Here is a 56,455-nt window from a genome sequence, read left to right on the forward strand (position 1 = left end):
GCCGCGGTATCAACAGTGGTGGTGGGCGTGCAGCCGAACGGGCCGCAGCTCTCGGAAACCACCAGAACCTGCTCGTGCTCGACAAACAGCGACTGGAGGAAAACCGAGACGATGGGCAGCGCGATGAAGAGGATCATCGCGGAAAGAGTCGGCAGGATGAACCAGAAAAATGTGCGGTGCTTCATGGTGTGGGTCTCGGTGTTCAGTCCGGGAAAAGAGAGGGGGCCGGAAGCCCCCTCCAGTCGGGGAGGTTTACTTGAGGAAGCCGGCTTCCTTGGCCGAGGTCCGGTAGGCAGTCTCGACATCCGACAGCGCCTGCTCGGCACTTTCACCACCCTTCAGGAAGTCGGTGAGCTCGGAGCCGAGTGCTGCGTGCAGCAGGCCGATCTGCGGGATCATCGGATAGGGCCGGGCCCCGCCCTGCACGGTTCCGGCCACGCCCGCTGCTGCCGGTCCGGGTTCAAAACCCGGCAGCAGCCAGACCGCGTCGTCGTTGTTCTCCGCAACCATTTCGGGGTTCAGGCCGCTGATCAGCGCGGCGAAGGTTGCCTCAGCTTCTTCATCAGAGACATTGGAGGCAATGGAGATGCCATCCCACCACAGGGTGGCCGCCGGGATCGAGCCGCCGCCGACGGTGGGGGCCGCGGACAGGACGGTGTTAGAGGTCACTTCCTCGGTGGAGCCTTCGTCATCCAGGATCGGCGCACCGCGCGAGCCCCACATGACGGCCAGCGCCGCCTGGCCGGATTCCCACAGGCCCTGGGTCTCGTTGGAGGCATGGGTCAGGTGGTCCGGGTGGGCGTATTCGGCCAGCGCCTTCATGGTTTCCAGCGTGGCGATGCCCTGCTCATTGTTGATCGAGGGTTCGGCAGAGCCGGGTGCGAAGAACTCGCCGCCGTGGCCGAGATAGATCATGTTGAAGACTTCGCCTACGTTCCAGCCGGTCTGCAGGTTCATCGCGATGGGATGTTCCATGATGCCTGCGGCGCGGATCTTCTCTGCGGCCTCCAGCACTTCCTCATAGGATGCGGGGATGCTGTCTACACCCGCTTGCTCCAGGATATCCTTGCGCGAGAACAGGTGCTGCGAGTTGGCCATGAAGGCAACCGCCATCACGTTGCCGTCGATGGTGATCAGCACATTCGGCGGGATGCTGTCCTTGTATTTTTCCACCAGGTCGTTCAGCGGCCGGACCAGCCCATCGTTCATCAGCTGGGTCAGCGTGGCGTTGGCGAGGATCACCGAGGTGTATTCCGCCGGGTTCGGCGTCAGCGCCGCGTTCATGATCTGGCGCGCTTCGGTGGTGTGGTTGGCGGAAAACTCCTCCGCCGAGCCTGCGCAATTGGCTTCAGCTGCACCGACCACGGCGTGGATTGCCGGGAAGTCGCTGGCCAGGATGCGGATCGACTGGCCCTCGGGGCCGCAGTTGGCCGCGAAAGCTGCCGAGCCCATCAGCCCGGTAAACAGCGATGCTGCGGCAAGTCGTTTCAGTAACATATTATTCTCCCTGTTTTATCTGGAATGGATGCAGGCGGCTTGACCCGTTCGATGGACCGCAGCGGCGGAAGCGCCGGCAGGCGGGGGCACTCAGCCCCCGAGCCGCGCGCCGGTTTGACCGTCAAACAGGTGGCAGATGCCCTGCGGCACGGAGATCGACACCGTCTGGCCGATTTCAGCCCGGAAATTCTTGTCCGCCTTTACCGAAACCAGAGCCCCGCCCACGCGCACCGAGATCATCGTTGCGTCGCCCAGCAGTTCCATCGTGTAGATCGGCGCGTTGATCTGGCCTTCGCCGGGTGCCGCGATGCTGGCGTCCTCGGCCCGGAAACCCAGTGTGAGCGGTCCGTTCGGGGCGTTCAGCCCGGGGATTTCCACGTTCTTTGCGCGGAAGGTGCCGCCCTGGACCTCGCCCTCCATCAGGTTCATCGCCGGGTTGCCGATGAAGCTGGCGACAAAGGTATTGGCGGGCCGGTCGTAGATTTCGGTCGGTGAGCCCACCTGCTGAACCACGCCCTTTTTCATCACCACGACGCGGTCGGCCAGGGTCATCGCCTCGATCTGGTCGTGAGTCACGTAGATCGTTGTCACAGCCAGCTCGTGGCTGAGGTTCTTGATCTGGGCGCGGGTGGAGACGCGGAGCTTGGCATCGAGGTTTGACAGCGGCTCATCCATCAGGAAGACATTGGGTTCGCGCACGATGGCGCGGGCCAAAGCAACGCGCTGGCGCTGGCCGCCGGAGAGTTCGGCCGGCTTGCGGTGCAAAAAGTCGTCCAGTTCCACCATCGCCGAGGCGCGGCGGACCTTCTCATCATGAGTCTTGGGGTCGATGCCGCGGACCTTCAGCGGAAAACGGATGTTCTCGTAGACGTTCATATTGGGGTAGAGCGCGTAGGACTGGAATACCATCGCCACGTCGCGGTCCTTGGGTTCCATGTCGTTGACGCGCTGACCGTCGATCAGAATGTCGCCCTCAGAGGCTTCCTCCAGCCCTGCGATCATCCGCATAGTGGTGGTCTTGCCGCAGCCCGAAGGCCCCAGCAGCACCAGGAACTCCTTGTCGGCAATGGTCAGGTCGAAGTTGTCGACGCCGACGAACGACCCCCAGCGTTTGCCAACATTCTGCAATTGTATCTCGGCCATGGCTTCCCCTCTGCCGGCTGTGACCGGCCGTTTTGCATACGAATGCAAAGAGGGTAGACTTATAGATGACTTTTTGGCAAGACTTTTTTGCACACGTATGCAAGGGGCAACCTCTCATGACTGATTTTTCAGTGGAAAAGCAAGTGATCCGAAACCTTTACACCGATTTGGACAGGTCGAAGGCAGGGCAAGCAGGCGAGGTGCTTGCGCGGTACTACGCCTCGAATCATATCTGGCGCGGCTACCATCCGTTCCATGAGCAGCAGGGCGCCGAAGCGGTCGCTGATGTGTTCTGGACCCCCTTGCGCGGGTCACTGAAGAATATGCAGAGGCGTGAGGACATCTTCATGGCGGGTGCCAACGCGATGGACGGGTTCGCTTCGGTCTGGGTGGTCTCGATGGGGCATCTGATGGGGCTGTTCGATGCGCCCTGGCTGGGGATCGCCCCGACCGGCAAGATGGCGTTCCTGCGCTATTGCGAGTTCAACAAGGTCGAAGATGGCAAGGTCACCGAAACGGCGATGTACTTCGATATACCGCATCTGATGATGCAGGCGGGCTTGCAGCCGTTCCCGCCGCAGACCGCCGCGCATCTGGTGCAGCCCGGACCGATGACCCATGACGGGCTGATGTTCGACCCACAGCCGCCGGAGGAGGGCGAAAAGACCCTGGCAACAATTAACGCAATGATCTCCGACCTCGGGCAGTGGAAAAGCGGGTTGAGCCTGGAGGATGAGCTGCGCCGGACCTGGGCCGAGGACATGATCTGGTGGGGCCCTGCGGGGATCGGCGCCACCTATACGATCGAACGCTATGCCAAGCAGCACTCGGGGCCGTTCCGTGCGGGTTTCACAGACCGCTCCAAGACCAATCACATCTGCCGTCTGGCCGAGGGCAGTTTTGGCGGCTTCTTCGGCTGGCCGAATTTCACCGCCCGCCCCACCGGGGGCTTCATGGGCATGCCTGCCACCGGTAAGGCCGGGGAGTTCCGGGTGATCGACATCTACCGCCGCGAGGGGGATAAACTCGCCGAGAACTGGATATTCATCGACCTGCTGCATTTCTGGAACCAGCAGGGCGTTGATATCCTCGCCCGGATGGCAGAGGTGCCGCGCACATGACCGGGTGGATCGACGCGCATCACCACCTGTGGGATCTCGGGGCGGTTCACTATCCTTGGCTGATGGCCAAGGGAGTGACACGGTTCTTTGGCAATCCCGCGCCGATCCAGCGGGATTACCTGCTGGGGGGATTCCGCACCGAGGCCGCGGCCGAAGGCGTCATTGCATCGGTGCATATCCAAGTGGGCGCCGAGGACGGTCTGGCAGAGGCGCGCTGGGTGCAGTCGGTGGCAGACGCGAATCCGGACTGGCCGATGGCACAAGTGGTGTTCTGCGACCTGACCGCGCCGGACCTGTCAGAACAGCTCGACCGGTTCCAGAGCCTGCCAACCGTGCGCGGTGTGCGCCAGATCGTCGGCCGCGCGCCGGGAGAAGACGCGCAAACCGGCACTAATGCGCTGCTGGATGACCCGCGGTTTCTGTCAGGATTGCAGGAGGCGGGACAGCGGGGGCTCAGCTTTGATCTGCAGCTGATCCCGGAACTGATGGAGAAAACCGCAAGGGTTCTGGCGCAGGCCCCGGATACCCCGGTGGCGCTGTGTCATGCAGGCTCGCCCCATGACCGCTCCGCCGAGGGGTTGACGGCTTGGGGGAAGGAACTGAAGCACCTCTCGCGTCTGCTCCATGTCACTTGCAAACTATCAGGCCTGGGCATGTTCGAACACAATTGGACAGTGGCCAGCGTCCGCCCGATTGTCGAGACCTGCCTGGCGCAGTTCGGCGCTGATCGGGTGATGTTCGGGTCGAACTTCCCGGTCGACAAGCTGTATTCTGATTACCGCACTCTGGCGCAGGCTTATCGCGGGCTGGTCCCGGCAGAGATGCACAGCGCTGTGTTTCGCGGCACCGCGGACCGGTTCTACAACCTGGAGGCACCACAGTGACGATCTTTGCCTTTGAGACCAAGGTTATGCCCGAATGGATCGACTATAACGGTCATATGCGGGACAGCTACTATGGGCTGGTGTTCAGCCTGGCCGTTGATGCGATGCAGGATGAGGTCGGGTTCGACGCCGCCTATCGCGAACGGACCGGCTGCACGATCTATCTGCTTGAGGATCACAAGTATTTCCTGCGCGAAGTGAAGGAAGGGGACCGTGTCCGTGTCGAAACGCGGCTGCTGGACTGCGACGGCAAGCGTTTCCACCTGCACATGCAAATGCTAGCCGGCGACAAAATTGCAGCCGCAGGTGAGTTTATGGAGCTTCACGTTCAGCAGAATCCGGAACCGCACGCGACGGCGATCCCGTCTGATATCCTGCGCCGCCTGCAAGCTGCAAAGATACCAGCGTCGGAGCGCCATAAATTGAAACACCGCTCGCGCTCGATTGGGCTGCAAGGCGGGCGGCAGGCGGGATGAGGGCACCATAAAGTTGCTTCACCAGCCTGGGATACAGCCGACAAGGTCGCTTGAATGACGCTCGCCTCTGTTGCCGTCACCGATTTTAGCCCGACGCAATAGACATGCCGTCAGGCGGTGGTCAGCCGGTCACAAGCTGCGCGCGCAGGAAGGCGACGTTGAACGCAAGACCAGGCAGAAGCCATTGGAACAACCGCACGACGGCGAGAACTTCATTCGGGTCCGCATCCTGTGCCGCAGCGGCTTCCAGAGCATCCGGCGTGAGACCGGTGGCGTTTGGCAGGCCAAGTGCCAGTTCCACCGCCCGTTCGTGAATGTCCTGGACCGCGGGTTCGTATCCGCCGGACCGGATCACGGGCTTGAGATCTTCCCAAGCCGCCGCAATATAACTCGGCCAGCGGGCAAAGGCGCGGTAATCGGTATTTACAAACGGCAACCCAAGCGTCTCGCGCAAGTCGGCGTAAAGCGCCGCGGTGTCCGGGCTGGCATGATGGGCCTCCATCAGGACCGGGTGTTCGCCTGCTGCCGCCAGCGCGGACCGGGGTGCGGCCTCGCCTTGCGCGGTCCAAGCCTGGCCTTCCAGCAGCGTCCGGGCCAGCGACGCCATCAGCAGATAGGGCATGTTGCCGGCAGAGAAGACCTCGTTGCAGGCGATGATCTGCTCCAGTTCCGCCGCGTCATAGCCCGCGTCCTCGAGCCGTGCCTTGATGGGCGGCGGGGAGAACGAGCCTGCCCGCATTTCCGCGAAGTTGCGCAGGTCCTGACAGGCCGCGACGAAGGCCTCTGTCGCGGTCACCGGCTCCAGCGCTTGCCAGAGCGTTTTGTAGAAGCTTGGATAACGGGCAAAGGCCATCGCCACGACCCCCATCCAAGGCACGCCCAGCCCGCGTTTGGTGCGCTCGTAGATTTCCGCCAGTTCGCCGGTTGCGGCGCGTTCGGGCACGGGGCGGATGGGTGGCAGCGGGGACGGTTTTAGCCGCTTCAGCACGTCAGGCCTCTGCCGTTATATGCTGCGGCAGTCCTTCACTCCATTTGCGCAACTCGTCCAGGAACCCCAATGCGGTGCGGCCAAGATCCGTGATCGCGTATTGCACCGACACCGGTGCGGTATCCAGAACCTGGCGGGTCACAAGACCCTGTCCTTCGAGCTGGCGCAGGCGTTCGGTGATCATCTTCTTGCTGGCACCGCCGACCATGCGGGCGAGATCGTTGAACCGGACGGGTTCGTCTTTCAGGTGCCACAGGATGGAGCCGGTCCACTTGCCGCCGATGATCCGCATGCCGCGCTCGATTGCGCAGGGTTCAAAACAGGCGTCGTAGGCGTTGCGGCGGCCTTGGTCGTCTTCTTCCACGCGTGCTCGCATCATTGCCTCCATGGGTTTCCGGAGAGGATTCGGGAGGGCAGGAAAAGTGATCAGGTCTCTTTTCGTTGCTTGAGAAACAAATTTCACAAATGTCCAAATTTGTCAACGTGGGCAGGGCGTGGAAGTTTTCCGGTCTTATTTCATGACTTTAGTCAGGTCATTTGCGAAACCGCCCCATCCTTCCAGGCTGAATTTGGTGAAGGTTACCAAAAGTATACTAGTTGCGAAATGTTTCGTCGTGTCCAGATTGCGGGCTGTGCGGCGGCTGATCCCGCCATGCCGCAGTCAATCGCAAGGAAGACACCATGAGCAATATTCTGATCCTCAACGGCCACCAGCCCTATCCCTTTGCCAAGGGTGAACTGAACGCAGCGCTGATTGACCGTGCCACCGCGTACCTGAAAGAAGCCGGACATGACGTGCGTGTGACCAAGGTCGCCGAGGGCTATGATGTCGAGCAGGAAATCGCCAGCCACCAATGGGCCGACACCGTCATCATGCAGTTCCCGGTAAACTGGATGGGTGTACCGTGGTCGTTCAAGAAATACATGGATGAGGTCTATACCGCAGGTATGGATGGCCGCCTGACCAATGGTGATGGCCGCGTCGCCGAAGCCCCGAAAGAAAACTACGGCATGGGCGGCTCGCTGACCGGCACCACCTACATGCTGTCCGTTACGCTGAACGCTCCGGCTGAGGCATTCGACAACCCGGCTGAGCCGTTCTTCGAAGGCGCGTCGCTCGACGATCTGCTGCGCCCGATGCACCTGAACGCCAAGTTCTTCGGCATGTCGCCGCTGCCCACCTTTGGCGCCTTTGACGTGATGAAGAACGCCGATGTGGACACGGATTTCGCCCGTTTTGACGCGCATCTGGCCCGTGTCTTCGGTGCCAATTCCGTATCGGAAGTGGCCTGATCCACGTTTGTGGAACTCATTCCAAAAAGGAGGCTTATGAGGTGAGCAACTCTCCCCTGATCACCGAAGGCCAGCGCGCGCCGCTGGCCGACGAAGCGTCGCCCGACATGTATGAAGAGCTGGTGAACACCGGAATTACGCGTCTGGTCCGCATGAAGATGCCGCCGGGTGCGACGGATGAGCCGCACCGCCACCCTGAGGAGATCGTCTACTTCATCAAGGGCGGCCTGCTGTCGATCAAGCTGGAAGATGGTGGAACCATCGTGAAAGAGGTCGCCGATGGCGATTTCATGCACAACGGACCTTGGACGCATCAGGTCAGCAATGTCGGCACCACCACGGTTGAGGCCGTGCTGTTTGAGCGTCTGGACAACGACGTGGAACCGCAGAACTGAGACGAGGAACGACAGATGACCAAGACTATTCTGATCACTGGTACCGGCTCCGGGCTTGGCAAGGGCGCGGCCTTCGAACTGGCGAAACAGGGTCATCGCGTGATTGCGACGACCCACGGCGCAAAAGGTGCCGAAACGCTCAAGGCAGAAGCGGCCGCGCTGGGTCTGACGCTGGAAACAGCCAAGCTGGACATCACCAGCGCCGAGGATCGTCAGGCCGCCTTTGACCGCTTTGGCGCCGATGTGGATGTCGTGGTGGCAAATGCCGCCATCGGCGATACCGGCCCGATTGCCGAGGTTGACGTGGACCGCATCCGGAATGTGTTCGAAACCAACGTGTTCTCGACCGTCGAGTTCGTGCAGCCCTATGCGCAGGCTTTTGCCCGCCGTGGGCGCGGCAAGGTGGTGTTCGTCTCGTCGATCGCCGGGTTCCTGACCTTCCCGTATCTGGCCCCCTATACCGCGTCCAAACACGCGCTGGAGGCGATCGCAGAACTGATGCGGGAAGAGCTTGAACCGATGGGGGTACAGGTCGCGACCATCAATCCGGGCGCGTACCGGACCGGGTTTAATGACCGGATGTATGACAAGATGGACGAGTGGTACGATCCTTCGAGTAGCATTACGCCGCCGGAAGCGATCCGCAAGGTCCGCGACCTGTTTGCAGGCGACGGCTTGCAGATGGATCCGCAGCCAATGATCGACAAGATGGCCGAGGTCATCGCGGCGGATCACCACAAATTCCGCACTGTTTTCCCGGAAGAGGCGATCAAGGACGTGCTGGATTACCAGCAGAAACACTGGACGCTGGAAATCTGAACCCTTCGGGCCTGCGCGGCAACGAGCGGGCCCGGACACTTGCCCTCAGGAGACAATCATGACCCAACCGGACATTCACCTTTACACCGCTGCCACTATGAACGGCTACAAGCCGGTTATTTTTCTGGAAGAAGCTGGTGTCCCCTATGACCTGACTTTCATCGATTTCTCCAAGCAGGAGCAGAAAACCCCCGATTTTCTCAAGCTGAACCCGAACGGAAAGATCCCCACGATCTATGACCGGGCCGAAGATCGGGCCATTTTTGAGTCCGGCGCCATTCTTTGGCATCTGGCCAACAAATACGGCAAGTTCCTGTCAAACGATCCGGTTACCCGGTCGGAAACGCTGCAGTGGCTGTTCTTTCAGGTCGGTCACGTCGGCCCGATGATGGGGCAAGCGATGTATTTTCAGCGCATTGCTGCCCCGAACGGGCATGAGGAGCCGTTCTCGATCAAGCGTTACGTGGATGAATCCCGCCGCTTGATGGAAGTACTGAACACACAGCTGCAAGGCCGCGATTTCATTGCCGGGGAATACTCCATCGCCGACATGATGATCTACCCGTGGGCGCGGGCTTACCCGTGGGCGCGGGTCGAAGTTGACGACTTGCCGCACCTGAAGGCCTGGTTCGACCGCATCGACGCGCGCCCGGCGGTGCAGAAGGCGCTGATCATCCCCAAGGCGCAGCCCCAGTTCTGGGACGAAAACGCGGATGCCGATGCCTTCCTGAAGGAAAACGCGGCGCGGTTTGCCGGCGATGTGAAAAACGCCTGATCCAGCCGCAGCCTAGCTGGCGGCCGGTCTCCGGGCCGCCGAGGGCCGGAGGCAAATCAGATGAGAAAGACGCAATGAAATGAGCATTACACTTGTTGGCTACCCGGTCTCGCCCTTTGTGCGCAAAGTGCGGGTGGTGCTGGAGCAGAAGGGGATCGGTTATACTCTGGACCCCGCCGTTCCCTATACCGAGCGGCAGAAGGTGCTGGCGGTCAACCCGGCCGGCACCGTGCCAGTGTTGCTGCCAGGTGATGGCCTGGCGCCAGTCACCGAAAGCGCTGATATCGCCGCCTGGGCGGAACAAACGGTGCCGCTGCCGGTGCTGATCCCGCCGCAGCCGGAGCTGCGCCAGCGGGCGTTGCGGATACAGCAGTTTGCTGACAGCCAGATGGCGCAGGTCTTTGGCGGCATGATGTTCGGCCAGCGCATCGTTGTGCCCTATTACTTCGGAAAGGCCGGCGGCAAGGAAGACATGGTCGAACATGCGATGACCGTGCTGGCGCCGCAATTGCTGGATTCGCTGGCGGAGCTCTTGGCCGATGCGGACTATGCCGCGGGCACCTTCAGCGTGGCGGATATCGCTTTGTCGAGCTGGTTGCGGGGAGCGGAGCTGGCGGGGTTCGCACTGGACGATGCGCGCTGGCCGTCTATCCGGAGCTGGCTGGATCGCTGCTATGCGCAGCCCGGATACGCCCGCGTGATCGCGGATGAGGAGCAGCTGGAGGTCGTCCGCTGGGCACGCAGCCGTTATGAGGGGGCAGCATGAGGACTCTGGTTTACCTGGCGCATCCCCGGCCTGACCGTTCGGAGATAAACGCGCCGATGTTCGAGGCCGCGCGCGGGATCGAGGGCATAACTTGCGTCGACCTGTACGGCGAATACCCGTCATTTGAGATCGGCGTCGACCGTGAACAGCAGCGGATCACAGAACATGACGCGATTGTTTTTCTGCATCCTCTGTACTGGTATTCGGCGCCAGCATTGCTGAAGGAATGGCAGGACCTGGTGCTGGAGCATGGGTTTGCCTATGGCCATGCGGGCCACGCCCTGGACGGCAAGGTGACCTTCAACGCGGTCACTTGCGGTGCTGCGGCCGAAGCCTACACACCCGAGGGCGCAAACGGTGCGCATCTGCGCAACTTGCTGATGCCGTTTGAGAAAACTGCTGACCTATGCCGGATGCGCTACCTGGCGCCCTTCGCGCTGTTCGGCGCGGGGCGCGCGGTGGAAGAGGGGCGGGACAAGTCTCACCTCGCCGAGTGGCGGTCACTGCTGAAGGCGCTGCGTGACGACACGCTGGATATTGCGGCTGCCCGCGCGGCGCTGTCGCTGAATGGATTCACGGCGGCAGGGGCCGCCAAGCTGGAGGCCGTGTGATGGATCTTCTTGCTGCTGGTTTTGTCTACCTGGTTGCCGCGGTGATTGCGGTGCCGTTGGCCAAGCGTCTGGGGCTCGGTTCAGTGCTGGGGTACCTGATCGCGGGGGTGGTGATCGGCCCGGTGCTGGGCGTTGTCGGCGGCGAGACCGTCGACATCCAGCATTTTGCCGAATTCGGCGTGGTGATGATGCTGTTCCTGGTCGGTCTGGAACTGCAGCCCGCGATGCTATGGCGGATGCGGGCGCAGCTGTTGGGGCTGGGCGGGATGCAGGTGCTGGGCACCGCCGTGCTGATTGCCGCGGCGGCGCTGGTCTTTGGTGTTGCCTGGCAGGCATCACTGGCGCTGGGGATGATCCTGGCGCTGTCCTCGACAGCGATCGTGCTGCAGACGCTGGGGGAAAAGGGGCTGATGCCGACAGCGGGCGGCAAAGGCTCTTTCTCGGTGCTGCTGACTCAGGATATTGCGGTGATTCCGATGCTGGCGCTGATGCCGCTGCTGGCGGTGAATGCCGTTGCTGGCGGCCATGACGTTCACGGCGATTCCGGCCTTGGTGCGCCTGCGGCTGACGCGCACGGGCATGGTCATGGCGCGCCGACGCTGTTCGACACGCTGCCCGACTGGGCGCAGGCGGTGGCGGTCCTGCTTATTATCGGGGGCATCATCGTGGCGGGGCGGACGGTGATCCGGCCGGTCTTCCGCTTTATCGCCGAGGCGCGGCTGCGCGAGATTTTCACCGCCGCGGCGCTGATGCTGGTGATCGGCATTGCGCTTTTGATGAACAATGTGGGCCTGTCGCCTGCGCTTGGCACTTTTCTGGCCGGCGTGGTGTTGTCGGACAGCGAATACCGGCATGAGCTGGAAAGCGATATTGAGCCCTTCAAGGGGCTGCTCTTGGGGCTGTTCTTCATCACGGTCGGCGCGGGCATCGATTTCCAGCTGCTGCTGTCCAACCCCGTTGGGCTGGTTGGCCTGGCGCTGGGGCTGATGGCGCTGAAAGCGGGGGTGCTGTACGTGCTGGGCACTGGTTTCGGCCTGCGCGGCGCCGACCGCTGGCTGTTCTCGCTGGGTCTGGCGCAGGCAGGGGAGTTCGCCTTTGTTCTGTTCGGCTTTGCCGCCGGGGCCGACATCCTGGGTGCCGAGGTGATCAAGCCGATGACGCTGGTGGTGGCGCTGACCATGCTGCTGACGCCGCTGCTGTTCATCCTTTATGAAAAGGTGCTGGCACCGCGTGCGGTCCGGACAGAGGACCGCGCGGCGGATGAGATCGACGAGGCGGGCAGCATCGTGGTAGCGGGCATTGGCCGGGTCGGCCAGATCATCACCCGGATGCTGGTCACTAACGGCCACAAGGTCACGGTGCTGGACCACGATCCTGAAACCATCGAGAACCTGTCGCGGATCGGCTTCCGCGCCTACTACGGCGATGCCACCCGCCCGGACCTGCTGCACAGCGCCGGACTGGAAGGTGCCAGGCTGTTCGTCGCCGCGCTGGATGACCGGGAAAAGCAGACCGAACTGGTGCATCATGTCGCCAAGACCTATCCGCAGGTCACCATCCACGCCCGCGCCCATGACCGGCATCATGTCTACGAGCTGGAGCGGGCGGGCGCCCATCTGGCCCAGCGGGAGACCTTTGAGGGCGCGCTGGCGATGGGCCGCGATGCGATGACCGCCATCGGCTACCACCCGTTCCGGGCAGAGGCCGCCAGCCGCACCTTCCGCAGCCATGACCGCGAGGCGCTGGACGGGCTGCGGGAGAGCTGGAATGAAAGCGGGGTGTCGAAAAGCTATATCGATGCCATGCGGGCGCATTCGCAGACTCTCTTCGAGCTGATGAAGGCGGACCGCCATGACACTCACGACCGTTCGGAACGCGGCTGGACCCCGCCGCCCAAGGGAGATGCGAGCCTGTGAGACCGAGGTTATGAACGAGGGTAAACCGGATATCCTTCTGTACACGACGCCGACGATGAACGGCTGGAAGCCACTGATCTTCCTGCATGAGGCGGATGTGCCTTATGAGCTGTCGGCGGTGGATTTTTCCAAGAAGGAGCAGAAGGCGCCGGAGTATCTGAAGCTCAACCCAAATGGCCGCATCCCCACCATCGTAGACCGCGGCAACGATGGTTTCGCGGTCTTCGAAAGCGGCGCGATCCTGTGGTATCTGGCCGAGAAGTACGGGCGGTTCCTGAGCGATGATCCCAAGGAACGCTCACAGACGCACCAGTGGCTGATGTTTCAGATGGGCGGCATTGGGCCGATGATGGGGCAGGCGATGTACTTCCAGCGCATTGCCCGGCCCAACGGCCACGACGACCCCTATGCAATCAAACGCTATGTGGACGAGTCCCGCCGCCTGCTGGAGGTGCTGGACAGCCGCCTGCAGGGGCGCGCCTGGCTGGTGGGGGAGGAGATGTCGATTGCCGATATCGCCACCTACCCCTGGGCGCGGTCCTATTTCTGGGCCGGAGTTGATGTCTCCGGCCTGGACCATCTGAACGCCTGGCTCGCTCGCATTGACGTGCGGCCTGCCACCCAGGCGGCGTTGCAGCTGCCGAAACCGCGACCTGCCGTCTTTGGCCAAGGCGACACCGAAGCTGCGGCGGCTGCCAATGCCGCCAATTACAAGGAGTGATCCCATGACCGCAGAATCCCAGCCGATCCGCGTCGACATCGTCTCGGACGTTGTATGCCCCTGGTGCGCCATCGGCTATTACCAGCTGGCCGAGGCTGTGCGCGAGACCGGCATCGGGGTGGATATCCGCTGGCATCCGTTCGAGCTGAACCCGCAGATGGCGCCGGAGGGTGAGAACCTGCGCGAGCATCTGGCCGCGAAATACGGCACCACGCCGGAGGGTTCGCGCCAGGCGCGGGCGCGACTGACAGAGATGGGCGCGGCGCTGGGGTTCACCTTCAACTACGCCGACGACATGCGGATGTATAACACCTTCCACGCCCATCAGCTGATCGGCTGGGCGGAGGAGCAGGGCAAGGCGCATGACGTAAAGCTGGCGCTGTTTGCGGCCTTCTTTACCCGGCGCGAGGATGTTTCCAGCATTGATGTTCTGGCCTCGGTTGCCGCTGGCGCGGGGCTGGATGGCGATGCGGCCCGCGCCATGCTGGAAAGCGGCGGTCGCGCCGAACAGGTGCGCGCCAAGGAGCAATTCTGGACCAGCCGCGGCGTCCAGGGCGTGCCCGCGATGATCTTTGAGCGCCAACATCTGGTGAGCGGTGCGCAGGGCGAAGAGAACTATGCCAGTATCCTGCAGCAGTTGAAGGCCGCGCAGGCGGCCTGAACAGCAGTTAAGGGTAGCCGGCGCGTGCTAGCCCGACCTGGTGCGGAATTTCTGATGAGGGAGAAACCACATGAGACTTCAAGACATCAAGGCGCTGACATTTGATACCGGCGGCACCGTGCTGGACTGGCACAGCGGGTTCCGCGATGCATTCGCCGCGGCGGGACAGCGCCACGGAATCAGCCGTGACTGGGCGGCGCTGGCCAATGACCTGCGGCGGCGGTCGATGCAGGCGATGCTGAATCTCGGTGAGGATGGCCCGCCGACATACAACTTCGACGAAGCGCACCGGTTCTGTCTGGAGGCGCTGCTGAACGATGAAAGGCTGGAGACCTTTGACGCGCAAGATCGGCAAGCGATTGCTTGGGATGCACCACATGGGTTCGATGCCTGGCCCGACGTGCAGGAAGGGCTGGCGGCGCTTCGCATGAACCGCATCGTGGCGTCATTCTCGCTGCTGTCCTACCGGTTGATCATCGACAGCTCGCGCCGGAACGGGCTGGTCTGGGATGCGGTGCTGTCATGCGAGGGGCTGGGCCTCTACAAGCTGCTGCCAGAAGCCTACCGGCGGGCGGCAAGGCGGCTACAGCTGGCGCCTGAGGAATGCCTGATGGTGGCTTGCCACCCCTATGACCTGGACGCTGCGCGGCAGGTGGGGTTCCGCACCGCGCTGGTGCGGCGGCCTCGGGAATGGGGAGACCGGATGCCGGAGACGCCTGCACGGGGCGAAACCGGTGCTTATGATCTAGAAGTGGACAGTTTCAACGAACTGGCGGCGGCGTTGCAGGGCTAGGCGCGTTCCAATGCGTGCGCCGGAAGCGGCCGGGGGTCATTCCGGCCTGACGTGAGAAAACCCGGTGAAAGGCTGGCAGGTCGGAATAGCCCACCTCTGCCGCGATCTCTGCCACGCTGCGTCCAGTTGTGGTCAGCAGGTCGCGGGCGCGTTCGATACGCAAGTTCTGCTGGTAGGCAGTAAGGCTGTGACCGGTGGTGCGGGTGAACCGCCGCTGCAGACTGCGCAGCGACAGGCCAACTGCGGCAGCAAGATCGGCGGCACTCAGCGGCTCAGCCAACTGAGCCTCGATCCGTTGCTGCGCGGCTAGAACAGGCCGGTCTCCGTGGTCCATCGGCGGCAGGAAGCGGCGGTAGCGGCGCTGGTCGCGGCGGCCGGGGTCGATGATGAAATGCCGGGCGGTGTCCAGCATTGCGGCGCGGCCCGCTAGCCGCTCAATCACCACCAGCGCCAGGTCGATCCAGGCCATAAGCCCACCAGCGGTCACCAAATCCGTGTGCTCGATCACCAGCCGGGCTGTATCGAGCTGAAGCGCGGGGTATTCCAGCCGTATGCGCGTCTCTAGCCCCCAATGGGTGGTTACTGGACGGCCCCGATCGATCCCTGCGGCGGCAATCCAGTGCAGCCCGGTGCAGGCAGAGCAGATGAGCGCACCCTGGGCGGATTGCTCCGCTAGCCAGCCGGTGACCCAGGGCGCATCCGAGGGATGCACCTCACACGCGGAAGGCGGCAGGATCACGGCGCGGGTATGGGCGGGTGCCAGGTCCGGCTGTGCGACCGTTAGCGGGGCCAGTCCGGCGTGGCTCAGAATGTCATTCAGCCCCAGCACAGCAGAGGGCATGGAACCGGGATAGTTCAGGATCACTGTGGGCTGTTGAAGTGGCATGATTGGCGTAACTGGCAAATAGTTTGTCACGGGCGACAATACCCGCCACCTCAGCTTTGCGCCATATCCGGATCATCACACGCGAAAAGGAGAGCGCCCATGCCCAATGCCCCTCATACACTGTCCGTCGGCCAGATCAGCCTTACGGTGTTTGACGACGGTCATTTTGATCTGCCGCTGGAGTATTTTTCCGGCCTGTCCGGCGATCTGACCCAACGACTGAGCGCACCGCTGACCATCGGTGCCAACCTGTGGCTGATTGATACGGGCAGCCGACGGGTCCTGGTAGATACCGGGTCCGGCCAGGCGCTCGAGCAGAGGTTTCCCGCGACAGGCCAAGCTCTGGAGGCTGTCTCGGACGCGGAGGTCTCCGACATCGTGCTGACCCATATGCACGCTGACCACCTTGGCGGGTTGCTGGGCGGCGAATTTTCTGGGGTCCGGGTGCATGTGTCGAAGCCGGAATGGGAGTTCTGGACGCAGGCCGGGCTGGCCGATGCAGTGCCGGAGGAACAGCGCCCGATGATCGAAATGGTGCAGGCAGTGGCCGCATCTTTCGCGGACCGTGTGGTGACCCATGAGGGGGCCGCCGACCTTGGCGAGGGGCTGACGCTGGTGCCGCTGCCGGGCCACACCCCAGGCCACACAGGGCTGCGCCTTAGGTCCGGCGGCGAGGAACTGCTGATTGTCGGTGACGCGGTGATCTCGGGACAGGTTCATTTTGCCGAGCCTGACGTAGGCTATGCGCTGGACAGCGACGCTGATGCCGCCGCCGCCACCCGCCGCGCGCTGCTGGCCGATGCGGCGCAGTCGGGCACACCGATCGCCGCCACCCACCTGCCGTTCCCGGGTCTGGGCCGGGTCGAGGCGGAGGGCGATGCCTGGCGGTTCGTGCCACTCTGAGCGGGCCCTTCCGGGTTTGACAATGGTCTGAACCGAAAATCCGGCGGCTCCGAGGGGCCGCCGGTCTGTTTCTTCGCGCAAGCCGTTGACTCAACCGGGGCAGGCGGCACCGGTTTCGATCCAGTTCTCCGCCAGTTCGGCAAAGGCCTCCCAGGTGCCGGGCGCCGGGGTGCGGCCTTCGCCCGGGGTCCAGGCCCAGCCGACCAGGGAGTCATGGCCCATGTGGTGCGCCACCTCGGTCATGGTGCGGCCTCCATTGCGCTCTGGATCCTTCAACTGGGCGCAGATCTCCGGCACGGTCAAGCCGACCCAGCCCATGCTGGCGGGTGCCAGCTGCCAGTGCCCATTGCCGGGCACCGAGCCGCTTTCCCCCAGAAACGGGCGGTTTTCTTCGCCGTGGCAGGTGGTGCAGCGCATCGCGACAACGCCGAAGTTGTCCTCGGTACGCGGCACGGGCGGCGAGTGCGGTTTGCGCTCGTCGCCCTGCAGCGGTCCGCTGTTGACCGGGTGGCAGTTCATGCAGCGCGGGTGAGTGATGACCTTGGCCATTTCGCCGAAGATCGCGGCAGAGCGCGCCTCTTCGGGGGCAATGCCTTCGAAAGCCTCGGCAGTTTTCAGGCCATTCACCTCCTGGGCGGCGGCTGTGCCGTCGGCGGTGAATTGCGCGAGCAGGGCCGCAACGGTCAGGGCCGCAGCGCGTTTGAAGAAGTTCATTGTCCGGTCTCCTTTTACGCGCGCACCAGCGGCAGGCGGCGCACTGGCTGGCCTTTTAGGACACGCCAGGCGTTGCTGACGGCCGGCGCAATCGGCGGGGTGCCCGCTTCTCCGATGCCGCCGGGTTTTTCATTGCTGACGGCAAGATCGATCTCGACCTCGGGCATCTCGTGGATCCGCAGCAGGCGGTAACTGTCGAAGTTCTCCTGCGCGACCTGGCCGTCTTCGGCAAAGGTGATCTCGTTGAACAGCGCGGCGCTGAGCCCATAGCCGAGCCCGCCTTCGATCTGCGCCTTAACCACATCGGGGTTGATGGCGATGCCGACGTCTGCGGCCACCCAGACCTTGCTCACGCGGGGTTCACCGGCCACCTCCGAGACCTCGGCGATATAGGCGAAATGGGCGTCATAGCTGGGATGCAGCGCCACACCGTAGGCCTTGCCGTCAGAACCGTTCACGCCCTGCCAGTTGGCCATTTCCGCCACGCGCTCCAGCACCTTGCGGTCGCGCGGGGACTTGTCGCCCAGCAGCTCCAGACGGCCCGCGACCGGGTCTTTGCCCTTGGCCTGCAGCACCTCGTCCAGGAACACCTCGTTGGCGAATGCGGTGTGCGAGTGGCCGACTGAGCGCCACCACAGGTGCGGCACCTTGCTGTCGGTGCGCACCCAGCGGGCCTCAAAAGCGCCAAAGTCGTAGGGTTTGTGGATTGAGCCCTCAACCGAGAAGGGGTCGACGCCGTTCTGGATCACCACTTCGAAGGCGGAGCCGCCCATGATGCTTTCGGTGGCAAAGGTGTTCTGCCAGCCGATGATGCGGCCGCTCTCATCCAGCGCAGCGCGCTGGCGGTGGACGGCCTGCGGGCGGTAATAGGCGCCCTGGATGTCGTCCTTGCGGCTCCAGACCAGCTTGAAGGTGCCCTGGCCGCCGGCCTTGGCCACTTGGGCCAGCTCCTGGGCGAACTGCGAGTCATACTGGGCGCGGCGGCCAAAGCTGCCGCCGGCCATCAGGGTGTTGATCGCCACCTGCTCGGGCGCGATGCCGAGGATATTGGCGGTCACCTGCTGGTCGACGGTCTGCATCTGGCTGCCCATCCAGATCTCAGCGGCGTCGCCGCGATTCTCGATCACCCCGTCCATCACCTCCAGCGGGGCATGGGCCAGGTAGGGCAGGCGGTATTCGGCCTCGATCACCTCAGCGGCACCGGCAAAGGCCGCGTCCAGATCGCCATAGGTTTCGGCAACCACGCCTTCACCCGTCGCAGCGGCGGCGGCGACCTCTTCCATCTGTTCCTCGGCAGAGCGGGTTTCCGCTTCGCTCAGTTCCCAGTCGATTTCCAGCGCATCGCGGCCCTTGAAAGCGCTGTACGTGTTCTTGGCATAGACTGCGACGCCGGTGGGGATCGTCTCGACCTTCTCGACGCCATCGATGGCCAGCGCGGCGGCGGAATTGACCGATTTTACCTTGCCGCCAATCCAGGGAGAGTGGGCGACGGCAACGGTCAGCATCCCCTCCCGGTAGACGTCGAGCGTGAACTGTGCTGCGCCGGTGGTCTTGTCCGCAGAATCGAGGCGCGGGACGTCCTTGCCGATCAGCACGAAATCTGCCGGGTCCTTGAGCTTGGGCTCTTCGGGCGGGGTGCTGTCATGAGCGGCGGCAACGAGCTCGCCGAATTGCGCCGAATTGCCACTGGCCGCGTGGCTGACGACGCCCTTGGCGACGGTGATCTCATCCTCGGGCAAACCCCATTCGCGGGCGGCGGCCTGCACCAGCATGGAGCGGGCCGCTGCGCCGGCCTGGCGCATCTGGGTAAAGGCATTGCGCACCGCGGTGGAGGCGCCGGTGCCCTGGATGCCAAAGGCGAAGTTCTGATAGGTGGCGGTGTCCGCAGGCGCGTGTTCGGCGCGCATCTGCGACCAGTCGGCGTCCAGCTCTTCCGCGACGAGGGTGGCGAAGCCGGTAAAGGGCCCTTGGCCGAATTCGATGTGCTTGACGATTACCGTGACTGTGTTGTCCTCGGCGATGCGGACGAAGGCGTTGAGGCTGATCGGGCCGGAGGCTGCCTTCGCCGCCATCTTGCCGCCAACAGGAAGATGCGCGCCGATGATAAGGGCTGCGCTGCCGGCCAGGAAGCCGCGCCGGGTCGGGGAGAACTTGGTCATGGATCAGGCCTCCAGCATCTTGGCTGCGTTGTGGATCGCCTTGCGGATGCGCACGTAGGTGGCGCAGCGGCAGGCGTTGCCGGCCATCGCGTAGTCGATATCTTCATCCGTCGGGTTGGGGATTTCGGTCAGCAGGGCGGCGGCGGCGATGATCTGGCCGGACTGGCAGTACCCGCACTGGGGCACGTCGATGTCGACCCAGGCCTTGCGCACCGCGTCGGCCTCGGGGCCTTCGAGCGCCTCGATGGTGACAACGTCGGAGCCATCGAGCGCCTCCACCGGGGTCACGCAGGAGCGCACCAGCATGCCGTCGACCATGACTGTGCAGGCGCCGCATTGGGCAATACCGCAACCGAATTTGGTGCCGGTCAGGCGCAGATCGTCGCGCAGCGCCCAAAGCAGCGGCGTGTCGCCGGGGACGTCGAGTGTGACGTCCTTTCCGTTGATGGTGAGGTCAGTCATTTTTGGGGTGTCCTCCTTTGGCTGGTCCTGGAGATTGGCTTCAACGCCTTTTGGCGCTGCCCTGCCGAGAGTGGCAGGGCCGAGGTTGGGGCGGTTCGCGCTTACCGTTTCACCGCAGGTTTCGAATCGCAACCGGTATACTTTTAGTAACCTTGTGGCCACACAAAGCCCGCGAAGCAGGGCCAGGGCCTAGAGGCTGACTTCCGGAGACGCGAAAGTGATTGGTTTCCAGTTGGGATTGCGGTCCTTCTCAATGATCGCGGCCCGCACGCCTTCGAGAAAGTCGCCTTCGGCCAGACAGTATGACGCGGCGTTCAGATCGCGGGCCAGACAGCGGAGCAAGCTGGAATCTTGCCGCGCTGCATCCAGCAGTTTCAATGTGAGCTGGAGGGAAATCGGCGAGGCTCGGCGCAATGCAGCGGCTGCATTTTGCGCCCAATCCTGGCGATTCTGCTCCAGCCGCTCAGCGATTGCTTCGGGCAGCTGCCCTGCGAACGTCTCCGCCGCGGCTTGAGGATCGGGCAGGGTTCCGGGACCGGGCGGTTCGCTGAAAGCCGCGATCGGGCTTGTGTCCGCCGCTTCCATCAATGCGCTGGTCAGCGCTGGCAGCTGGTCGGAGGGCACAAAACTGTCTGCGAGTCCCAGCGCGATGCAGTCGGCGGGACCAAGCCGAAGCCCGGTCAGCGCAATCAGCCGCGCCAGCCCTTCGGGAGCACGGGCCAGCAGGTGGCTGGCGCCCACGTCGGGCACCAGGCCGATGCCGCATTCGGGCATCGCCAGTAAGGTGCGTTCGGTGACGACACGGTGCGCGCCATGGGCCGAGATGCCGACGCCGCCACCCATCACAATCCCGTCCATCAGCGCCACATAGGGGGTGCTGAGGCCGGCAATCTGGGCGTTCAGAGCATAGTTTTCTGCCCAGAAATCGGTGCAATAGGCGTTATTGCCCGCAGTGCCCTCGGCATAAAGCCGGGCCACGTCGCCACCGGCGCAGAAGGCCCTGTCCCCGGCGGCATCGGCGACGACCAGCTTTACCCCTGGGTCGGCTTCCCATTCCGACAGGATGCGCGACATGCGCTGCACCATTTCACGGGTCAGGGCGTTCAGCGCCTTGGGGCGGTTCAGGGTGATCCGCGCGGCGGCGCCAGCTTTGGTTTCTTTAACTTCGGGTTCCAGCATTCCGGTCTCCTTTGGCTTGAACCAGTTGCGGGAAGTGGTCACGCGGGATGCGTGGCCCCGCGTTCGATGCGGTAGCTGCGGTCCAGCAGGTCGGCGCAGTGGTGATCGTTGGATTCCGCGATCAGGATCGACATGCCTTCGGACTTCAGGTCCCGCAGGATTTCCGAGATCCGCCGCGCCAGCACCGGGGCGATGCCCTCGGAGGGCTCATCCAGCAGGATCAGCCGCCCGCCCATCATCAGGGCGCGGGCCAGCGCTGCCAGTTTCTGTTGGCCGCCGGACAGCGAGGTGGCGCTGCGGCCGCGGAACTCGCGCACCTCGGGCATCAGGTCATAAATCCATTTCAGCCGGTCCTGATAGTCGGGGATGTCTACCGCCCAGACCGGCATCATGATGTTTTCCTCGGCCGAAAGCTGCGGTACCAGCTTGCGGTCCTCGGGCATGTAGCCGATGCCGATGCGGGCGCGGTCTTGCGGCGGGGTGGCGGGCAGCTGGTAATGGTCAAAGCTCATCGTGCCGGACTGTGCCGCCAAGAGCCCCATGATCGCGCGCATCATCGTGGTCTTACCCGCGCCGTTGGGGCCGATCAGGCCGATCATCTCGCCGGTCTTCACCGTCAGCGCGCTGTCGCGCAGGATCGGCACCGGGCCGATGGAAACGTTCAGGTTACTGATCTCAAGCATAGGCTGTCTCCGCCTTTTGGGTTGGGGCGTGGGTGTCGCCGATCACCAGTTCCCGCACCTTGGGATCGATCAGCGCCCGGGCGGGCGGGGCGTCGCAGATCACCTCGCCCGAGAAGAAGGCCAGCACCCGGTCGACGTAGCGTTCGACGATCTCCATGTCGTGCTCGATGAACAGGACGGTGGTCCCGGAGGCCTTGAGCGCCGACATCACCGTGTCCATGATGGCGAACTTCTCCTCGGCGGCGACGCCGGAGGTGGGTTCGTCCAGCAGCAGCATCTTGGGGCCGCTGACCACCGCCATGGCGATGTCGAGCAGTTTGCGCGAGCCCTGCGAAAGCGCGCTGGCCTCGTGATCGGCCACATCCGACAGGCCGTAGCGGGCCATTATGGCGTCGCATTCCGCCAGCAGGTCCGGGCCGGCGATGGGACGCAGCAGCGCGCCGCCCTTGCGCCGGGCCAGCGCCAGCGCCGACAGCAGGTTCTGCCGCACGCTGAGGGTCATGAACACCTGGCTGACCTGGAACGAGCGGGTGAGGCCCTGATGCACTGCCAGCCGCGGCGCGATGCCGGTGATGTCTTTGCCGCGGAACCGAATGGTGCCGCCCGAGGGTTTCAGGTAGCCGGTGACCATGTTGACGAAAGTGGTCTTGCCCGCACCGTTGGCTCCGATCACGCCGACCACCTGGCCTGCGGGGATGTCGACGTTGATGTCCTTGGCCGCGGTCACGGCGCCAAAGGATTTCTGCAGGTCCGTGACGGACAGGATGGGCGTATCAGTCATGACGGAGCCTCCGGATAAGGGGGATGCGTTCCAGCAGCGACCAGATACCGCCGGGCAGGAAGAAGATGATCAAGAGCAGCGTGCCGCCGACGATCAGCTGCCAGGCGTGAGGGGCGATTTCGAACGCGTAGGTGCGCAGGAACTCAAAGATGATGGCGCCGATGAATGGGGCCAGCACGCTGCCCGGTCCGGCCATGATGGTGATGAAGACCAGCTCGCCCGAGACGGTCCAGTAGACCATGCTGTCGGGATCGACCTGTCCCAGCGCCATCGCCATCATGCCGCCCGCGGCGCCGGCCAGAGCAGCCGAGATCACGTATTTGATGTGAATGGCCTGCGCCACCGAATAGCCCAGGTATTCCACCCGGATCTCATTGTCGCGGATCGCGGTGGTCAGCCGTCCTAGGGTCGACCGCAGATACATCTGCACCAGCACCGCCAGCGTCAGGCAGACGGCGATGATGGCCGTAAACAGCACCTGCTTGCCTTCGGGCGCCCAGCCCAGGAAGGTGGTCTGCGACACCGAGAAACCATCGGTGGATCCCAGCGCCTCGGTCTTGACCAGGATGCCGTAGAGAACCATCGAAAACGCCAGCGACAGCATCGCAAAGAAGATGTCGCGGTAGCGGCGCAGGATGAAGCCGAGGGCAAAGCCCGCGATGACCGCGGCCAGCATGGCGATGATGATGCGCAGGGCAAAATCGCTGAGGCCCAGCCATTGCTCGGACAGCGCCACCGCATAGGCGCCAAGCCCGAAGTAGAGCCCGTGGCCGAAGGACATCAGCCCCGTGCGCCACAGCACCAGAAGCCCTAGCACAGCAGCGCCGCGGGCCAGGCCGAACATCATGTTGTTGACGACCCAGGCCGGCAGCATCAGCCCGGCCGCAGCCAGCGCCAGCAATGCTAGTGCGGTCAGCCGCACTGTCTTGTCGGATAGAATTTCTTGCAGCATCAGATTTTCCTCGCCTTGGCCGGTGCGAACAGCCCCTCGGGGCGCACGATCAGAACTGCGGACATCACCAGGAAGATCACGAACAGTTCCAGCTCCGGCAGCTTGTGGACCGCCAGCGCGCGCAGCAGGCCGACCAGCAGCGCGCCGATCAGCGCGCCGGGGATCGAGCCCATGCCGCCGATCACAACAACGGCAAAGCTGAGCACGATGACATCGACCGCAAAGCCGGGCGCCACCGACACGGTGGGTGCGATATAGGCGCCGCCAAGCGCACCCAGAACGGCGCCAGCGCAGAATGTGACGACGAACAGGCGGCGCACGTTGATGCCGACGATCAGCGCCATCTCGCGGTCATGGATGACGGCGGTGATCAGCTTGCCCCAGCGGGTGCGGGTCAGCATCCACCAGCTGCCTGCAGCGACGAGCAGCGCGACGCCAAACAGGGTCAGCGAGTAGACGTCGCGGAAGATGCCGCCCATCTCGACGCTGCCGAGGGCCACCATTGGCTGATAGGCGAAATAGGGGTTCACTCCGAAGATCAGCAGGATCAGATCCTCGAGGATCAGGAACACCCCGAAAGTGGCCAGCACGATCAGGATTTCCTCGTGATCGTACAGCCTGCGCAGCACGATCCGCTCGATCAAAAGGCCCAGCACGATGCCGACGGCCAGCGCCGATCCGGCGATGATCAGGAAACCGAACCAATCGGGAAAGCCCATCTCGGATGCGGAGCCGATGAAATAGGCGGCGGTGTAGGCACCCCAGGCGTAAAAACCGCCGTGGGCCACGTTCAGGATCTTCATCACCCCGAAGATGATGGTGAGACCCGCCGCAACGATGAACAGGTATGAAGCATAGACCAGCCCGTCCAGCAGTATGGTAAACAGTAGTTGCATGAGTATTTTCCTCCTCCCTTCTTCTCCAGCAGCGGACAGGGCAGGGCCGCCCCGCCCGCCACCGGGGAGAGCCGGGGTCAGCAGCTGGCGCCGGGCATGCCGGCCTCAAGCCATTCGATGCCTGACTGGCCTTCGGGCGGCATGATGCAATTAGCGGGGTAGAACACGACGTCGGTGGCAACCGGTTCGCCGCTGTCCTTGTTCCAGCCGGTGATGCCATAGCCCACCGGATGCACTGCTTGGTGGCCGCCACCGAGCGTCATCGAAATGCGGCCGCCGAAGCTGTCCCATTCAAGTCCTGTCAAGGCGTCGATGACCTGCGCTTGCCCCGGGAAACCGCCGACTGCCTCCGCGGCTTTGTCCATCGCGATCTTCAGCGCCAGGATGGACTGGGCGTACTGATAGGACGGCCCCAGCGGGTATTCGCCGTATTTTTCCTTGTAGTGGTCGACGAACCAGCGGTTCAGCGGCGTGTCCATGTCGCGCACCAGGAGGCCGTATTCGCCGCGGGTGCCCATCACTACGCCTTCGGGAAAGCCCTTGCCCAGGCGATCCACTGCCGAGGCGCCGAGCGTCGAGATGAAGGTTTTCTGCCGGAAGAAGCCGCGCACGTTGGCCTGCAGAACAAAGGCCTCCATGTCGCCGTCCCAGAAGCTGGAATGCACCAGCGGCGCCTTGTCGAGCGACAAGGTGGAAATCTCGGTGCCGAACTGGCCCGCGAACAGTTTCGGGAACTGTGGGTTGTCGGAGGCCTTGGTGTCCGGGTTGATGGTCTCCATCGCCAAGTCAAAGAACTTGTAGCTGTCCTGGCCCCAGGCGTAATTCTGGTTGATGCCGGTATAGGCAGGCGCATCGCCGAACTTGTCGCGAACATAGAGCGCGGCAGCAACGCCATCGCCAACCGCGTGGCCGGTGGTGCGGAAGACGTATTCCTTGCCGCCCTCCTCGAACAGACGTGGCGAACCGCAGACCGGGATGATGGTCAGCGTCTTCAGCTCTTCGGCGACCGGCGCCACCGACAGGCAGGACCCCGACGAGATATAGCCGATCACTGCGTCCACGCCCTGTTTCTGGACAAGGTTGCGGTATTCAGCGACTTGCTTGGTATTGCCGCCGGCCTCGTCCACGAAAATCGGGGCAAGCCGCGCCCCGGCAAAACCGGGGGTATTATAGGGGGCGGGCAGCTCGCCTGCGTTGATTGCTTCAATGACCAGTTCGGCGCCCTGGTGGCCCGGTACACCGAACGGCCCGGCGGCGGGGCCGGACAGAAAGGTAACGATGCCGACCTTGAATTCCTCCTTGGCGGCTGCGGGTAGCGCATTGAGCGCGGTGCTGGCCGCAAGGCCGAAGACGCAGGCAAGTTTCAACAGGTTGGGTTTCATGGATTTTCCTCCCTTACAGTGCTGCGGCCAGGGGGTGTTTCCCCAGCGCGATGTCGTGGATTTCCAGCCCTGCGCCGTTGAGGCGCACGGCCTGTTTGCGCTGCCATTCGCCGGTCTCTTCCGGGAAGTCGCTGCGCATGTGGGTGCCGCGGGATTCCTGCCGCCGCCGCATCGCCAGGCACATGGCCTCGGCCAGGCGGGCGACCCGGGCCAGACGCTGGACCTCGGCAAAGCCGTCGAGATCGTCCCAACCCAGTCCGGCGATCTCGCCCTGCAGGGTTCGGATCTGCGCAAGCGTTTCCGCCAGCAGCGCGTCGGAGCGGGCAGGGCCCAGGCCTTTCTGGGTGAGCTGGCGCACCTGTGCCAGCAGGCCCGCGGGGAGGGCGCCGTTGCCCGCGCGCCGGGCTGGGGGCGGATAGTCGGTGGAACGCGCCATGTTGGAACGCGGCTGCAGATTGGTGGCCGCGTGGCGGCCGGAGATGGCGCCATAGGTCATCGCCTCGACCAGCGCGGTGCCGCCGTGGCGGTTGGCGCCGTGCAAACCGCCGGCCACCTCGCCCACCGCATAGACGCCGGGGATCGAAGTTTGACCGTCGGTGTCCACCCGCACGCCGCCGATGGTGTAGTGCGACGAGGGCGAGATCCGGACCGGGCGCTCGCGGTAATCCGGCACGTGTTTGGACAGGAAGGTCGCGGTCAGCGAGTCCGGCGCCCATTCGGCGTCCTGGGTTTCGCGGAAGTCGATGAAGACCTCGCGCCCCTCGATGATCTCCGACTGGATGATGAAACTGAGGAAGTCCCAGTTGTGCAGCGCGGCCAGCGCCGACTGGCCGGGGCCCATGTGTTTCAGGATCAGGTCCTCGCCGTCGGAATTCACCAGCTTGGCGGTGGAAGGGTAGTCCGGGTAGAGGAAGATCGCGGGTGCGCCTTCTTCGTTCACCGCCAGCGGGTAGAACTGGATGAACTCCATGTCGACCAGCTCGGCACCCGCTTCCAGCGCCATCGATTGGCCGTCGCCCAAGAGGTTCTGCGGGGTGTCGGTGAACTCATAGACGCCCTGCATCCCGCCGGTGGCCAGGATCACTGCCCGGGCGGCGATTTTCACTGGAGAGCCGTCCAGATCGGCCCAGACGCTGGGTCCCTCGCGGTGCAGCGACAAGGCGCTGCCCTTGATCCGGCGCACGCTGCTGGATTTGACCGCCTTGCGCAGTTGCGAGAATAGCGCCGTGCCGTGGGTGGAGGAGAACTCCATCATCAGCCCGGTCATGTCTTCCGCACCGTCGCTGCCGTAGGTTTCGTCCAGGATGTCTTTGCCGCGCATTCCGGTGGACCGCCGCACCCGGTAGCCGCGCGGGGCGCGGTCGACGGGGATGCTGTATTTTTCGATGATCGCGCCCATTTCGGCGGGCGCCTCATCCACCAGCCGACGCAGCAGGGCGGTGTCGCACAGCCCCTTGCCGGTCACGTCGGACATGGCATCAAAGACCTCCTCCTTCGGGAAGCCGTCATGCGCGGCATAGGTCAGGAAGCCGGTGGAGATCGCGGTCGAAGAGGCCTGCCCGTTGAACAGCAGGACAACATCGGCGCCCGCTTCGCTTGCTGCCAGGGCCGCGACCTGGCCTGCGCTGCCTTCTCCTATGACGAGAACGTCGGTTTCGATGATATTAGTCACTTGTTCCTCCTGATGTCTCAGCTTCAAGGCTACGGCTGCGGGGCGGCGGGGCCGCTGCTGAACCGGGGCAGGAGGCAGAAATATTATCCTTTATTTATTAGTGGCTTGCGGAGCTTTCGTCTGACTGGCGCAAGTGATTGGTGTCAAAATTGAACCTATATGATATCAAAAATGACACCAAGTCGGGCTCGGGAGGCACTGGCATGAAACGCGAATCGGATATTCTGGACATGTTGCCCTTTGGGGTGCTCAGGCTGCAGGGGGAGCGGATCACCTATGCCAACCGGATGCTGCGCAGCCTGTTTGACGGCGGGCTGACGACGCTGTCTGAACTCGCCGACCGATATCCGGAGCTGGAGGATCTGCGCCGCCGCGACGGGGCGGAGCAGGCGCCGGCCTGGATCACCATCAACGCCTCGGTGTTTTGCGTAGCCAGCGTCCGGCGCGACACTGCGGTGGAGCATTATTTCCTGCCTAGCTGGTTCGTCTCGGCCACCGACGAAGGGCTGAAGGCGCTGCAGGATAATTTCGACGATTTCGTCGAAATCTTTGAAAACTGCTTTGATGGCATCTACGTCGCGGACGGGGCGGGACGCACCCTGTGGATGAACGCCGGTTTCGAGCGCTGTTACGGCCTGAGCGCCCGTAACTTCCTGGGGCGCGACGCCAGCAAACTGGAACGCGAGGGGTATCTCGATCCGCTGATCACCTGGAAGATCATCACCACCAAAAAGCGCCAAACCGCGCTGCAAACAACGAAATCCGGGCGCAAGGTACTGGCCACCGGCATCCCGCTGATGGCGCCGGACGGCACGGTGCGGCGGGTCATCATCAATTCGCGCGACACGACTGAGCTGATTGAAATGCAGGGTAAGCTGACGGCTGCTGAACAGGAGATCCGAAACTACGAAAGCGAGTTGCGGGAAATCCGCGAGAACGCGGCGCAGGATGGTGAGTTGTTCTGGGCCAGCGAGGACATGCAGGAGACCGTCCGTCTTGCGATGCGGGTGGCGCGCACAGATGCGGCGGTGCTTATCAGCGGCCCGTCGGGTGTTGGCAAACGCAAGCTCGCGGATTTGATCTTCCGTTACAGCAAGCGCAGCCGCAAGCGGCTGCTGCGCTTCGGATTTGGCGGCTTACCGGAAGCCGCGGTTATGGAGGAGCTGTTCGGCAAGGAGGCAGCCGAGGCTGGCCGTGACGAGGGTCTGCTGGCGCGGGCAGTTGGCGGCACCATGATCTTGGAGCGGGTCGACCTGATGCCGCCGCGGGTTCAGGAAAGGCTGTCCTCTTGGCTGCGTACAGGAAAATCACGCCCTGGCCGCGAAGGCAGGGACCTGCGGTTGATCGCAACCAGCCGCGGCGATTTGAGCACGATGGTTAACGCGGGCAGATTCCGTGAAGATTTGTACTACCGCCTTGCAGTTGCTGAGATATGCATTCCGCCTTTGCAAGACCGCGTCGCGGACATTGCCGGGCTTGCGCAGCATTTCCTGGAAGCTTTCAACAAGCTGCACGGTGCGGAAAAATACTTTGACCGCGCGGCAATTAACCGTTTGGCGCGCTGGACCTGGCCGGGCAACGTTCGGGAGCTGCGGACCATGGTCGAGCGGATGGTTGTCACCGGGGAGGAGGCACGCATATCAGCGGCCATGGTTGAAGCCGCCTTTGCCGGAGCGACAAATCCGGTGATCCCGCTGGGTGGGATGTCAGGCCGGGTGCCAGCCGAAGAAGTGCGCGACAGGGTCCGGGCCTTTGAGGCTGATCTGCTGCACGATCAGGTAGCCCGCGCGGGCAGTATTCAAAAGGCCGCCGATGCGACCGGTATCAGCGTTTCCACGATCAAGCGGAAGCTTGCCTGGAGGAAGGTCTCGGAGGCAGCCGGGACAAAATTGCCAGAATGACCCCGCCTGGCGCCGGGCGCGGCCTTTCAGCAGAGCGGGCTTCGGTCCACATCATGCTCCTAGGCCGCGAGCAGACCTGCCTACTTCGCGGCGATGACCTCTACTTCGACCTTGAACTCTTCGCGTGTGAACCCGGAAACGATCAGCAGGGTTGAGCTGGGGATCCGCCCGGTTCCGGCTAGGAATTCATCCCGCGCGCGCATGTAGCCTGACATGTGATCGCGGCTGGTGACATAGGCCGAGATATGGGCGACGTCGGAGGGCGCCATACCTCCTTCACGCAGGATTTCCCGGATGTTTTCGAAGCAGATCAAGGCTTGGTCATAGCTGCTTTCGGGGATCGAATCATCCGGCCGGATGCCAAGCTGACCGGAGGTCACAACGACCCGTTTCCCAGCCGGAATTTCAGTGCCCTGCGCGTAGGCAGCGAAAGGAGGCCGAATAGTGGCTGGGTTTAAAGCTTTCATTTTATGTCCTTTTTTCTGAACTCTCAAAAGGCTTGCAAGAGGGCAAAGAGTTTGCAAGCCTAAAGACACTCTCTGGCACAGATCAACATCAGGGCCACGCAAAACCAATTCTCTGAAGGAGGGGGAATATGGCACCGCGTGTCCTTTTGGTGCGCCATGGCGATGAGCCTGCCGATGACCGTGTGGTCACCTGGCTGGCGGCGAACGGCTATGAGGCCGTGACCCGGAAACCTTTTGCGGGCGACCGCCTCGATGATGTGGGCCAGGTCAAGGCATCGGTGATCTACGGCGGTCTGTTCGACGTCTTTGAGACAGCCAAATACCCGTTCTTGCTGGAGGAAGACCACTGGATCGCGCAGTGCCTGGAGAAAGGCATCCCGCTGCTCGGTATCTGCCAGGGGTGCCAGCAGATCGCCTATCATCTTGGCGCTTGGGCGGGGGCGCCGGAGCGGGAATTCTTCGAGTTCGGCTATTACCCGGTTGAACCCGCTGAGGAGGCCGGAGAGTTCCTGGAGGCACCGCTGGTCGTCACCCAGGCACATTACCACACATTTGACTTGCCCGAGGGCGCGGTCCGGCTTGCCGGAAATTCAGAATACCCGAACCAGGCCTTCCGCTATGGCGAAAACGTCTTTGGCTTCCAGTTCCACGCCGAAGTGACACCGGCCGGCTTCCGCCGCTGGCAGGACAGCAAAGCGCATGTTTACGGGCGGCCCGGGGTTCAGGACGTGCAATCCCAGAACCGGCTTATGGCGGCTCATGATGCGGAGCAGGCGCGCTGGTTCAACGGGTTTCTTGACAGTTTTCTGGGGCAGGCAGCATGAGCGTTCAGGGACATTGGGCTGAGCTGAAGGCGCCGGATTTCCAGGCTTTGCCGGCGGATTGCGTGGCGGTGCTGCCGCTGGGCGCGACCGAGCAGCATGGACCGCATCTGCCGCTGTCGGTCGATACGGACCTGACGCAGGCGGCGGTTAGGCTGATGCTGGCGGATCTCAGCCCTGAGCAATCGGTTCTGGTGCTGCCCGCGCTGACTATCACCAAGAGCAACGAGCACGACCGCTTTGCCGGGTCGCTGAGCCTGTCACCGGAGACGCTGCTGGCGGTGCTGCGTGACATCGGTGCCTCGGTGGCTCGTGCAGGGGTTGCCAGGCTGGTGTTGTTCAACGGGCATGGCGGCAATACCGCGCTGCTGCAGGTGGCAGCGCGTGAATTGCGCATCAGCCACGATCTGATCATGGCCGTTTGCTCATGGTCGGGCTTTGCTGAATCGGAGGGTCTTTTCGAACCCGGCGCTTATGCGGTGGACCTGCATGCGGGCGACAGTGAGACTTCGGCGATGCTGGCCGCCCGGCCCGATCTAGTGGACATGGGCAAGGCAAAGAATTTCCGCACCGCAATGGAGGACTGGGCCGGGAATTTCCGTTTTATCGGACTAACCGGCCAGCCGGCTGCGCCGGGCTGGATTGCCGGCGATCTGAACCCCGAGGGGGTGTGCGGCGATGCCTCCGCGGCCACCGTGGCAAAGGGGGAGGCGATGCTGGCCTCTGCCGGACGCAACTTCGCGCTGTTTCTTGCGGAGTTTGCCCGCTTTGATCACAGGAACGGCTCATGAGGGATACCCTTCCTGCAGATGCGCGCCTGCCCGGTGTGCTTATCCCGGCTGCACTGATCGCTGCAGCAGACCGGTTCGGCGGGCAGTTGTACGGCGATTGCCTGGCGGGTGACCTTGTGCTGCGGGACGGCCGGGCGGCTGGACTTGAACCGGCCACGGTTCCGCCAGAGCGGTTGGTGCTGCCCAAGTTTACCGAGCCGCATGTGCATCTCGACAAATGCCACACCATTGACCGGATGCAGGGGATCGGCGGCGGGCTGGGTGATGCAATCGCCGCACAGGCGCAGGACCGCAGGATATGGACAGCCGAAGACATCCATCGGCGGGCGGGTCGCGGACTGCAGGAGCTGCTGTCGGCAGGCTGTGCCACTGTTCGCACGCACGTCGATTGGGGTATCAGCCCGGACCCGGCGGCTGCACCATTAGCCTGGGACATCCTGCGGGAACTGAGGGAAGAGGCCCCGGCAGGAGTGATCCTGCAACGGGCGGCGCTGACCGGTGCCGATATGATGGCCGACATCAGCTATGCCCGTGCCTGCGCCCGCCGGGTGGCACAGGGCGGTGGCGTTCTGGGCGCCTTTGTGCTGGGCCAGCCTGAGCGGCAGGCCGGCATTCTCAACACCTTCCGTGCCGCGGAGGAAGCCGGGCTTGCGCTGGATTTTCACGTCGACGAGGGCCTTGCGCCCGGCCTCGACGGATTGGAGATGATCGCCGATGTGGCGCTGGAAACCGGGTTCCAGGGGCCGGTTCTGTGCGGCCATGCCTGCAGCCTGATGAACCGCACCGATGCAGAGGTGCAGCGGATCGCGGAGAAGCTGGCCCGTGCGGGGATTTCGGTGGCAGCACTGCCCGCCACCAACCTGTACCTGCAAGGGCGCAGCGCAGGCACCCCGGACCGCCGCGGGTTGACCCGAATCCATGAATTGCAGGCCGCAGGAGTCAATGTGGTGCTGGGCACCGACAACGTGCGTGACGCATTTTGCCCGCTGGGCAGCCACGATCCGCTGTCGACCCTCTCGCTGGCGGCACTGGCCGCGCATCTGGACCCGCCTTTTGGCAACCATCTTCCGATGATCACCACCGGCGCCCGCAAGGCGCTTGGCCTTGCGCCCGTAACCGTCGACGGGGCTGCAATCGGGGATCTGCAGCTGTTCGACGCTCTCTCGGTCACGGACATTCTGGGCAGCCGTGCTGCCCCGCAACCTCTGGCCGAGGCCTTGCAAGGAGAACAACAATGATAGAGATGCCGCTGGAACACCCCCGCACCGATTGGGCCGCATTTGCTGACAGCCTGTCGCCGGTGGAGGTGATTGACGAGCCGGTGCTTGTGAAGAAACGCTCGCGCGACTTTTTCTGGTACAGCCCGGTTCTGAACGCCCAGCTCAAGAAGTGCTTTGGCGATCTGGTTGCGGTGCCCAAAACCCCGGATGAAATGCGCCACTGCCTGCAGCGCGCCTTTGGGGCGGATGTTCCGGTCACCCTGCGCGGCGGCGGCACCGGCAATTACGGTCAGGCGGTGCCGCTGAAGGGCGGGCTGATCATCGAGACCACGAAGATGAACCGCATCCTGGAGGTCGGCGAGGGCTATGTGCGGGCCGAAGCCGGGGCGCTGATGGCCGATGTGAACGCTGCTCTGATTGAGCAGGGCTGGGAAATGTCGATGTTCCCTTCGACCCAGGACATTGCCACTATCGGCGGCTTCGTGGCCGGCGGATCAGCCGGGATCGGGTCGATCGCCAACGGCGCCCTGCGGGAAAAGGGCAATATCATCCAGCTCAAGGCGCTGTCGCTGGAAGCAGAACCGCAGGAGCATGCTTTTGACGCCGAAGCGGCGCTGCAGATCCACCACGCCTGGGGGCTGAACGGCGTAATCACCGAAGTCACCCTGCGCACGGTGCCGCACCGCAACTGGGTCGGCTGCATGGCCACCTTCGACAGCTACCGAGACTGCTATGCCGCGGGCTATGCGCTGGCGGCTGCGCCGGACATCGGCTGCAAGCTGGCCAGCACGGTCGAGGCGCGGATCGTTGACTACTTCCCGCGCCTCAAAGGGCACCTGCGGGAGGGCAGGCACCTGCTGGTCTCGCTTGTCCCGGCGGAGGATATGGATGCCTTCCGCGCGCTCATTGCGGCGCAGGGCGGCCATCTGGATCTGGCGATGAGTGATGCCGAGCGGCAGGCGGCAAAGCTGCCGCATGTTTTTGAGTTCGCGTATAACCATACGACCCTGCAGGTGCTGAAGGCGGACCGCTCGGCCACGTATCAGCAGATCGGGGTGCCGGATCCGTCGGACGCGGATGCGGTTGCCGCCGCGGGCGCGGCTTTGGGTGATGACGTCTGGCAGCACCATGAGTTTGCCCGGCTGGACGGCAGGATCGCCGCCTTTGATCTGCCGATCATCTGGTTCTCGGACGAGGTGCGGTTGCGCGAGATCAACAGCATCTACGAGCAGCACGGACACAGCGTAGCAGACGCGCATACCTATTTCGTCGAGGGCGGCGGGCTGAAGAACGCCGACTACCGGCACCTCGCGTGGAAAAAGCGCATGGACCCCAAGGGACTGCTGAACCCTGGCAAGTCACGGGCCTGGGAGAAGGTGAAACACCTCTCCGCTGAGGAAATCGAAGCAAAGGCAAAGGGCTGAGGAGACCCGAGATGACGACTATTCAGACAAAACCGCTGACGCCGAATTTTGGTGTCGAAGTGAGCGGAATGAACCTCTCCGACGTCAGCGAGGGGCAAATTTTCGCCAAGCTGCGTGCGCTGTTCGAAGAGCATTCAGCGCTGCTGTTCCGGGCGCAGGACATTAGCAACGCAGAACATATGGCGCTGGCGCAGCTGTTCGGCCCGATCGAGGACCGCAAGGCGGACGAGCGCAAGCCGGGCGAGAAATTCGAGGTGCCCGAGGTGTCCAACGTGCAGAAAGACGGCTCCACCTCCGGCGAGATGGATCTGCACACGCTGAACCTCAAGTCCAATTTCCTGTGGCATTCGGACAGCACTTTCCTGCCCACGCCCGCGCTGACCAACATCCTGATCGGCCGGGTTGTCACCAGCGAGGGTGGTGCCACTGAACTGGCCAGCACCCGCGCCGCCTGGGCGGCGATGCCGGAGGCGCTGAAGGCAAAGATCCGCGGCCGCGGTATCTGGCACCGCTACAGCCATTCCCGGCGAAAGATATCCCCTGAGCTGGCTGAATTGCCGATGTTCAACAAATGGCCCGACCAGCATTGGAACGCAGTCTGGCCGAACCCGGTCAATGGGCGAGAGGCGCTCTATATCGCCAGCCATGCCTTCAAGGTCGATGGCTATGACGAGACCGAAAGCCAGGCACTTCTGGATGAACTGATGGCGTTCTGCACGCAGCCGGAATTTACCTATTCTCATCAGTGGGCTGTAGGCGATGTGCTGATTTGGGATCAGCGCGCGGTGCTGCACCGCGGCACGCCATGGCCCTACGAACAGCCACGCACCCTGTCCAGCATTTGCGCGTCGGTGACAGAGGACGACGGGATCGGCAGCATCCGCATGCCTGCATAAGCCCTGCACTGGCCGGGCGGGGTCCCGGCCAGTGCAATACTGCGCCGCAGAGCGCTTTCGGCCAGCCTCACGGCACAACAGAGAGGGAAACAATGACCTATTTTACCAGCACAGGAAAACCGCTGCCGGATTCACTTACACAGCAGGCCCGCCGCCTCGGAGCTGATCCTGTCAGCCGCCGGGAATTCCTGGCAACGGCGTGCTCCTTTGGTGCAACCGCCGCAACCGCCTATGCGATGATGGGCCTGACTGCGCCCGTACAGGCCGCGGTCAACGCGCAAATGGGCGGCACCGCCCGCATTCAGCAGCAACTCGTGGCAATGCGCGACCCGCGCAAGTTCGACTTCAACTCCCTTGCAACCTTCACCCGCGGCTGGCTGGAATACCTCGTCCAGTACAATTCGGACGGCACCTTCACCCCGGTCCTGCTGGAAAGCTGGGAGATCAGCGATGATGCCACCGAATACGTGCTTCATGTCCGCGAGGGTGTGACCTGGAACAACGGCGACCCCTTCACCGCCGAAGATGTTGCGGCCAACATCGCCCGCTTCTGCGACGGCACCGTCGAGGGCAATGCCATGGCCGGCAAGCTGCAGGTGATCATCGACCCGGAAACAAAAAAACTGCTGCCAAATGCGGTCGAAGTGACCGGCAGCCACACCGTGCGGCTGAAACTGCCGCAACCGGATATTTCGCTGATCGCCGGCTTTGCCGACTACCCGGCCGCCATCGTGCATTCTTCGTTCGACGAGGTCACAATGCTGGACAATCCGATCGGCACCGGCCCTTATCTGCCGGAATTCTACAGTACCGGCGACAGTGCCGCACTGGTGCGCAACCCGGACCACACATGGTGGAACGCCGGCAACGGCGCCTACATGGACCGGGTCGAATTTCTCGACCTGGGCGCCGACCCGGCTGCGTTTTTTGCCGGTGCCGACGCCGATGAGTACGACGTCAACTTCGACACCGAAGGCGATTATATCGCGTCCTTCGACTCGCTGGACGGCTGGACCAAGCATGAAGTCACCACCGCGGCCACGGTTCTGGCCCGCTGCAACCAGACTACCGAGGTGGATGGCACGGCCATTTATGCCGATGCGCGGGTGCGCCGGGCGCTGGCAATGGCGGTGGACAATGCGGTGGTACTGGAAATCGCCTATGGCGGCCAAGGCCGCGCGGCAGAGAACCACCATGTGTCGCCTGTGCATCCCGACTATGCCGATATCGGCGCGCCGGTGCGTGACCCCGAAGGTGCCATCAAACTGCTGGAAGAGGCTGGCATGGCGGACTTCGAGCATGAACTGATCTCGCTCGATTCTGCGTTCTGGAAGGCAACGGGCGATGCTATCGCCGCGCAGCTGCGCGATGCAGGCATCAAAGTCAGACGAAAGGTTTATCCTACTGCGACATTCTGGAACGATTGGGCGAAGTACCCGTTTTCGGTCACCAACTGGAACCACCGCCCGCTGGGTATCCAGACACTGGCGCTGGCCTACCGGAGCGGCCAAGGCTGGAACGAGTCCGGTTTTGCCAATGCCGAGTTCGACGGTCTGGTCGAACAGGCTCTGGCAACCGCCGACCCGGCGGCTCGCAGCAGGATCATGGCTAAGCTCGAACAGATCATGGTGGATGAAGGCGTCATCATTCAGCCCTACTGGCGATCGCTCTACAACCACTCCAAGAGCAACCTTAAGGGGGCCGCGGTCCACATCTCCAACGAGCTTTACCCGCAGTACATGTACTGGGAAGCCTGACCTTTGAACACTCTGCCCGCCGGCCGGATTCGGCGGGCAGACAGCAGCGGAGAGCAGAGCATTGCTGGAAACCACCGTACTGGCCGCGCAGGCCGTCAGCGTTGCCTTCATGGCCGCCTGGCTGACAATCGGCGCGCTGGAAAACCTCCTGCATCCCTTTCTGAATGAAACCTACACCGCCGAGGTCATGGACATGACCCGCATGCGGGAGGAGTACCCGGAAGCCTACCGCTTTGTCGCTTATCGCCGGGTCACCAGCAGCAGGCTGCGCCGGGGCCTGTTCCGGTGCATTGTCGTTTGGGAAATCGCGGCCACTGCAGCGCTCTGGGCCGGATCAGCCGCGCTTGCCATGTCCGCCGCCGGACGGCTGGCACAGGACACGGCCATTTCCCTGGGGCTGGCTGGAACCTTGATGTTTACCGCGACCTGGTGCGGGTTTCTGATCGTCGGGAACTGGTTTTGCTACTGGTTCGGGCACGAAGGCGGCCAGAACACGCATTTCCAGATGACGCTGTGGGGCATGCTCAATGCCGTGCTGCTGGTCGGCGGCGCCGTTGTTGTTCTCTAAAGCAGGCGGTTGAAGTGAAGAGCGGCTGTTCCTGCCGGGCGGGGCCGGCTGCACCTATCAAATCTTCTGCAACTTCTGTCGGCCCCAAGGGTAGCCTGTGTTGTGGAACGCGGCCGTAAGATTTCTGCGGTGACAACGCAGGCCGGAAGGCTAAGGCCGGATATGCTTTGGCATGCCCGCGCCTTTTGCCATCCACCAAACTCCGCAAATCAGAGACGAAGCAAGGCAGATAGACGTTATCGCAGATATTGCTTCTGACTGGTCATGACGACGCAGCTTTGAGAACAACGCCGAGAGGATTGCCCCGACAAAAGCAAGACCGTAGCGGAATGTCTCACATAGGCGCCTTTTGAGGCCGTACGCTATTATGCGTTTATATGATTGCGGAGAGGGCAGGTAGGATACGGCGGTTGCCTGCTCCCGCAACCAACGTTTCCGGCCAAGCCCTCGCCACCAGCGGGGGCTTTGTTGATTCCGGCGTCCCAAAAGCCATCAGCCCCGCCAATTCCCCAACAAGTTCAAGCTGATGCCCGCCCGGCGCATCCGCGTCCGGAACCATCCGCACCTCCGAAATCAAAGCCCGCAGCGATGCCGCCGCCTCCCGCTGTACCTCCGGCGCGTTCAGGAAGCCAGCAAGATGCTCGATCAGCTCGCCGTAGCGCGCCGACGGTTCGGCCCGCTGGCACTACAACAGCAAGAGACCCCACAGTGCATTGGACTATCGCCCACCGGGCTCGGAAACTATCATCCCGATGGAATGCAGGCCAATCATGCACTAACAATCAGCTTGGACCAATCAGATGAGGCTGCTCAACATCATACGAGGAACACGGCGTCATCCAGTATAAACCCATCGGCTGCGTAGATGTTAACCTGATCGACCTGATCGAAAGTCTCGTCAAACAGAACGAGAGATTCTTTCTTGTCAGAAATACTGTAGGTCAATGTTCCAACGAAAGTGTTATCCAGCCAGCCCTCAACAATCAGATCTACATTTCGACCATTGACGGAAGTAAAATAGCCGCTTTCGAAGTCGAATGTCTCGCTGTCGCTCCTGAATATCGAGATCGTTTCGACGTCCGACTGCAAAGCCTGAACACCCGACACCACCCCCTTGGCTTGCGAACTCGTGGTTGCTCCGAGAAAGTCGAAGTCACCCACCCTGATCGGATCCCCCTGCACCACTTCCTCAAAGTCCAGTTCGAATACGGTCCTCAGCGGAGGTGCCGGCTGGAAACCGTCGCCGGGAGCCATAACTTCTATGTCATCGACGAGGATAGGCCGGTCTGATCTTACGACGATACGATCCACGCCGTCAAAATCCTCTCCTAGTGCTACCGGAGCCGGTGAGTTCGAACTGACCCGGAAATTAGCGGTACCTACCAGTGCTTCATTGTTCCACGCCTCAATAACAACATTAGCCTGACCCCGGGCGGCCTGCAGCAGCAGGGCATCGAAATCAAACTCACCCGACTTGGCGTCAATCTCGAACATTCCGTCCCGGCCGCTTTCGCCGGCAAAGTCACCATTCATTTCGCTCGAACTGACGACATTGAGGCCGGATACGGCAAGCGCGCTCACTTCTTGGCTGGTGCCGCTTTCAAAAGTAAGCATTTGCGAATAGACAGTGGGTTCAGAGTTGGCAGGCTCAACCAATACGGTAACCGTTGCCGTGCCCTCTCCGCCGTGACTGTCAGAAATCGTGTACGTGAAGCTATCTGTACCCTGAAAGCCCTGATTGGGCGAATAAACAAGAACTTCTCCCTCATGCGTTACCGTTCCGTTTGTCGCCTGGCTGAAATCCAGAATGCTTATCGCTTCACCGTCCGTGTCCGAGTCATTTGAGAGTACAGAAATTGAGACGACGGTATCCTCATTGGTCGATGCCGCGTCGTCTACAGCGACGGGGGGGGCGTTCTCAGAGCCGCCGGTGATATGCCCATAAAGATCCGACCAACTCCAGGAAATATCTGCGAACCGGATCTCTTCAACAGTATCCGCGATCCAATCCAGGGCCAGCGATCCCACGGTGATGAAGTTTGAACCGGCGCTCAAACCGTAAGATTGGAAGTCGCCATCAAAGCTGACCGTGTCGTAGCCGGATTCGCCGAAATAGGTGTCCGATCCCAGACTGTCATGGAAAGTGTCGTTGCCGGCCCCGCCCCAGAACTTGTTGTCGGCGGCGTTACCAATAAACCAGTCATCGCTCGACCCGCCGATTGCGTTCTCGATGAGCGATCGCGTGTCCCCCTCATACAGCAGGGCGTTCGCTATATGCCCGCGAGCATAATTGCCTGCTCCGAGATGGGCACGCTGGAATGTGCCCCGGTATCAAGGTCGACCCATTCCCCCGGACGCAGGTCTACGCCAAGCGAGGTGGAGTAGTTCGAAAAATCATAGGTATCGACGCCATTTCCGTCCCATATCGTCCGGAATACCGTATCGGCACCATCCACCTTGGTCAGGCCTGCCTCTGCGATCACGTCGGCGCCGTTGACAAACATCCGCCCGGTGTCGAGGTCGAAGGAATATACCGTATCATCTGCGTTTGCGGCGAAATTCGCGCCGTACAGCCGCTGGATCGCCGCGATGTCGAGCATCATCAAGGATTGCGCGAAATCACCGTCGGAGTTCGAATAGGCGCCGCCGAGAGATCCGACATAAGAATTATAGGTCATGACCGTAAACTCCATTGAGTTCAAGTCATATGGCACGGCGCCACCGTGTGTATCCTCATGCGCGTGGTTCAGACCGAGCGAATGCCCCGTCTCGTGAAGAAAAGTATGAAAATCAAATGACCCGACCTCTGGTGAGACCGGATCTGTCAGGTACCACCCGTACCAGGAATCGCCGCCAGAGCTTCCATTGCTCGGCAGGTAGGCGTAAGCGCTGATGAAATCCGGATCGAGCGCAATCCGCAGGTCCGCATCATCGTCCTGGTCGCCAGTGATTTCGGTGAAGGTCAGCATGGAAATACTGGAATACTCGGTCAGAGCCGCGCGTGCCAATTGCTGCAAATCGCCTGTCATCGGCGCAAATGATCCGATGGGATAGTAGCTATAGTCGTCGGCGCTGTCGGGGAAACTGTAGGTCAGTTCGGTGGTATCCCACTTGTACGGCGACAGCAGTGCGTCGACGCCCTGATCGACGTCGCCCGGGTCCGTGTCGACTGGAACGTCTGCCGTGCCAGCGTTCTGCTCCAGCGGCGCCAACGTGTCCGGTCCAGATTGATCCCACAGTTCGAAAAGGCGTTTCAAGGCCTCCGGATTGCGGTTTTCAAGCGCTGATTTGGCTGCCTCGCCGCGCCTGCCAAATGCACCGGGAAGCGGCTGGGAAAAATGGAATTCCATATCCTGCAGCCCAAGAGTATTCAGTTTTTCGGGAGACAGTGCTAAGTTTCTGCTGCTATTCATGTTTTTCACGACCGCTCGTTCACCTGCGGCGGCCTATCCGTTAGGGTTAGACTGCGAAACACTCGGAATCTGGTAAGGAACACGCGGAAAGAATCCAGCGTGTAGGACTGCGTTCAACCTCAATTCTCAGGCCCAATAAGGGCTCTCTTTGGTGGCAATTTGGTGAAAACGTATCAGGCTGTCACGCGGGATTGCGAGAACAAGTCCAATTCGGCGGTTTGTTGCCGCCAGAGTGTGTCACCAATTGTGTCAATGTCACGTAATAACGGGGCGGCCCGAAGGCGGCCCCGCATGTTTGGCGGCGGAACGTATCAGGCGAGGATGTCGAAAGACGTATCCAGCGCAACGATATTGTCGTTTGCTTCAGGTCCGTCGACTTCGACGGTCCAGCTTGCAACGGCTGTCTGATCGCCATCCACGGTCTGTTCGTCCGCGAAGATCTCGAACGGCAGGATGTAATCCTCTGCAGGTGCTTCGGTGATCAGGCTGACTTGGTTGATCCGGAACTTGTCGTTGCCATCCATGCCACTGCCGGCCGGGGGCTCCCCAACCGTACCGACATAGAGTTCTTCGAAGGCAACACCAGGCTCGATGTTCACCTCCTTGGGGCCTGTATTGTTGGTGAGATCCAGTTCGATTTCACCGAAGGCGACTAATGAACCGCTGTCCCATGCTTCCCAGACAATCGTTTCAGTGCCGATACCGCCACCAACACCCTGGACGATGAACTGAATACCCGTCGGCGGAGGCGAGGCAGCCGACACATCAATCAGCAGGCCTTCTGCAGTTTCGATGTTGCCGTTGCCGACACCGATACCACCGGCATTGTTCGGGTTGACGTCATCAGATCCTCCGCCGATGTCGTCGATCTTCATGTTGGCCAAGGAATCTCCATTAAGCGGGCCTGACAGCCCGTCGTAATTGGTGCTGAGATCGGTATTGCTGTAGAAGAACCCGTCGAACGTCACGCTGGAGACCGTGAGCGTTTCCTGCGGGCCGCCGGCCTTCACAGAGGAGAAGTCGACCGGTATGATGATCGTTGGCGGGCTGGCTTTCTGCGTGAAGGTATATTCGGCTAGGTTGTTGCCGTTCGCATCCGTGCCGCCGCCGTCTCTATCGACTGCCAGCTCGTAGAAGACGAAATCGTCGGCATCATCGACGGTCCCGTTATCCGAGGTGCCGATGACGAGAATGTCGCCATTGGCTTGGTAGTCAACCGCTGATGTAATTGTCCAGTCGTCATCTCCGGCTTCGACGACAAACGTGTCCGGAATGCCGTTCATCAGCAGATTGGAGCCATCGGCGCTATCGACAAAGATGAACGTGTCGGAAACCGAAGCGTTTGCAGTGAACGCAACCGTCTTATTGTCCACTGTATCCGACCCGACGCTATCCGGGCCGGTTTCGATCAGCGGGATGTCGTCGATGATTTCCGCCGAAGCAGAGGTAACATTGTTCGTTCCGCCAGGCTGGCCCGTGAAATCGAGGACATAGGCGGTTTCGGCCCCGTTCAGCGTCCCGTCGGTGAAGCCGAGGTTCAGCGTGTCAAAGACACCGCCATTATGTCCGTTTCCAGACGAATGGGTGGCACTGGTGTCATGCGTGTAGCTGACGCCAGTGATGACAGCCCCGGCACCGAGCAAAGTCCAGTCCCCGTAATCGTCCGAGATCACGTCTCCGGCCATTGACCCGATGACACCTTCGCCATTCCCGTCGACGAGCGTGAGGAAGATCGTATCGCCTTCGGGATCGAGTAGCGACAGCGCCGCCAGTTCCGCCGAGAAGTCATAGACCCGCGTGACAGTATCGCCGGTCGGGAATGTCTGGTCCCCACCGTCCTGGCTGCCATCCGCCAGACCCGATTCAAAGACCTGCGCGTTCTTGGCCGCGATATTGCCGAAGACCGGGTCATTCGCGCCATCTATCTTCACAATGACAGTCGCCTGATCGGGGTTGCCTTCCGCATCGTTGGCTGTGTAGTCGAAGGCTACATAAGCACACTCACCTTCGGCCAAGAACTCAAACTGTCCATCCGGGTCGAAGGTGAAATTGCCATCGGCATCGAAGTCGGCCAGCACTCCGGTCGGCCCTGCGATCATGGCTCCGAATTCATCCACCGCCCGCAGACTGCCGGCCACGAGCTGCGCGGCCAGTATGTCTCCGGCATCGGGATCACTGTCGTTGTCAAGAACGCTGCCGCGCACGACTGGACCGTCATCCTCGCCGACAGTGTAGCTGTCATCGAGTGCAGTCGGGTTCTGGTTGGCAGGCAAAACGGTCACGCGCACCACGCCGGTATCAGACCCGCCTTGCGGATCTTCGACGGTGTATTCGAAGGTGTCCACCCCGAAAAAGCCCGCGGCTGCCTGGTACAGAATCTGGCCGCCGGAAAGTGTCACGGTGCCGCCGGCATCTGTTGTCAGATTAAGTGAACCATTACCCGACGATCCTCCGCCATTGTTGTCGTTGATGTCTGAGAATGAAGTGATGGCCAGAAGCCCGTTGTCATCGACCGGCCAGACATCGACATCGGTGTCGCCGTCCAGCGCGTCGATGAGCACCGAACCACCCGAAGTGGTCTGACCTGCGTCGTCGTCGGCCACGGGCGCGTCATTGACGCCGATGATCGTGAAATAAGCTATGCCGCTGTCCGAGTCCTGGCCGTCAATTACGTTGTAGGTAATCTTGTCGACGATGATGCCACCTTCGGAGAGGGAGTCGAACCCGTTTGGGAGCACGACGTCACCGCCGCCGCTGACAAGGAAACCGTCCTGGCCGCCAGGGGTGTAGTCGAGGTCAACGAGCGTCGTATCCACGGAAAGCGGGCCGTGGTAACGGGCGTCGTAGGTCAGCGCGCCGTTTGTGTTGAGATCAAACAGCGGATTAACTGGCCCGGAAGTAAGTATCGCGGCCAATTTCGCAGCGTCACCTGGATCTGGATCGCTGTCGTTATTAAGAAGGCCGAGGCCAGGCGCGACTTTTAGGAAACTGTCCTCGTTTAATACGTAAAAATCATTTACCGCTGTTGGTGCTGTATTTGGCATTTTTTACTTCCTCGCTATGGCAATTCTTGATTTCCTTCATATTTTTTGTGCCGGTTGGAGTTTTGCCAGAGCAACAAAAGGCGCTGGCGAACCCGTTGCCGGATTCACCTGTCCCTTAGCCTCACGCGAAAGGTGAGGCTAATTCTCGAGTTATTTCTTCGCGGGAAATACCGGCGCAAGCCGATACGAGCGAATTTTTTGTTTTAGGTTGGTCGGTCTGTTGACGGGAATGTCTGTCAATCTGACGCGCTTGCGGCGAATTTCGCGCTCAGCTTCGAAGCCATATTACTCCCCCTCATCGATACCAATTTGGCCTCACCGCTCGTGACCTCGCTGGTATTGATTCTTTCGTCAAATTGGCTTGCAACATATAGTGTATCATGAATTCCACAAAATTTCTGCAGGCTCCTAAGCTGTATTGACAAGAGGGGTTTGCTCCGGGCGGCAGTTTCGTTGCGTAAGCGCCGAGTGGCGATTCGCCTTGTGAAGCCTGCGTGGCAGCTCAAGTGCATAAGCAGCCCCATACCGCCGAACTACAAGACCAAGTACAGGCCAGCCTACTGCCAAGCCTTGATGAAGCGCGGCTCCCTAACTATTTGGTTTGACACGGAAATGGCTTGAGTGCCAACGCGGATTGGCAGGCGCGGTTGATGGGCTCAGGAGAGCGCCGCCGCGATCCAATCCTGTCTGACCCCGAAGGATTTGTTCGGGATGGCGCTCCGGCAGACGTCAGGCTTCGTCGATAGCCTCTTGCGCCTGGTCGGTTTGGACTGGGCCGTATCTGACTTCAGTACCCTGAGCCGGCGCCGGCAGACCCTAGCAGTGAACATCACCTGCCGCGGCTCAAAGTGGCTTTTGCATCTTCTGATCGGCAGCGCGGGCATCGAGGCCGAGGGCGAACCCTAAACCTAAGAAAGCGGCGTCAGCCGGACTTAGTGCACTATGGCGGGCGGTAGTTTCGAGAAGATTGGGATCATCGACCTTCGATCCAGGCGCTTCAACGAAACCGTTTTTCCGTTCTCATCTATGCCATGCGCCTGGAAAACGCTCTTGGCTACCCGAACCGAATGAAACAGTGTCCACATCCTTCTCCCGCAACCAACTTCCGCGAACTTTCCAATTCGGCGCCAGCGGCCTGGGATTTAGCCCCATAGCATCCCCCGGCCTTCGGCAGTTTTACTGGTTTCCACGGTCCAAACTGCCGCGGGCCGCCTGCAGCGTGTTCAGCAGGACATCGATATCCTGATCACTGGTGCGCCAGGACGACACGCTGATCCGCAGGGCCGGTTCGCCGTTCCAGACGGTGCCGCCGAACCACGCTTTCCCGGAGCGCTCCACCCGCTGTTGAAGCTCCCTGGTCTGCGCCTCGGTGCCATAGCGGAACAGGACCTGGTTCAAGACGGGCTCGCACAGCAGTTCAAACCCAAGGCCGGGCAGGGCCTTGGCAATGCGGGCAGCCATGCTGCAGTGCTGCTCGATCAGTTCGGCGACGCCGGCGCGGCCAAGCGTGCGCAGGGCCGCCCAGATCGGCACGCCGCGGGCGCTGCGGGAAAATTCGATGCCCAGGTTCTTCTGGCTTTCAGTGGACGCAGTGGAATATACCGCGTCGCTGTTCATGGCGGCCGCCATTGCGTTGCGGTCGCGGCAGATGCCCGCCGCGCCGTCATACGGGGTATTGAGCCATTTGTGGCCGTCAGTGGTCCAGCTGTCCGCGCCCTCTATACCGCTGGTCAGGCCGCGCTTTGCCGGGGACGCGCGCGCCCACAATCCAAAGGCCCCGTCGACATGCACCCATGCGCCGGCCTGTTTCGCTTTTTCGATAAGCGGCAGGAAGGGATCAAAGCTGCCCGTATTCACCTCGCCGGCCTGCAGGCACAGAATGGTCTGCCCATCCAGTGCAGGAAGCCGGGCCGGGTCAATGCGGCCGGCGCTGTCAACCGGTGCTTTGATCAGCCGGGCCTGGCCGAAGCCCAGAATTCTGAGGGCTTTGAGAACCGTGATATGGGCCAGTTCGGAAACCACAACCTTGATTTCCGGCGCGCCCAGCAATCCCATGGCATCGAAGTCCCATCCGCATTTCTTCAGCAGTTCGCGCCGCGCGACGCTGAGGCAGACAAGCGTGCTCGCGGTTGCCGAGGTGCCAAACGCCACGCCGCTTTCGCGGGGCAGGTCCAGGATCTCCAGCAGCCAACGCGCCGCGACTTTCTCGATCTTGTCCGCCACCGGAGAGTTCATTTGCGAGGAGGCGCATTGATCCCAGGCCGACGCCAGGCGCTGCGCGGCGGCGGCGACCGGCAGCGTCGCACCGATTACAAAGCCAAAGTACCGGGGGCCGTTTGAAACGGTTGTCGCCGGCGAGCCGGCCTCATCAAGCAGCGCCAGCGTTTCGGTTGCATCCCTCCTGGTGTCCGGCAATGGCTCATCAAAGCGTGCAAGCTGCTGCCGGGCGGCGGCAGCGGGAAAAACAGGCATCTCCGACACGCTGGCAATGTAGCGCGCGGCTCTGGCCTCTGCATCGCGCAGCAGCTGCAGCTCGCCCTGCTGTTCTTCTGTCGCCGTCCGTTGCATTCTGAACTCCTTGTCTGAGACCGTTCTCAGGTCGATAGCAGGCCCGCAGACTGCGGTCATTGCTGCCCGTTCTGCGCCTGGCCTGCGCCCCATGCTGCCGCGCCTGCCGCATCCGCGCCGGAGAAGGTGCAGATGCAGAGCCTTGCTGATAGCACGCCCGCCGTTCAGCTGGTTGCAATAAACTCGGACACCAGGCCGGATACTAGCTGCGGCGCGTCTTCCGGGCTGTAGTGGCCAGTTTCGGGCAAGGTCTTGATCTGACCGCTGGGGAACGCCTGCCGGAACAGGGGCAGAAACTGCTCTGCCTGCAGCGTCCTGTCGGCTTCGCCCCAGATGGCGATAGCAGGTTTCTTTGCCAGCTCGGACTTTACGGCGCCGCTCGCCTCTTCGAACGCATGTTTGCCGGTGGCAAAGCCTTTGGCCCAGCCGATTGCGCCCGCAGCAAATCCAGGCGTAGGAAACGGCGCCCGGTAGGCATTCAGCCAAGTGTCGGTGATCAGCTCATTCCGGACAAATCCATTCAGCTTGAGTGTCGACAGGATGTTGTAGTCAAGCTGGCCGAGCACCGCTTCCAAGGTGCCGTTTTCCTCTGCCTGCATGATCCACTGAAACCAGGGTGCAGCACCGGCATTGGCAATCAAGCGATCCAATAGATCAGGCTGCCCGAGGGGCGTCGGGCCGTTGACCGAAACGATCCGTTTGATCCGGTCCGGGTGCCGGATGGCCACGCCCATGCCAACCGGCCCGCCGAAATCATGCATGACAAGGGTCACATCCCGGAGATCCTGCTCCAAAACAAAGCGTTCCGCATTGTCGATGTGATCCTGCAGCCAATAGCTGCGGTCTTGCTGGGTGGCGCTTTTGCCAAATCCCATATGGTCAAGGGCAATCACACGGGCATCACGGGACCATTCAGCAATCTGAGCACGGTAAAGATAGCTCCAGGTCGGTTCGCCATGCAGCAGCAGCAGCGTCTCCGGGCCGCTGCCCTCATCGACATAGTGCATCGGATAGCCGGAGGCGGAACTGTAGCGGGCTTGAAACGGCCAAGTTCCCTCAAAGGTCTCTTCGGCAGGGACTGCGATCAGGTGCGGATCATGGCCTGGAGCGGATTGCTGCGATGCCGACTCACTGGTCTGAAGGTCAACGGTCATTGGGCTTCTCCATAAATGTGTGTGAGTCACATATATAAATGACTCCTTCCAAATCAAGTGTGTGAGTCACATATTGTCCGTATGACGGATGATTCACGGCGGACTGCGAATTTACTGGGGGCGGCGGTGCTCTGCCTGCACGATGAACTGAAGACGGTTCTGGCGAGGCAGTTCCACCGCTCCGGAGAAGGGCCGGCGGCGCTTTGCGCGCTCGGCCACCAGCCAGGTTTGTCGAATGACGCACTGAGCCGGCTTTTGGATCTCACCCATACGGGCACGGTGCGCCTGATCGACAGGCTGGCCGAGGACGGCCTTGTTAGACGACAGGCGGCGGAGCACGACAAGCGCAGCATTGCGCTTTATCTCACAGAAGCCGGCCAAGCCGCTCGGGAGAACATACTGCGCGAGCGGCTGGCCGCACTTGAGGCAGTGACCGGCAGCCTGTCCGCTGACGAACAAAAGGACCTGGCCCGGCTGCTGGAAAAACTGCTGCAAGCTGCTGCCGGTGACGACACGCACAAGCTGCGGACCTGCCGGCTGTGCGACAGCCGCGCCTGCACAAATTGCCCGATACTGGTGCCTGTAAGCGGGGCGGACTGAAGCGCCTGGCAATAGTGCCAGGCTTTACCTTTCAAAGGCCAACGTGGATTCAACCCGAGAAGCCAGCGTGGTTGCCTAAGAAATGAGCAGACACCAACCAACCGCAAGACCTGTTACTGGTCAGCCTGCAACCAAGCCCTGAAGAAACGCAGCTCCCTAGCATCTGGCTTGGGCTAGAAAGGGTTTGGGGGCACCGCGAATTGGCAGGCGCGTTCGACATTCCCAGCGCCCTGGAAATCAAAGTGGTTTCCGGGTGCTCCCTGGGCTGCCTGCCGCTATTCTCCTCAGGGCAGGAACGGCCGCTCTTTTCCGCTCAAGCGACCTTCATCATGCCTCTGACTTCACGCCTGCCGCGAACGGCAGCTTCGGTGAAGCTGCACCGCAGCGCCTGGCTCGGCGGTCAAGGTCGGGAAAGGGCCGTTCATACCGGAGGATCTCTTTGGTATGGCCATCGCTCTGCGTTGCATCTGAGACAGGTTGGGGCCCTAAGCCTAGATCAACAAAGTTTGGAGGGCATCCGAGCATCGCTTTGAGGGGGCGCGGTCAGCCTTGCCTCAGCTTGCTGCTTGTCAGCCTACTTCAGTCCGGCCCGGCGCAACCGGTCGAGTAGTTGCTCGAGATTTTCCGGGTCCTTATATGGCTGGGACGCGGCAAATTTCTCAAGCGTGAAGTCCGGCTGAATTTTCTTAACGGTGCAAGCAGCTTGATACGCCTCTTCGTTTCGCCCCAGCGCAATGCTAGACTCCACCAGCACGAGATATGGCTCGACAAGGTTCCCATCGATTTCAATCGCTGACTTGGCTGCTTTGATGGCCTCATCATGCCGATCAGCCCCATAAAATGCGCTAGCCAGGATTGCCGGGTAAATTGGGACCGACTGGTGAGGCACCAGGCGCAATGCGAACTCAGCGTGCTCGATGGCCTCGCCCGAGCGTCCGAGAAAGTTCAGAACTCCGGCCTTGAGTGCATACGAGGCGGGGCAACTTGGTCGAGCGGATACGGCCAAGTCGGCCTTTTCACTGGCATCTCTGAATTCCCTACGGCTCAAATGCAGGTGTGCCAGAACCATATGAGGATACCCTGTAGCATCTCCGAGGCGAATTGCTTCAAGGGCAAGCCATTCTGCGCGCTCCAAGACTTGAGCAACGCTTTCCTCAGGTGCGGAGAATACAGCTGCCCAGTAGGCAAGAGATCCTGCTGCGTAGCTCGCCGAGCATGTTGGTTCAAGGCGAATTGCTTCCTCTAGCAGATGCTGCGCTCTTTGCAGATCCAAACCAGATTTCGCATTGAAGATCAGATACTCACCTTGAAAATAGGTTTCTAGCGCCTCCGAATTCTTGAACATCTTGCGGACGATGCGAACGGCTTCGCCGCCGAACAGTTTGACGCCCAGAAACTCAAGAATCTGCTCGGTGATTTCGTCCTGAAGGGCAAATAGGTCATCGTAGTCGGCGAGATTGCGGTCAAACTTTTCTGCTGAGAGATACCGGCCGGTCGACACCTCCATCAGCACCGTGTTCACCCGAACCCTGGTGCCAAGCTTTCGCAAATCGCCCTTAAGCAGAAATTGCACATCAAACCGGCGGGCCAGTTCTTGGTCACCCATTGAACTCGATAGAGTCAGAAATGGCGTCTCATCTTGAACAATAATTAGGCCGGGAACCCTCGCGAGCGCCGCAAGAATACCGTTTGACAAGGCGTTAGCGAAGACATCTTGCTCGGGATCACCGCTGAGATTTTCGAATGGCTTGACGGCCAGCGAGGGTTCCAAGCCACTCCGGTCACCAGCCAACGGCAGTGGTCGCTTCGGTATCGGATTCGGGCCGCCAATAAACCGGTAAGTGCGCACGGGCTTTGCTATATTCTTCACGAACTGTTCGCCAACGAACTCAAAGGCTGGTGCCAGTTCGCCTCCGATAGCATCGTGTACAGCTCCAGAAACAAAAATACCGCCGGGTTCGGCCATGGCTTCCAACCGCGCTGCGACATTCACGCCCTCTCCATAGATATCGTCGCCATCCGGAATCACATCGCCCAGATTGACACCGATCCGCAGCTCGAGCCGCCGGTCATCTGTCATGTCTGTGTTGCGCACAATCATCTCGCGCTGCAGTTCGACGGCACACCGGACCGCGTCCAGCACGCTGGCGAACTCTGCTAGGGTCCCATCACCCATCAACTTAACGATCCGGCCTCGATGTGCTGCCAGCAGCGGGTCAATCAGCGAGCTACGAAGGTCCTTCAGGGCCGAGAGCGTCGCTGCCTCGTCTTGCTCCATGAGGCGGCTGTAACCGACTACGTCAGCGAGGATGATTGCCGCGAGGCGACGGTGATCGTACTGTTCTGCCATTTCGAATACCAGTCACGACGATACCACAGTCTACTCGATGAGGCAGGTCATTAGAACAGGTGCGATTACGCTGCTAATCCTCCTAAACGGCAAATCGCAGTTGTGTCCCGTGATCCGACTTTCATCATGCTTCTGACTTCACACCTGCAGCGAACGGCAGGCTCGGTGAAGCTGTGCTGCAGCGCTTGACTCGGCGGTGAAGGCCGGGAATGGGCCATCGGCTCCATTACGCATACATGTTAATGCGACCGGAGCGCCTTCGTCCGGTCGCTTGCCGAGAGTGACCGGCGGCTATTGCATGGGCCGTTCGAGCGTCGGTTGCTGGCTTCCTTTGGGGCCAGCCACGATGAGCAGGAACCCGGCAAGCCCCAGGTTGGCTGCGATGCCAGCGGTGATGTGCCAGTCCGGGACATATTCGGTATTCCCAAAGTGGAACGCGTCCCAAACCGCATGCAGTCCAACGCCTATCCAGATGAAATCTGTGCGCCAGCGGGATAAGACCGCGAACTCCATCCAAAAGACGAGCCCAAGGAGTTCGAGCCATAGTGCTTCGGCCGAGTGTCCCCAGCGAAGCCAGTTGGCGACGTAGATTACGGGCAGGCCAGCCAGGAAAACCGCGTCGTTCAAGGTTTCCCATCAAGGCTTTGTCGTGAAAGTCCCTTGAGTTGCCTATTTTGGTTTCAGCAGCTGGTTAGCTGCAAGCGAAGCAGGGGTAAGCCATAGATTTCTTTTTCCTAATCCTGAGATGTGAAAATTCTGTCAGGGAAGACCGGCAGGCAACAGCCCGCGCCGGAGTGTCAGAAGAGGGTTTGGAAATGGCGATAGAAAAGGTAGACACGCTGGTTGTTGGTGCGGGCCAGGCCGGGGTGGCAATGAGCGAGCATCTGACCAGCCACGGCGTGCCGCATCTGGTACTGGAGAAGAACCGGATTGCCGAGGCCTGGCGGTCGGGCCGCTGGGACTCTCTGGTGGCCAACGGCCCGGCCTGGCACGACCGGTTCCCGAACCTGGAGTTCACCGGAACTGATCCGGAAGCCTTTGCCGGCAAGGAGAGGATCGCGGACTACTTTGTGGAATACGCCGAACGCTTCAATGCACCGATCCGCACTGGCGTCGAGGTGACCAAGGCTGAGCGTCTCAACGGCAGCGGCGGGTTCCGGGTCGATACCTCGGACGGAGTGATCGAGACGCAGCGGATCGTGGCTGCCACCGGCGCCTTCCAGCATCCGGTGATCCCGCCTCTGGTGCCGGAAGGCGCAGAGGTGAACCAACTGCACTCCTTCCACTACCGCAACCCGGATCAGCTGCCTGAAGGCGCGGTGCTGGTGGTCGGCGCCGGGTCCTCTGGCGCTCAGATTGCAGACGAACTGAACCGGGCCGGCCGCAAGGTTTATCTCTCGGTTGGTCCGCACGACCGCCCCCCGCGCATGTACCGGGGCCGGGATTTTGTCTGGTGGCTGGGTGTTCTGGGCTTGTGGGACCAGGCGGCGCTGGAGCCGGGCAAGGAGCATGTGACAATCTCGGTCAGCGGCGCATACGGCGGCCAGACCATGGATTTCCGCCGGCTGGCTGGCGAAGGCGTGACCCTGCTGGGCCTGACCGAGTCCTACGTAAGCGGCACCATGAATTTTGCCGGCGACCTGCAGGAGAACATAGCCAGTGGTGACGCCGACTACCTGACGATGCTGGACCTGGCAGACGCCTATGTCGAACGCACAGGCATTGATCTGCCGGAAGAACCGGAAGCGCGCAGTGCCTTCCCCGACCCGGACAGCCTGACAAACCCGATCCGCGAGCTGGATCTAGCGGCGGAAGGCATCACCACCATCCTCTGGGCCACCGGCTTTCGCCAGGACTTTGACTGGTTGAAAGTGGATGCTTTTGACGAGAGGGGGCGCCCGCAGCATCAGCGCGGCGTGTCTGCAGAGCCTGGGATCTACTTCCTGGGTCTGCCCTGGCAGTCGCGCCGCGGGTCGACCTTCATCTGGGGGGTCTGGCATGATGCCAAGCACGTGGCTGACCAGATCGCTATCCAGCGCCATTACGAGGGCTACCGCGGCCCCGGCGAGCGCCGTGCCGATGTGCTCTGAGCGCGCCGCTTAGCTGCAGCCTAAGCAACGGGTAGCCAGACGGTAATATTGCTGCCCCGACGTGTGTGCGACTGTCACCGGTAAACGCGATGCCGGCCGCACCCGCCATCTCGCCATGCCAGGAGGACATCATGGCCCATACCCGCATCCGCAAGTTTAACACATCGGATACTTACCCGGAACAGAACCTGGACAATGATCTGTGCCAGGCGGTGGTGACCCAGGGCGGCAAGACCGTTTACCTGCGTGGCCAGTGCCCGCAGAATCTGGACGACGCCAAGAACATCGACAGCCACGACCCGGTCGAGCAGACCCACAAGGTGATGCAGAACATCCAGCAGTTGATCGAGGAGTGCGGCGGTTCGATGGAGCATCTGGTGAAGGTGGTGGTCTATATCACCGACGTGCGCCACCGCGAGGCTGTCTACCGCACAATGGGTGAATACATCAAAGGGGTGCACCCCGTGTCGACCGGCCTGGTGGTACAGGCGCTGGCGAGGCCGGAATGGCTGGTGGAAATCGACGGCACCGCGGTCATTCCGGACTGATCCGGAAGCGCGGAGGGGGTTGTCGGCCCCCTCTTGAGCCTCAGGCTCAATTCACCCCCGAGGATATTTCCGGCCAGATGAAGAACGGATCATCTCTAGTGGCTGGTGAGGAGGAGAGACGATGACATTTTCGCTTGTGGCGCGCTGCGCGGAAACGGGCATGTTCGGGGTGGCGATCTCGTCCTCTTCGCCTGCAGTGGCGGCGCGCTGTTCCTTTGCCCGGGCCGGTGTCGGCGCGGTGGCAAGCCAGAATGTGACCGACCCAAGCCTTGGCCCGATGGCCTTGGACCTGATGGAGCAGGGCATGACCGCGGCTGAAGCCGTGGAACAGGTGCGGGCGCAGGGCAAATTCATCGAATACCGCCAGGTGCTGGTGGTGGACATGCTAGGCGGCACTGCGATCCATTCCGGGCCGAACTCCCTGGGCATCTGGACCCAGGCGGAGGGGCGGGATGTCGCCTCTGGCGGCAATCTGTTGGCCAACGACGGGGTGTGCCAGGCGATTGCGGACGGGTTTCAGGCGGCTGAGGGCCATCTGGGCGACCGGCTGATTGCCGCGATGCGGGCTGGGCTGGCGGCCGGCGGCGAGGCCGGACCGGTGCATTCGGCGGGACTGAAGATCGTCGACAAGGTGAGCTGGCCAGTGGCCGACCTGCGTTGCGACTGGTCTGAGGACTGCCCGATCGAGAACATCGCCGCCGCCTGGGACATCTACAAGCCGCAGCTGGACGCCTATGTGCAGCGCGCGCTCGACCCGCGCGCGGCGCCGTCTTACGGCGTTCCCGGGGACGAATAATCAGGAGAGAGAGCATGCTGGACTATTCATATGACGACTGGAAAACCCGCGCTGCAGGTCTCTCGTTCCGCGGGCAGGCCTTCATAGACGGCAAGTTTTCGGACGCGGCATCGGGCAAGACATTTGCCAGTGTGAACCCGGCGACGGGTGAAGTGCTGGCGCAGGTGTCCGAGTGTGATGAAGAGGACGTGAACCGCGCCGTGGCGGCGGGCCGCAGGGCGTTCGAGGACGGGCGGTGGTCGCGGATGGCGCCGGGGGACCGCAAGGCGGTGCTGCTGAAGCTGGCGGACCTGATCCGGGGCAACTTGGAAGAGATGGCGCTTCTGGACAGCCTGGACATGGGCAAGCTGGTGACTGATGCGGCCACAATCGACGCACCCGGTTCCGCGCATTTCTTCCAGTGGTATGCAGAAGCCATCGACAAGGTCTATGACGAGGTGGCGCCGACCGGGCCGGGCGATCTGGCGCTGGTTTCCCGCGTGCCTCTGGGAGTTGTAGGAGCGGTGACGCCCTGGAACTTCCCCCTGGACATGGCGACATGGAAGGCCGCGGCCGCGCTGGCGGCCGGCAACTCCGTGGTTTTGAAACCGGCGGAGCAATCGCCGCTGTCTGCCCTGCGGCTGGCAGAGCTGGCGGCAGAGGCCGGCGTGCCGGATGGGGTATTCAATGTGGTGCCCGGCTTTGGCGCCACCGCTGGGAAGGCACTGGGGCTGCATATGGATGTGGATTGCCTCGCCTTCACTGGCTCCACCGCCATCGGCAAGATGTTCATGCAGTATTCGGGGCAATCGAACCTGAAACAGGTCTGGCCCGAAACCGGCGGCAAGAGTCCCAACCTGGTGTTTGCGGACTGCGAAGATCTGGAAACGGCTGCCGACATGGCCGCATTCGGTATCTTCTTCAACCAGGGCGAAGTCTGCTCTGCCAACTCGCGGCTCTATGTGGAGCGCTCGATCAAGGATGCCTTTGTCGAGAAGCTGATTGCCCGCGCCGCGGCCACACAGCCGGGCGATCCGCTGGATCCGGCCTCGAAAATGGGTGCCATCGTGGATGAGAGGCAGACCGAGGGCATTATGCGCTTTGTCAAGGCAGGCAAAGCTACGGCCAATCTGGTGGCGGGCGGCGAACGTGTCACCGTCGATGGCAAGGGCTGTTTTGTGCAGCCGACGATTTTTGACGACGTAGGCCACGACAACCCGCTGGCGCGGGATGAGATTTTTGGCCCGGTGCTGTCGGTGATCCCGTTTGACAGCGAGGATGAGGCGGTCGCCATGGCCAATGACTCGATCTATGGCCTGGCAGCTTCAGTCTGGACCGATAATCTCAGCCGCGCGTGCCGGGTGTCGGACAAGCTGCAGGTGGGCACGGTTTCAGTCAACACGGTGGACGCTCTGTCTGCGCAGACGCCCTTTGGCGGCATGAAACAATCCGGTTTCGGGCGCGATTTGTCGCTGCACAGCCTGGAAAAATATACCGCACTGAAAACCACTTGGATCAAATACCGGGCTTGATCGGCCCGGTCCTGCTCCGGCATAGTCGCTGACATGCCTTTGCGTTTCACACTGCGCCAGTTGGAGTATTTCGTCGCCGTCGGCGAGGCCGGGTCTATTGCCCTGGCCTCGGAGAAGGTGAATGTGTCCTCGCCGTCGATCTCGGCGGCGGTGTCGCAGCTGGAAAATGAGTTCGGCCTGCAGCTGTTCGTGCGCAAGCACGCACAAGGTCTGTCGCTGACCCAGGCCGGGCACCAGTTCATGGATCAGGCGCGCGCTGTTCTGTATGAGGCCGGCGCTCTCAGCCGGCTGGCAGACAATATCTCGGGTTTTGTGCAGGGGCCTTTGTCAGTGGGCTGCCTTCTGACTTTTGCCCAGCTGATTGTGCCGGGCCTGCGCCGCCAGTTCGAGGCGCTCTATCCTGCAGTCACCATCAGCCAGATGGAGCGCGACCAGTCCGGTCTCATCGACCTGATCCGCCAGGCGCGGATCGACGTGGCGCTGACTTACGACCTGAACATTCCTGCAGACCTGAAGTTCAGCGCACTGGCGGAGCTGCCGCCCTACGCCTTGCTGAGCGAGGATCATCCGCTTGCTGGCCGCGAGAGTGTCGCTGTAGAGGAACTGGCCGCACATCCGATGGTGTTGCTCGACTTGCCCTTGAGCGCCGAATATTTTCTATCGTTCTTTGAGGATGCCGGCGCCGCCCCACAGATCGCCGAGCGCACCCGCGATATGGCGGTGATGCGCGGGCTGGTGGCGAACGGGTTCGGCTATTCAATCGCCAATATCCGCCCGGTGACGGACATGGCGCCGGACGGACGCAGGCTGAAGTTCGTGCCGATTGAGGGCAAGCTGCGGCCGATGCGGATGGGCTTGCTAACCGCCGAAGGCGCCGAGAACGTGCTGACAGTCAAGACCTTCATCAGCTACTGCCAGGAACGGATCACTGACGGCACCGTTCCGGGGATCCGCATCGGGGACGGCAGCGGCGCTTAGGCGGCGGCTAATCAATGCTTCCGTAAGCGC

Annotated in this window: 52 protein-coding genes and 2 pseudogenes (1 of these 54 cut by a window edge); 29 read left to right on the forward strand and 25 right to left on the reverse strand. The window is 62.0% G+C overall.

Annotated features, from left to right (window positions below):
* The 3 genes from KUW17_RS16995 to KUW17_RS17005 all read right to left on the reverse strand — a co-directional run.
* On the reverse strand, positions 1-185 hold the 5' portion of the coding sequence (locus KUW17_RS16995; RefSeq protein WP_222481286.1) for a carbohydrate ABC transporter permease. The gene continues 847 nt to the left of window position 1, outside the view; only the first 185 of its 1,032 coding nucleotides appear in the window; the start codon lies at positions 183-185; its stop codon lies beyond the left edge, outside the window.
* Between the two features lie 67 nt (positions 186-252).
* The gene (locus tag KUW17_RS17000; protein WP_222481288.1) at positions 253-1,497 is read right to left on the reverse strand and encodes an ABC transporter substrate-binding protein; all 1,245 of its coding nucleotides are present in this window, start codon (positions 1,495-1,497) and stop codon (positions 253-255) included.
* A 90-nt stretch (positions 1,498-1,587) separates the two neighbouring features.
* Positions 1,588-2,640: an ABC transporter ATP-binding protein gene (locus KUW17_RS17005; RefSeq protein ID WP_222481289.1), complete on the reverse strand. Its 1,053-nt coding sequence runs from the start codon at positions 2,638-2,640 to the stop codon at positions 1,588-1,590.
* A gap of 116 nt (positions 2,641-2,756) precedes the next feature.
* Here KUW17_RS17005 and KUW17_RS17010 point away from each other — a divergent pair, with 116 nt between their 5' ends.
* Genes KUW17_RS17010 through KUW17_RS17020 form a run of 3 tightly spaced genes read left to right on the forward strand, consistent with a single transcriptional unit; the run spans position 2,757 to position 5,121 of the window.
* The gene (locus tag KUW17_RS17010) at positions 2,757-3,761 is read left to right on the forward strand and encodes an ester cyclase (RefSeq protein WP_222481291.1); all 1,005 of its coding nucleotides are present in this window, start codon (positions 2,757-2,759) and stop codon (positions 3,759-3,761) included.
* Complete coding sequence (locus KUW17_RS17015; protein ID WP_222481293.1) at positions 3,758-4,645, forward strand: amidohydrolase family protein; 888 nt, start codon at positions 3,758-3,760, stop codon at positions 4,643-4,645. The genes KUW17_RS17010 and KUW17_RS17015 overlap by 4 nt, the downstream gene beginning before the upstream one ends.
* A complete protein-coding gene (locus KUW17_RS17020; protein WP_222481295.1) occupies positions 4,642-5,121 on the forward strand; it encodes a thioesterase family protein in 480 nt (159 codons plus the stop codon). Before KUW17_RS17015 ends, KUW17_RS17020 begins: the two co-directional genes overlap by 4 nt.
* Positions 5,122-5,242: 121 nt before the next feature.
* Here KUW17_RS17020 and KUW17_RS17025 read toward each other — a convergent pair whose 3' ends face one another.
* Together KUW17_RS17025 and KUW17_RS17030 are read right to left on the reverse strand one after the other, a co-directional pair.
* A complete protein-coding gene (locus tag KUW17_RS17025) occupies positions 5,243-6,064 on the reverse strand; it encodes a halocarboxylic acid dehydrogenase DehI family protein (protein WP_222481297.1) in 822 nt (273 codons plus the stop codon).
* Between the two features lie 46 nt (positions 6,065-6,110).
* Positions 6,111-6,485, reverse strand: a complete 375-nt coding sequence (locus KUW17_RS17030; RefSeq protein WP_134831337.1) for a winged helix-turn-helix transcriptional regulator — start codon at positions 6,483-6,485, stop codon at positions 6,111-6,113.
* Positions 6,486-6,790: 305 nt separating this feature from the next.
* Here KUW17_RS17030 and KUW17_RS17035 point away from each other — a divergent pair, with 305 nt between their 5' ends.
* The 10 genes from KUW17_RS17035 (at position 6,791) to KUW17_RS17080 (ending at position 14,859) form a co-directional block, all read left to right on the forward strand.
* Entirely contained in the window at positions 6,791-7,402 is a 612-nt protein-coding gene (locus KUW17_RS17035; protein ID WP_222481299.1) for an NAD(P)H-dependent oxidoreductase, read from the forward strand.
* 41 nt (positions 7,403-7,443) lie between these two features.
* Complete coding sequence (locus KUW17_RS17040) at positions 7,444-7,797, forward strand: cupin domain-containing protein (protein WP_222481302.1); 354 nt, start codon at positions 7,444-7,446, stop codon at positions 7,795-7,797.
* Between the two features lie 15 nt (positions 7,798-7,812).
* Entirely contained in the window at positions 7,813-8,616 is an 804-nt protein-coding gene (locus KUW17_RS17045) for an SDR family oxidoreductase (RefSeq protein WP_222481304.1), read from the forward strand.
* Positions 8,617-8,674: 58 nt separating this feature from the next.
* On the forward strand, positions 8,675-9,391 hold the full coding sequence (locus KUW17_RS17050) for a glutathione S-transferase family protein (RefSeq protein ID WP_222481306.1): 717 nt from the start codon (positions 8,675-8,677) through the stop codon (positions 9,389-9,391).
* A gap of 79 nt (positions 9,392-9,470) precedes the next feature.
* A complete protein-coding gene (locus KUW17_RS17055; RefSeq protein WP_222481308.1) occupies positions 9,471-10,157 on the forward strand; it encodes a glutathione S-transferase family protein in 687 nt (228 codons plus the stop codon).
* Positions 10,154-10,768, forward strand: coding sequence for an NAD(P)H-dependent oxidoreductase (locus KUW17_RS17060; protein ID WP_222481310.1), 615 nt, complete (start codon positions 10,154-10,156; stop codon positions 10,766-10,768). The genes KUW17_RS17055 and KUW17_RS17060 overlap by 4 nt, the downstream gene beginning before the upstream one ends.
* On the forward strand, positions 10,768-12,684 hold the full coding sequence (locus KUW17_RS17065; RefSeq protein ID WP_222481312.1) for a monovalent cation:proton antiporter-2 (CPA2) family protein: 1,917 nt from the start codon (positions 10,768-10,770) through the stop codon (positions 12,682-12,684). Before KUW17_RS17060 ends, KUW17_RS17065 begins: the two co-directional genes overlap by 1 nt.
* Before the next feature lie 10 nt (positions 12,685-12,694).
* The gene (locus KUW17_RS17070; protein ID WP_261397257.1) at positions 12,695-13,405 is read left to right on the forward strand and encodes a glutathione S-transferase family protein; all 711 of its coding nucleotides are present in this window, start codon (positions 12,695-12,697) and stop codon (positions 13,403-13,405) included.
* A 4-nt stretch (positions 13,406-13,409) separates the two neighbouring features.
* The gene (locus tag KUW17_RS17075) at positions 13,410-14,066 is read left to right on the forward strand and encodes a DsbA family protein (RefSeq protein ID WP_222481316.1); all 657 of its coding nucleotides are present in this window, start codon (positions 13,410-13,412) and stop codon (positions 14,064-14,066) included.
* Between the two features lie 70 nt (positions 14,067-14,136).
* Positions 14,137-14,859: an HAD family hydrolase gene (locus tag KUW17_RS17080; protein WP_222481318.1), complete on the forward strand. Its 723-nt coding sequence runs from the start codon at positions 14,137-14,139 to the stop codon at positions 14,857-14,859.
* Here KUW17_RS17080 and KUW17_RS17085 read toward each other — a convergent pair.
* Complete coding sequence (locus KUW17_RS17085) at positions 14,828-15,745, reverse strand: GlxA family transcriptional regulator (RefSeq protein WP_222481320.1); 918 nt, start codon at positions 15,743-15,745, stop codon at positions 14,828-14,830. The genes KUW17_RS17080 and KUW17_RS17085 overlap by 32 nt on opposite strands.
* Positions 15,746-15,844: 99 nt before the next feature.
* Here KUW17_RS17085 and KUW17_RS17090 point away from each other — a divergent pair, with 99 nt between their 5' ends.
* On the forward strand, positions 15,845-16,648 hold the full coding sequence (locus KUW17_RS17090; RefSeq protein ID WP_222481322.1) for an MBL fold metallo-hydrolase: 804 nt from the start codon (positions 15,845-15,847) through the stop codon (positions 16,646-16,648).
* A 90-nt stretch (positions 16,649-16,738) separates the two neighbouring features.
* Here the strand turns inward: KUW17_RS17090 and KUW17_RS17095 are convergent, their stop codons facing one another.
* From KUW17_RS17095 to KUW17_RS17140, 10 genes are all read right to left on the reverse strand, one after another.
* On the reverse strand, positions 16,739-17,362 hold the full coding sequence (locus KUW17_RS17095; protein WP_261397258.1) for an Isoquinoline 1-oxidoreductase subunit: 624 nt from the start codon (positions 17,360-17,362) through the stop codon (positions 16,739-16,741).
* A 14-nt stretch (positions 17,363-17,376) separates the two neighbouring features.
* Positions 17,377-19,521 (reverse strand): xanthine dehydrogenase family protein molybdopterin-binding subunit, encoded by a 2,145-nt coding sequence (locus KUW17_RS17100; protein WP_222481324.1) that lies wholly within the window; start codon positions 19,519-19,521, stop codon positions 17,377-17,379.
* A gap of 3 nt (positions 19,522-19,524) precedes the next feature.
* A complete protein-coding gene (locus KUW17_RS17105; RefSeq protein ID WP_222481326.1) occupies positions 19,525-19,983 on the reverse strand; it encodes a (2Fe-2S)-binding protein in 459 nt (152 codons plus the stop codon).
* 189 nt (positions 19,984-20,172) lie between these two features.
* The gene (locus KUW17_RS17110; protein ID WP_222481328.1) at positions 20,173-21,162 is read right to left on the reverse strand and encodes an enoyl-CoA hydratase/isomerase family protein; all 990 of its coding nucleotides are present in this window, start codon (positions 21,160-21,162) and stop codon (positions 20,173-20,175) included.
* A 38-nt stretch (positions 21,163-21,200) separates the two neighbouring features.
* Entirely contained in the window at positions 21,201-21,845 is a 645-nt protein-coding gene (locus KUW17_RS17115; RefSeq protein WP_134830501.1) for an ABC transporter ATP-binding protein, read from the reverse strand.
* Complete coding sequence (locus tag KUW17_RS17120; RefSeq protein ID WP_222481330.1) at positions 21,838-22,626, reverse strand: ABC transporter ATP-binding protein; 789 nt, start codon at positions 22,624-22,626, stop codon at positions 21,838-21,840. The genes KUW17_RS17115 and KUW17_RS17120 overlap by 8 nt, the downstream gene beginning before the upstream one ends.
* On the reverse strand, positions 22,619-23,578 hold the full coding sequence (locus KUW17_RS17125) for a branched-chain amino acid ABC transporter permease (protein ID WP_222481331.1): 960 nt from the start codon (positions 23,576-23,578) through the stop codon (positions 22,619-22,621). The genes KUW17_RS17120 and KUW17_RS17125 overlap by 8 nt, the downstream gene beginning before the upstream one ends.
* Positions 23,578-24,474, reverse strand: coding sequence for a branched-chain amino acid ABC transporter permease (locus KUW17_RS17130; protein WP_211038084.1), 897 nt, complete (start codon positions 24,472-24,474; stop codon positions 23,578-23,580). The genes KUW17_RS17125 and KUW17_RS17130 overlap by 1 nt, the downstream gene beginning before the upstream one ends.
* A 77-nt stretch (positions 24,475-24,551) precedes the next feature.
* Positions 24,552-25,856 (reverse strand): ABC transporter substrate-binding protein, encoded by a 1,305-nt coding sequence (locus KUW17_RS17135; protein WP_134830498.1) that lies wholly within the window; start codon positions 25,854-25,856, stop codon positions 24,552-24,554.
* Positions 25,857-25,869: 13 nt separating this feature from the next.
* Positions 25,870-27,528 (reverse strand): FAD-dependent oxidoreductase, encoded by a 1,659-nt coding sequence (locus KUW17_RS17140; RefSeq protein WP_222481333.1) that lies wholly within the window; start codon positions 27,526-27,528, stop codon positions 25,870-25,872.
* A 287-nt stretch (positions 27,529-27,815) separates the two neighbouring features.
* Between KUW17_RS17140 and KUW17_RS17145 the strand changes: the two genes are divergently transcribed.
* Positions 27,816-29,429: a sigma 54-interacting transcriptional regulator gene (locus tag KUW17_RS17145; RefSeq protein ID WP_222481336.1), complete on the forward strand. Its 1,614-nt coding sequence runs from the start codon at positions 27,816-27,818 to the stop codon at positions 29,427-29,429.
* 80 nt (positions 29,430-29,509) lie between these two features.
* Here KUW17_RS17145 and KUW17_RS17150 read toward each other — a convergent pair whose 3' ends face one another.
* On the reverse strand, positions 29,510-29,896 hold the full coding sequence (locus tag KUW17_RS17150) for a RidA family protein (RefSeq protein ID WP_222481338.1): 387 nt from the start codon (positions 29,894-29,896) through the stop codon (positions 29,510-29,512).
* A gap of 128 nt (positions 29,897-30,024) precedes the next feature.
* On the opposite strand from KUW17_RS17150, the gene KUW17_RS17155 reads away from it, so the two are divergent.
* From KUW17_RS17155 to KUW17_RS17185, 7 genes are all read left to right on the forward strand, one after another.
* Positions 30,025-30,720 carry a glutamine amidotransferase-related protein gene (locus KUW17_RS17155; protein ID WP_222481340.1) on the forward strand — a complete coding sequence of 232 codons (696 nt, stop codon included), beginning with the start codon at positions 30,025-30,027 and terminating at the stop codon, positions 30,718-30,720.
* On the forward strand, positions 30,717-31,508 hold the full coding sequence (locus KUW17_RS17160; protein WP_222481342.1) for a creatininase family protein: 792 nt from the start codon (positions 30,717-30,719) through the stop codon (positions 31,506-31,508). Before KUW17_RS17155 ends, KUW17_RS17160 begins: the two co-directional genes overlap by 4 nt.
* Complete coding sequence (locus KUW17_RS17165) at positions 31,505-32,746, forward strand: amidohydrolase family protein (RefSeq protein WP_222481344.1); 1,242 nt, start codon at positions 31,505-31,507, stop codon at positions 32,744-32,746. The genes KUW17_RS17160 and KUW17_RS17165 overlap by 4 nt, the downstream gene beginning before the upstream one ends.
* Entirely contained in the window at positions 32,743-34,152 is a 1,410-nt protein-coding gene (locus KUW17_RS17170) for an FAD-binding oxidoreductase (RefSeq protein WP_261397260.1), read from the forward strand. The genes KUW17_RS17165 and KUW17_RS17170 overlap by 4 nt, the downstream gene beginning before the upstream one ends.
* Before the next feature lie 11 nt (positions 34,153-34,163).
* Positions 34,164-35,048, forward strand: coding sequence for a TauD/TfdA dioxygenase family protein (locus KUW17_RS17175; RefSeq protein WP_222481346.1), 885 nt, complete (start codon positions 34,164-34,166; stop codon positions 35,046-35,048).
* 92 nt (positions 35,049-35,140) lie between these two features.
* Positions 35,141-36,805 carry an ABC transporter substrate-binding protein gene (locus tag KUW17_RS17180; protein WP_222481348.1) on the forward strand — a complete coding sequence of 555 codons (1,665 nt, stop codon included), beginning with the start codon at positions 35,141-35,143 and terminating at the stop codon, positions 36,803-36,805.
* 61 nt (positions 36,806-36,866) lie between these two features.
* On the forward strand, positions 36,867-37,373 hold the full coding sequence (locus KUW17_RS17185; protein WP_222481349.1) for a DUF2165 domain-containing protein: 507 nt from the start codon (positions 36,867-36,869) through the stop codon (positions 37,371-37,373).
* Positions 37,374-38,189: 816 nt separating this feature from the next.
* Here the strand turns inward: KUW17_RS17185 and KUW17_RS17195 are convergent.
* From KUW17_RS17195 to KUW17_RS17205, 4 genes and pseudogenes are all read right to left on the reverse strand, one after another.
* Complete coding sequence (locus KUW17_RS17195; protein ID WP_222481351.1) at positions 38,190-39,428, reverse strand: cadherin-like domain-containing protein; 1,239 nt, start codon at positions 39,426-39,428, stop codon at positions 38,190-38,192.
* Between the two features lie 42 nt (positions 39,429-39,470).
* Positions 39,471-39,647, reverse strand: a pseudogene (locus KUW17_RS23535) (hypothetical protein); the annotation flags it as partial.
* Positions 39,644-40,786: a M10 family metallopeptidase gene (locus KUW17_RS17200; protein ID WP_261397266.1), complete on the reverse strand. Its 1,143-nt coding sequence runs from the start codon at positions 40,784-40,786 to the stop codon at positions 39,644-39,646. The pseudogene KUW17_RS23535 and the gene KUW17_RS17200, both read right to left, overlap by 4 nt.
* A 311-nt stretch (positions 40,787-41,097) precedes the next feature.
* Positions 41,098-43,830 (reverse strand): Ig-like domain-containing protein, encoded by a 2,733-nt coding sequence (locus KUW17_RS17205; protein ID WP_222481355.1) that lies wholly within the window; start codon positions 43,828-43,830, stop codon positions 41,098-41,100.
* 510 nt (positions 43,831-44,340) lie between these two features.
* Between KUW17_RS17205 and KUW17_RS17210 the strand changes: the two are divergent.
* A pseudogene (locus tag KUW17_RS17210) lies at positions 44,341-44,730 on the forward strand (transposase); the annotation flags it as partial.
* Between the two features lie 276 nt (positions 44,731-45,006).
* Here the strand turns inward: KUW17_RS17210 and KUW17_RS17215 are convergent.
* On the reverse strand, positions 45,007-46,398 hold the full coding sequence (locus tag KUW17_RS17215) for a pyridoxal phosphate-dependent decarboxylase family protein (RefSeq protein WP_222481358.1): 1,392 nt from the start codon (positions 46,396-46,398) through the stop codon (positions 45,007-45,009).
* 164 nt (positions 46,399-46,562) lie between these two features.
* Positions 46,563-47,552 (reverse strand): alpha/beta fold hydrolase, encoded by a 990-nt coding sequence (locus KUW17_RS17220; protein WP_222481360.1) that lies wholly within the window; start codon positions 47,550-47,552, stop codon positions 46,563-46,565.
* A gap of 126 nt (positions 47,553-47,678) precedes the next feature.
* On the opposite strand from KUW17_RS17220, the gene KUW17_RS17225 reads away from it, so the two are divergent.
* Positions 47,679-48,152, forward strand: coding sequence for a MarR family winged helix-turn-helix transcriptional regulator (locus KUW17_RS17225; RefSeq protein ID WP_222481363.1), 474 nt, complete (start codon positions 47,679-47,681; stop codon positions 48,150-48,152).
* A gap of 574 nt (positions 48,153-48,726) precedes the next feature.
* Here the strand turns inward: KUW17_RS17225 and KUW17_RS17230 are convergent.
* Positions 48,727-50,502, reverse strand: a complete 1,776-nt coding sequence (locus KUW17_RS17230) for an adenylate/guanylate cyclase domain-containing protein (protein WP_222481365.1) — start codon at positions 50,500-50,502, stop codon at positions 48,727-48,729.
* 291 nt (positions 50,503-50,793) lie between these two features.
* Positions 50,794-51,129 carry a hypothetical protein gene (locus tag KUW17_RS17235; protein WP_222481367.1) on the reverse strand — a complete coding sequence of 112 codons (336 nt, stop codon included), beginning with the start codon at positions 51,127-51,129 and terminating at the stop codon, positions 50,794-50,796.
* A 188-nt stretch (positions 51,130-51,317) separates the two neighbouring features.
* Between KUW17_RS17235 and KUW17_RS17240 the strand changes: the two genes are divergently transcribed.
* The 5 genes from KUW17_RS17240 (at position 51,318) to KUW17_RS17260 (ending at position 56,425) form a co-directional block, all read left to right on the forward strand.
* Positions 51,318-52,592: a flavin-containing monooxygenase gene (locus KUW17_RS17240; RefSeq protein WP_222481369.1), complete on the forward strand. Its 1,275-nt coding sequence runs from the start codon at positions 51,318-51,320 to the stop codon at positions 52,590-52,592.
* 131 nt (positions 52,593-52,723) lie between these two features.
* Entirely contained in the window at positions 52,724-53,140 is a 417-nt protein-coding gene (locus KUW17_RS17245; RefSeq protein WP_222481371.1) for a RidA family protein, read from the forward strand.
* Positions 53,141-53,261: 121 nt separating this feature from the next.
* Positions 53,262-53,936 carry a DUF1028 domain-containing protein gene (locus KUW17_RS17250; RefSeq protein ID WP_222481374.1) on the forward strand — a complete coding sequence of 225 codons (675 nt, stop codon included), beginning with the start codon at positions 53,262-53,264 and terminating at the stop codon, positions 53,934-53,936.
* Between the two features lie 14 nt (positions 53,937-53,950).
* On the forward strand, positions 53,951-55,447 hold the full coding sequence (locus KUW17_RS17255) for an aldehyde dehydrogenase (protein WP_222481376.1): 1,497 nt from the start codon (positions 53,951-53,953) through the stop codon (positions 55,445-55,447).
* 33 nt (positions 55,448-55,480) lie between these two features.
* Positions 55,481-56,425: a LysR family transcriptional regulator gene (locus KUW17_RS17260; RefSeq protein WP_222481377.1), complete on the forward strand. Its 945-nt coding sequence runs from the start codon at positions 55,481-55,483 to the stop codon at positions 56,423-56,425.
* The last annotated feature ends 30 nt before the right edge of the window (positions 56,426-56,455 follow it).

The sequence above is a fragment of the Leisingera aquaemixtae genome (assembly GCF_019801145.1).
In the GTDB taxonomy this organism is placed as follows: Bacteria; Pseudomonadota; Alphaproteobacteria; order Rhodobacterales; family Rhodobacteraceae; genus Leisingera; species Leisingera aquaemixtae_A.

Excerpts from the sequence above, each read along its gene's own strand:
- KUW17_RS17015 (WP_222481293.1), top strand. The coding sequence starts at position 3,758 with ATGACCGGGTGGATCGACGCGCATCACCACCTGTGGGATCTCGGGGCG.
- KUW17_RS17050 (WP_222481306.1), top strand. The coding sequence starts at position 8,675 with ATGACCCAACCGGACATTCACCTTTACACCGCTGCCACTATGAACGGC.
- KUW17_RS17110 (WP_222481328.1), bottom strand. The coding sequence starts at position 21,162 with ATGCTGGAACCCGAAGTTAAAGAAACCAAAGCTGGCGCCGCCGCGCGG.
- KUW17_RS17255 (WP_222481376.1), top strand. The coding sequence starts at position 53,951 with ATGCTGGACTATTCATATGACGACTGGAAAACCCGCGCTGCAGGTCTC.
- KUW17_RS17005 (WP_222481289.1), bottom strand. The coding sequence starts at position 2,640 with ATGGCCGAGATACAATTGCAGAATGTTGGCAAACGCTGGGGGTCGTTC.
- KUW17_RS17250 (WP_222481374.1), top strand. The coding sequence starts at position 53,262 with ATGACATTTTCGCTTGTGGCGCGCTGCGCGGAAACGGGCATGTTCGGG.
- KUW17_RS17230 (WP_222481365.1), bottom strand. The coding sequence starts at position 50,502 with ATGGCAGAACAGTACGATCACCGTCGCCTCGCGGCAATCATCCTCGCT.
- KUW17_RS17065 (WP_222481312.1), top strand. The coding sequence starts at position 10,768 with ATGGATCTTCTTGCTGCTGGTTTTGTCTACCTGGTTGCCGCGGTGATT.
- KUW17_RS17080 (WP_222481318.1), top strand. The coding sequence starts at position 14,137 with ATGAGACTTCAAGACATCAAGGCGCTGACATTTGATACCGGCGGCACC.
- KUW17_RS17220 (WP_222481360.1), bottom strand. The coding sequence starts at position 47,552 with ATGACCGTTGACCTTCAGACCAGTGAGTCGGCATCGCAGCAATCCGCT.
- KUW17_RS17170 (WP_261397260.1), top strand. The coding sequence starts at position 32,743 with ATGATAGAGATGCCGCTGGAACACCCCCGCACCGATTGGGCCGCATTT.
- KUW17_RS17000 (WP_222481288.1), bottom strand. The coding sequence starts at position 1,497 with ATGTTACTGAAACGACTTGCCGCAGCATCGCTGTTTACCGGGCTGATG.
- KUW17_RS17175 (WP_222481346.1), top strand. The coding sequence starts at position 34,164 with ATGACGACTATTCAGACAAAACCGCTGACGCCGAATTTTGGTGTCGAA.
- KUW17_RS17155 (WP_222481340.1), top strand. The coding sequence starts at position 30,025 with ATGGCACCGCGTGTCCTTTTGGTGCGCCATGGCGATGAGCCTGCCGAT.
- KUW17_RS17145 (WP_222481336.1), top strand. The coding sequence starts at position 27,816 with ATGCTGCGCAGCCTGTTTGACGGCGGGCTGACGACGCTGTCTGAACTC.
- KUW17_RS17035 (WP_222481299.1), top strand. The coding sequence starts at position 6,791 with ATGAGCAATATTCTGATCCTCAACGGCCACCAGCCCTATCCCTTTGCC.
- KUW17_RS17200 (WP_261397266.1), bottom strand. The coding sequence starts at position 40,786 with ATGAATAGCAGCAGAAACTTAGCACTGTCTCCCGAAAAACTGAATACT.
- KUW17_RS17100 (WP_222481324.1), bottom strand. The coding sequence starts at position 19,521 with ATGACCAAGTTCTCCCCGACCCGGCGCGGCTTCCTGGCCGGCAGCGCA.
- KUW17_RS17205 (WP_222481355.1), bottom strand. The coding sequence starts at position 43,830 with ATGCCAAATACAGCACCAACAGCGGTAAATGATTTTTACGTATTAAAC.
- KUW17_RS17045 (WP_222481304.1), top strand. The coding sequence starts at position 7,813 with ATGACCAAGACTATTCTGATCACTGGTACCGGCTCCGGGCTTGGCAAG.
- KUW17_RS17075 (WP_222481316.1), top strand. The coding sequence starts at position 13,410 with ATGACCGCAGAATCCCAGCCGATCCGCGTCGACATCGTCTCGGACGTT.
- KUW17_RS17150 (WP_222481338.1), bottom strand. The coding sequence starts at position 29,896 with ATGAAAGCTTTAAACCCAGCCACTATTCGGCCTCCTTTCGCTGCCTAC.
- KUW17_RS17165 (WP_222481344.1), top strand. The coding sequence starts at position 31,505 with ATGAGGGATACCCTTCCTGCAGATGCGCGCCTGCCCGGTGTGCTTATC.
- KUW17_RS17115 (WP_134830501.1), bottom strand. The coding sequence starts at position 21,845 with ATGCTTGAGATCAGTAACCTGAACGTTTCCATCGGCCCGGTGCCGATC.
- KUW17_RS17055 (WP_222481308.1), top strand. The coding sequence starts at position 9,471 with ATGAGCATTACACTTGTTGGCTACCCGGTCTCGCCCTTTGTGCGCAAA.
- KUW17_RS17215 (WP_222481358.1), bottom strand. The coding sequence starts at position 46,398 with ATGCAACGGACGGCGACAGAAGAACAGCAGGGCGAGCTGCAGCTGCTG.
- KUW17_RS17095 (WP_261397258.1), bottom strand. The coding sequence starts at position 17,362 with ATGAACTTCTTCAAACGCGCTGCGGCCCTGACCGTTGCGGCCCTGCTC.
- KUW17_RS17260 (WP_222481377.1), top strand. The coding sequence starts at position 55,481 with ATGCCTTTGCGTTTCACACTGCGCCAGTTGGAGTATTTCGTCGCCGTC.
- KUW17_RS17160 (WP_222481342.1), top strand. The coding sequence starts at position 30,717 with ATGAGCGTTCAGGGACATTGGGCTGAGCTGAAGGCGCCGGATTTCCAG.
- KUW17_RS17105 (WP_222481326.1), bottom strand. The coding sequence starts at position 19,983 with ATGACTGACCTCACCATCAACGGAAAGGACGTCACACTCGACGTCCCC.
- KUW17_RS17070 (WP_261397257.1), top strand. The coding sequence starts at position 12,695 with ATGAACGAGGGTAAACCGGATATCCTTCTGTACACGACGCCGACGATG.
- KUW17_RS17120 (WP_222481330.1), bottom strand. The coding sequence starts at position 22,626 with ATGACTGATACGCCCATCCTGTCCGTCACGGACCTGCAGAAATCCTTT.
- KUW17_RS17245 (WP_222481371.1), top strand. The coding sequence starts at position 52,724 with ATGGCCCATACCCGCATCCGCAAGTTTAACACATCGGATACTTACCCG.
- KUW17_RS17090 (WP_222481322.1), top strand. The coding sequence starts at position 15,845 with ATGCCCAATGCCCCTCATACACTGTCCGTCGGCCAGATCAGCCTTACG.
- KUW17_RS17180 (WP_222481348.1), top strand. The coding sequence starts at position 35,141 with ATGACCTATTTTACCAGCACAGGAAAACCGCTGCCGGATTCACTTACA.
- KUW17_RS17240 (WP_222481369.1), top strand. The coding sequence starts at position 51,318 with ATGGCGATAGAAAAGGTAGACACGCTGGTTGTTGGTGCGGGCCAGGCC.
- KUW17_RS17135 (WP_134830498.1), bottom strand. The coding sequence starts at position 25,856 with ATGAAACCCAACCTGTTGAAACTTGCCTGCGTCTTCGGCCTTGCGGCC.
- KUW17_RS17060 (WP_222481310.1), top strand. The coding sequence starts at position 10,154 with ATGAGGACTCTGGTTTACCTGGCGCATCCCCGGCCTGACCGTTCGGAG.
- KUW17_RS17125 (WP_222481331.1), bottom strand. The coding sequence starts at position 23,578 with ATGCTGCAAGAAATTCTATCCGACAAGACAGTGCGGCTGACCGCACTA.
- KUW17_RS17085 (WP_222481320.1), bottom strand. The coding sequence starts at position 15,745 with ATGCCACTTCAACAGCCCACAGTGATCCTGAACTATCCCGGTTCCATG.
- KUW17_RS17130 (WP_211038084.1), bottom strand. The coding sequence starts at position 24,474 with ATGCAACTACTGTTTACCATACTGCTGGACGGGCTGGTCTATGCTTCA.
- KUW17_RS17010 (WP_222481291.1), top strand. The coding sequence starts at position 2,757 with ATGACTGATTTTTCAGTGGAAAAGCAAGTGATCCGAAACCTTTACACC.
- KUW17_RS17030 (WP_134831337.1), bottom strand. The coding sequence starts at position 6,485 with ATGCGAGCACGCGTGGAAGAAGACGACCAAGGCCGCCGCAACGCCTAC.